The sequence below is a fragment of the Pseudomonas sp. RW409 genome, from assembly GCF_003184125.1.
GTDB lineage: Bacteria > Pseudomonadota > Gammaproteobacteria > Pseudomonadales > Pseudomonadaceae > Aquipseudomonas > Aquipseudomonas chlororaphis_I.
Genome location: NZ_QHHP01000021.1, coordinates 643,476 through 691,171, shown reverse-complemented (window position 1 = coordinate 691,171; position 47,696 = coordinate 643,476). Strand labels below are relative to the sequence as shown.

The following is a 47,696-nucleotide window of genomic DNA, read 5'->3' as shown; positions in this document are numbered from 1 at the left end:
TAGCCATAAACGCCGCCACTCTCCAGCCATGAATGCTTGATCAAACCCAGCAGTCGCTGGTCGTCTTTGGCGCGTACAGATTGCGGCTCGGACAGCCAGGCGTAATAACCGCTGGGATGGACTTTAAGCGTCAGACAAAGCCGCCGAATCGAATAGTCGCCCGCGCGCTGCTTGATAAAGGCGTACTTCAGCCGCACTCCTTGGCAAAGTACGCGGCGGCCTTCCTAAGAAACACCTTCCGCCGGTTGCAGCGTGAAGCCAAGCTCAGCCGCGCGTCGGTACAAGCCTTTCACCACTCGCTCCCGATATTTTTGCTCGTAGTGATCGGCCCCTGGATCTTGATAGTTCATCCCGAAGCGCATGGCGTTGTAGAACAGGATGGCGATCTTCCGAGCAGTAGCCGTGACAGCCTTGGCTTTTCCGATTCGAGCCGCAAGGCGTCGATAGAATGCACCCAATGCCGTGTTCGTTCTTCCGACCGTTACCGCAGCTAACCGCAGGTGGGCGGTCACCCGATTTTTGGTCTTACGGGTATGGGCCGAAAGGACCTTGCCGCCGCTGATACGGCAGCCGGGCGCGAGAGTGAGCCAAGAAGTGAAATGATGACAGGTACGCCATCGACTCAGATCCGTGCCGCACTCGGCAACCAAACGCAAGGCCAGGTAGGGGCCAATGCCGTGGATCTGGGTCAGATCGACGCCGACCAATTGATAGAGCAAGGTACGGACATCAAAGTTGAGCGCGTTGGGTTGCCGGGTACGATGCCGTGGTTTTGGTAGCGGCTCAGTTGGCGATGTCTTTTCTTGCGAGAGCGTGATCAGCGTCTGTGCAATCTGCTGGTCGCAAACCTCCAGCTGCGCCTGATACGCGTCATACATGGACAGCGCCTGCGTCAGAGCAAAAACGTGCTCTGGCTGATAGTTGCCGACCAAAGAGGCTTGAATGACTTCGATACCGGCTTTGCAACGGGTGTCGCTCATGGCTGCCAATACCGAGGGGCTCCGCTCACCCGCCACGATGGCACGGATTATTCGCATACCGGTTACCCCGGTAATATCCGTCACGACATGGTGCAGTTGCAGATTCATATGCGTCAGCGCTTTTTGCATGTGCTGAATATGCGCCGCGGCATAGTCGAGATGACGCTCCCGTAGCCGCAGATAGCTGCGCAAAGCCGAGATTTCGCGATCAGGGTGAAAGCTGGCCCGTAGCAACCCACAGGCATGCAATCGTTGTATCCACTGCGCGTCATTCACGTCGGTTTTGCGCCCTGGTACGGCGCGGGCCTCTCGGGCATTGGCCAGCACGACCTGAAGGCCATGTGCTTCCAATATTTCGTAAACCGGAATCCAGTAAACGCCTGTCGATTCCATCGCGACCGTCGTTATATCGAGATTGACCAGCCAGTTGGCCAGGCGCTCCAAGTCGGAAGTGAAAGCCTGGAAAGTTTGAACAGAGTCTTTGGCAAGGTCTGCAGGAACGGCCACCACATGAAAGCGTGAGCCAATATCAATGCCGGCTGCGTGATCATGAATAACCGGTAACCCACGCTGCTTTAGATCGTGCTTTTTCATGAGCACCTCCAGTCAAGTTGAACTGGACGGGGACTCGATCAAATCACCTTCCTAAACGGGGTGAACGTGCCACCACTAACGGGTCCGCAGCTTCCCCTGGGTCAAGTTTTTTGACGGGGACTTAGCCTCCAAAAAGCCAGCGACCACTGTCCAGTGGGATCAGTGTAGAACGTAGTGTTTCTAGTCCAATGGGTCGCGGAGCGCCGGGGAGGCAGTTTTTTAAAATGGATTTCTCCCGCTCAAGACGAGCGATCCGGGCTTCCAACTCCTGGATCTTCTGCTGCTCGGGGGGCAGCGCTTTAGTCTGCGGAGTACGCCGCTGCGCTCCTGATGGAGTTGGTTCACCCAGCGACGCAACGCGGACTCAACCACACCGAGCGACCGGCAGGCCTCGATATGGCTATAGCCTTGATCAAGCACGAGGGCTGCGGCCTCGCGTTTGAATTCAGCGGAAAAGGAACGACGTTGTTTGGTCATCAGACACCTCTATCTGGCGAACATTTTCGCCTAAATGGGTGTCCGGTTTCATTAGACCACTACAGGAGGAGCTCTGTGAAAGAATTCCGAGCCCCTCTAGGCATGACTCTGAGGGCAAATAGTCGATGCCCCCAACACCTTACTTAGCCGAGTTGACCGGCGTTTCCGGGTGCCAAGCGTCCATCAGCGGGCTGACTTCAACCTTGGTCAGTTCGCTGCGACCCTTGAGCCAGGTTTCAACGATTGCGCGCTGTTCTTCGCTGACAGATCCGCGTTTGGCGAGGCAAACCAGGCCGAAATCATCACCGCCTACATAATCCAGGCCGTTGGCATCCATAGCGTCCACCAAGAAGGCATCCAGGAAAGCGTCAATCGTCGCATCGTCCAAGTTCTCTTTGAATTCCAGATTTAATTCAAAGCCTAATTCTTGGAATTCGTCGACACAGAGCTTTTTGCGAAGGCGACGGGAGCGGTTTGTGGTCATGGGGGATTTCCTCTTAGTAATAGCCGGCGGATTCTAACAGGTCAGCCGCCGCCGTGCTTGAGAGAACCTGCTCGTGGCACTCCCGAACATGCGACGCGTGCCCAAACGACTTTTTGAGCCTGCAACGCTGACTATTCAGCGAGCACCTTCTACTTGGGGGGCTCGGCGGACACCAAATCAGCGCTGCGTGCATGTATGAGCTGCCGGATGCTGGAAATGAAGTCTGCCTTGGTCACGGCATCATGCTCAAATTCAGTAAGCTTTGATTCCAGGTGGGCATCAAATTCTCTTTGAACCAAAGCGAGGTGACCTGCGCTGATGATGGCTCCAATATTCGCTATGCGATGGTAAGCTTTCTGAATGTAAGGCATAAGCCCTTCGATAGTGGCGTGCCCTGTCCATTGCCGTATCTGGCTGAATAAGGCTTCATCCGTCATCAATCTAGTTTCAAACGATTCCGGGTTATTAATTCTATGCCGTTCAAATAGCGTAACGAACAGATTGGTGCAGAATGCGTGTCGAAACATGTGGGCGCAAGCGCCACTTTCTATTCCTGCCGCTCGTCTCAAATCATGCAGGGTATTAGTTAATGTGGTGTCGGCCAGCGGAGCGCCTGTGGCTTGCTTAACAAAAAGAAGACCATGGTCAGGGCGACTACCTTTCGTAAATTTCGTTATGATGCCGGCACGGTGTATCTCGAGATATGCTATAGCCTGATTTAATAGCATGTTGGTTATGGGGACTAGGCGCACAACCTTTTTGCCCTGCTTATATACATTCATTTCTAACATCGGATATTTCATTTTTGATGCTTTAATTATGGACTTTACCGTTATCTCCCCAAGCTCGCCCCGGCGCGGCCCTAGATACTCCAGAAATGATAATTGTAGATGTCGGCGCTGATTGACAAATCTAGAAGTAGTATCGGTATCAATCGCTCTACGTAAAGCTTCAATCGACTCATCTGTAATCGGAGATCTTAGGTCACCACCTTCACCTGCTGAAAAGCTGTGATGGTGCATTTTTTGACGTGTTATCAAACGTCCCGAACGGATCTTGATAATATAGTCAATAAAGGTAACTCTGATTACTCCTGTTTCACTAACAAAACCTTTTTTTCCTGCTATAGCGCCGGTGTGACTAAGAAAGTCCAGGCACACGCGGCCAGCTTCCCTCAACGTGTTTTCATTTTTTTGATTTAGCATGAAATTAGTAGTGGATTTTTCTTTTCTTAAGCAGTTTATAAAGTTTGTAAAGTCACTATCTGTTAATTCTAGTAGATCTTTTTTGTTGTAATAGCAAAACCGAAGTAGCTGACTGATTTTTCTAGCGTGAGCACCGATGGTCCCGCCCTTATTGCCTCTACGTGACAGAGGTAAACTTCCTCGTCCTGGTCTGTCACGAAGTGTCAACATGTACAAGTTGGCAGGAGTGCATGGTGTTTGGTCGGGCCAGGTTAGAAAAGGTAGGTTGTTTGCTTCTTTAGTTAATACGCGATCGGTTAGGTCAGTAGACCAAAGGTGCAAATTTGGCAATGTAATTGCTAGCTGGGTAGCATCCGAAAGCCTGATCACTACTTAACTACCTTTAGCTGTGTTTGCATGTGGTATGTAAGTCGTTCGAGCTGGTTAAATGGGTAGCTATTAAGTGATAAAATATTTGCAATGGTTTTCGTAGACTCTCGTATGAGCCTATCTCGAGCCTTTTCATTTTGAACATTATTAAGGCTTTCTAGTGCAGATTTGGCAAATAAGAGAGCTTGTAGAAGGTGGAAGTTGTTTTCCTTCTGGATTTCTAAAGCCTTCTCAAGAAACTCGTTGCTTTCCTTTAGTCTTAGTTTAGTTTGGGGCGGGGATGCAGTCGAGCGTTTCTCAGCGGCGGTTAAGGCTTCTAGTGCGCCTGTACGCATCCGATCCAAATTCTCAAACGAAATGCTGTCAGTTGCGGAGAAGATCTTAGATTTTAGCGTCGTTAAACTGATTGGAGTAGTCGACAAGGTAGTATCTTCTGCATCAAAAGTGTATGACAAGCCAGCTAGTGCACCCTGATTTTTCAGCGCGGACTTTATGGTCGCGTCATTGATAAAAAGCTTAGGTTTATCAAGTATCAATTGCAATAGCTTCACTTTAGCTATAATCGCATCTCTGACTTGGCTGGATTTGTGCTTAAGTGGTCGCATTCCTCTTCTCCAGTCGGCTTACTTTTCAAATAAACGAACGACTATTTTCATGTTTTTCCTATTTTCGTCCATAAAAAACACGGGCTCAATGGATATCGATCCATCATCAAGCTTAGACTGGATGTATGCATCTGCTTCATCTTCATCATAAAGTTGAAAGCAATTAGTACCAAATTTTGCTTTGAGCAGATCTGCTAGCTCCTGATAGTCTTCAATTCGGCCATTGGCCATATCTTCAAGAACAAATTGGGTCATTGCACCTTGCAACGATGCGCCGTCAACATTTGCTTGGATGTACCTATAAACCTGTTCAACATCTTGATGGCCTAGCATCCACCTGATCGCATTTACCCCACCGTGACCGTAGGTGTGAAAGTACATCAAAGCGAAGAATCTTCGCAGTTGATGCTGTCTGATGTAGTATCGTCTTCCATGCTTATCCAGCGGGGTCTGGAAATAATCTGCCATAATGTCAAGGTTTCGGCTCCAAGTAACAACAGAAGCATTGATCATTCCCCTGTAGGCAGTGGTACTGGGGGAGGAAAATAGTCGCTTGTATTGGCTTATGTAGCCGAATCTTTTAAGAAGTCGCTGCAACCTAACCAGCAAACGGATCATGGACACTGGTAATGGATCAATCGGCCGGGCTTGCGTATCTTTTATGCCAAATAAACCCTTGGAAGTCTTTTCAAGATTTATTATCAGCCATTCCGTTGTTTTATCAAGGCATTCTATAAGTGGAAGTTCGGTAAGTTCATTGTAGCGTCGAGCCATTAAAGTGCCTAAGACGAATTGAATGCATCCAATGTAAATCTGAAGAAGTTCTATTAGTCCCTCGTTGTTGCGAAGTTTTATGTAATATTCATCTTTCACAGGTTTTGGGCTTCTGGTTGTGGGGCTTTTGCATGCTAAACCGAGTTGCTTAACGCCGAGTGCGACTAATTCGGAGCCGATGATGTCCTTTAGCTTTTGCTCTGTCAGCTTATAGATTTTTGTTTTATTGGTTTTGCAGTGACCCACAACTCGTGAAAAGCCATCTATGATATAACGGCCATATTTGAGATGGAACTCGACACAGTTCTTGAACTGACCCAATATAATTGGAGATGGAACTGACCGAAAGCGCGCATCTGCTTTCAGTGGAATTGTGAATGCCAACATTGATGTTAAATCGTTTGTAGCAGGCGCGGGCAAGTCTAGAAGATGTAATGCACCCAAACGGTATAGCACTGAGCGAAAAACATTGTAGTGCGATTCAGAGATGTTTTCTGTCCGGGTGTACCGTACAGGTACTCCTTGGTATTCCCGGCTGTGAGGCTTCTCATGTGGAAAAAAGGAAAGCCATTGCAGTCGTGGTTTGATTCTTGTTGCTGCGAGCGTATTGGGATAAATCTCCTCACTGAGTCGCCTTCCGTTGATATGGAATCCTTTTCTGGCATCACCATGATAATAGCCATGATGGAAGAGCGCCGCTCGAACTGCCGGAATAAGACTAGGGTCGATATACGGCGTAGCTTTATCATAGTCGCTCTGTTGAATTTTCTGAATTGAGGGATTCTGCGTCATAATGCCGCTTACTATTTCAGTAGACGTGTTGGCAGTGATTTTCAGAATATATGATGTAGCTGAAACACTGTAAGCATAAATTGACTCAGATACATGGGTGCTGGATCCAAATTGATGTAGTATAGCTGTTAGATCAACATAGGAAAGCCCAGCAAGTCCTGCGGTGCAAAGCTCCAGTCGTTTCGCGTTCAAAAGTAAGTAATCGATAATGCCCAATGCATTGAAAAATCTTCTCCGCTCTTGAGTGGGTGCTGAATCTATCCCGATACCACTGTCTGAAACTGCCGTTATCAAATAGTATCTTAGGCATGCCAGCAACTCGCAATTTACGCTATCAGTTAAAAGCCCGTTTTCAAGGCTGATGGCCCAGTTGATTTCAATTTCTTCTTTCCCTTCTAATGTAACCTTCCAGATATGTTCGTCAAAATCTGAGCGCAGCCAATCCACACGTTCTAAAAGCTCTCGAGGGTCAGCATCCAGTTGTTCTAGAAAACTTAGCTCAGATTTCAATTTCATAAATTAGATTCCCAATTTTTGAAGGGTTTGCCGCCGCACGAGCTTTCACCAAATGTGACTTCAAAAGCGGGTCATGGAGCAGTTCAATTTCTTTAACCAGCAGATCAGCGAGCCTCGCCCAGTACAGAGCAGTTGGAGCAATAAGATTCGGTGTGGGTGACTTTTTTACCGCTTCAGCGACCGATATGAGAGTCGATAGCGTTCCCACGCCAATTCTTATAATGAGGCGCTGTTCCAAGTCTGAGATGTCTTTTTCATCTAATCCATCAGGGTCTGTCAAAGTCGCTGGTATCTCAGGGGCTAGGTGATTTTTCAGAAAAGCGTCTAAAATCTCCAGATTGTCAAACTTCGTAGCAGTAAGTAAATAACTACTATCGGATAGAGCATGACAAATAATGATCTTTTGAAGTGTACGGACGCCGCGCGTTTCGATGTACGCAACTATTGGTGCAGGAAGATAGCTATCCAATAGTTTGGTTCTTTGCTTTTTGTGCCCCAGCATTTGAGAAGCTTCTTCCGAATTTTCTCCTAAGATATAACTTTCAACAACGCGTGATGCCCTAATTGTTCTTAATCTGATCCGGCTGATAAAATTAGCTAACTTGTCGCGTTGAAGAGGAGTGTGTTTAGAGAACTGTTCCACTGCTTCCTGAGTAGATACCTTGTATTCATTATTGCCCCATCTTGGCGCTGAGCAGCGGGACGGGTAACATGCACCTGAGGAGCTTCCAAGGAATAGAAGCTTCCAACTTTCATCACCCTTGTTACGTAAATAATTTCGTGCCATTGTGGTTAATGTGATAATTTGATTTATCACTTCTGCTGCTTTTGCAGAGATCAGTAAGGTTTGTCTGGAATTTCTTGCTCCACGCCTGGGTTTTCGTCCAGAAATATATGTTGCCTTTTCTTCGAGATACAGGTGATATGCGCCATTTTCATAAAAAAAGCCTGTGAGACGGCCATGCTTATTGTATAGTTTAAATTTGTTAAGGAAGCTTTGGGTTATTGCTGTATTTTCTAACACCAAAAGGCACTGAAAAGAAAATAGCGATAAGGTGCTAGGTATTCCTAGGTTATATACAAAATCACGCAGCTGAATATCGCTTTCATTTTTTTTGTTAAGCTTTAGCAGTAGCGTGGATATATCGGTGTCGTAGGAGTGATTTTGAAATGTTGCGCAAATGTTCTCGAATGTCACCAGCGATGTCAGTATGTTATCACCCGCTGGTATCGGTGTGCCTTGTGCAGCCTTGGTAATTCGCAATGAATAATTTGCCATTATGGTTCGACACTGTTCTTCTGCCCATGCCCTTAGTATATTTAAGTCTGATGTGATTTTAAAAAATAGAAGATTTATGGCTTCGCCATTTGTAATGTGCAAGGGGATGTCAGTTATTAATGTTTCATTTACGAAAGTGCCGTCTGATTTTTCTTTGATGTGAGACTGATGTGTTTTTGAATAGGCGTGGGGTGCTCGAGGCAAATTTTTGAATGGTTTTGCCCAGGTTCCGGATTTGATAAAGTATTGTTCAATTTTACCTAGAAAGGCGTTCCATTTACGTTTTCGTTCAGCAAGATTTTTTGCATCTGATTCAACCTCTTGGAACTGATTTTTGGCAAAGGCACAGAAAAACTTATATATGTCTACGGGGTTTTTGAACGTCTCCGGCGGCCACGTCAACGGATTAACAACTAAAAAACCTATCATCTTATTAAATGGGGCTAAGCATGGGGCGGCCTCTCCGGAAACATGGTTTTTAATGCCGTCATACAGCTCAGTCGCAAACATCTTTCCATGACTGATCCAAAGATCAGCAATTGGAAGATACCTCGGCTGCCCCTCTCTATCTTCGACCGCCCACCCGCACCAGAACCTTTCTTTTTCTTCGCAAACAGAGTTTTTTTCATCGTTCCATATAGTGCAATAACGCATCACCTCTTTTGGTTTCCATTCCACGGGGCTATTAACATGGTTGTTGATACGCGCTTCGGTTAGTATTCTGGAAATTGCAAGGCAGATCGCTTGCCGACCTTTGTGTCCTTTTTTTACGAGATATCCGCTAAGAACGGCGCCACAAAAACCGTCAAAAAAACCTTGGAGCTTGGATGACACAAGAAACTCAATGGTTAAGACTGTTTCTTTCAAATCGCAATAGCAATAAAAAAGTTTGATTTTGAGTTCGTATGATCGGCCGCCAACCCCAATTGTACTATTGAGTTTGTCAATGGCCTTTTGAAGAAGCACATGAGCGTCCTCGGTCATAGCAATCACTGGATAGGGTGCTAAGCCCTTAAGCTCCTCGATAATTGCCATGATCGCCTCCTTGTTCGGGGTACTTGATAGTGATCTGCTCCATGGAGCGTGGTGCTAAGTTGGCAGATGTCAAATCTGGCAACCAAATAAAACATGGTTATTTTTTTCTTTCACTCGATGCTGAACTCAAGCGTTGCCGTGCAGGCGCCTCATGAGGTGAGTCCAGAACGGTAATAAGCCAATCTGGTGGCTAGACCTGAAGTTTTTTACTTTGGGTTATTTGCATTGGCTGCTTCTAAGCGGTGCAGTGAGGGGTACGCTGGTTGGAAGGGTTTTTCTGTTACTTGCCAATTTTTTCTTTGATATTTACGTCATCTAAATACTTGAAATATAAAAATAAATTCGATTTTGGTAAGGACGACAACCTAGCAAAATCACCGAGCTGGGTTTTGAGCTGAACCTGGATTTCAAAGAAGATCTGGCCGAAGAGGCTATTGACGCTTTCCTCGACGCGTTCCTCAAAGAAGCGATGGAAGCCAACGGCCTCGGCTATGTTGGTGGCGATGACTTCGGCCTGGTTTGCCTGAGCAAACGCGGTTCGGTCAGCGAAGAGCAACGTGCCAAGGTCGAAGCCTGGCTCAAGGCCCGCACCGAGCTGACCAGCGTTGAAGTCAGCCCGCTGCTGGACGTCTGGTACCCGGAAAACTCGATCAATCCGGTAGCCTGATGTGCTGAGTCGGTGGCCCGTCCGGGCTACCGACTCACGGCTGTCGCTGTACAGCCTTTATCTATTTATTCCTCCCGCAGAACCTTTATATGCCTCGGGCCTGTTTCCCGGGATTTCGCGTGGGCGGGTTGTAGCCGCTGCCGTAGGCTGCGATAAGCCCGAAGGGCTTCAGCGATCCTGAGGCCTTGCGCACCCTTCGGTCGCGATCGCAGCCTGCGGCAGCGGCCACAGGCTTATTCGTTGTTCCAGTTCAGGATCACCAGGGTCAGCACGCCGGCCACGATTCCCCAGAACGCCGAGCCGACGGAAAACAGGGTCAGGCCCGAGGCCGTCACCATAAAGGTGATCAACGCTGCCTCGCGCTCCTTCACCTGGCTCATGGCGATGCTCAGGCCGTTGATGATCGAGCCGAACAGCGCCAGGGCGGCGATCGACAGCACCAGCTCCTTGGGCAGTGCCGCGAATAAGGCCGCCAGGGTGGCGCCGAAGATCCCGGCGATGCCATAGAAAATCCCGCACCAGACCGCCGCGGTGTAGCGCTTGTTGCGGTCCTCGTGGGCATGGGGGCCGGTGCAGATCGCCGCGCTGATGGCCGCCAGGTTGATGCCGTGGGAGCCGAATGGCGCCAGCAGCAGGGAGGCGATACCGGTGGTGGTGACCAGCGGCGAGGCCGGCACGTTGTAGCCGTCGGCGCGCAGTACTGCGACCCCGGGCATGTTCTGCGAGGTCATGGCCACCACGAACAGCGGGATGCCGATGCTGATGGTCGCCGCCAGGGAGAAGTGCGGAGTGGTCCACACCGGTGTGGCGACTTCCAGGTGGAACTGGCTGAAGTCCAGCAGGCCCATCACGCCGGCCAGCGCGGTGCCGATCAACAGCGCGGCGAGCACCGCGTAGCGTGGTGACAGGCGCTTGACCAGCAAGTAGCTGAAGAACATGCCCAGCACCAGGCCGGTGCGGTGCTGTGCGGCGACGAAGATCTCGCTGCCGATCTTGAACAGGATGCCCGCCAGCAGCGCCGCGGCGAGCGAGGCCGGGATACGCTTGACCAGGCGTTCGAAGCTGCCGGTCAGGCCGCAGATGGTCACCAGCACCGCGCAGGTGATATAGGCGCCGATGGCTTCACCGTAGCTCACCCCGGACAGGCTGGTGATCAGCAGCGCCGCGCCAGGGGTCGACCAGGCGACGGTGATCGGGGTGCGGTAGCGCAAGGACAGGCCGATGCTGCACACGGCCATGCCGATGGAGATGGCCCAGATCCAGGAGGAAATCTGCCCGCTGGTCAGCCCGGCGGCCTGTCCGGCCTGGAACATCAGCACCAGGGAGCTGGTGTAGCCGGTCATCATGGCGATGAAGCCGGCGACTACGGCCGAGGGCGAAGTGTCGGCCAGGGGGCGTAACGGCGCGAGGGAGGCGTCGGACATGGAGCACTGTTCCTTGTTCTGATGAAGATATCTGCCACCCGAAAGCCCGGCGCAGGGGCGTTGGATGACGAAAGCAGGGGCCAAGCCTAAACGTAAAAGTAACTATTCATTGCAATACAGCCAGGGCGGCAAATGGCCGTACAGTCGTTGCGACAGCCGCTGGACCATACAGTTATTGCGAATAAACCCTATGGGTTGTGTACAATGTGCCATTGTTTTTACGCGATACTTGTCAGCGACCCACTGTGCCGTATTACAGTCACGGTCAATTCGCCGCAGTTCTCCCGACTCGAGTGCCCATGAACGAACAGTTGCAACCCCTCAAGAAACAACCGCGAGCAGGCAAGGCCGGTCGCAGCGGGACCCAGGACGATATTGTCTACGCGCATATCTTCGAGGCCATCCTCGAACAGCGCCTGGCGCCCGGCACCAAGTTGAGCGAAGAGGCGCTGGGGGAAATTTTCGGGGTCAGCCGTACCATCATTCGTCGTGCGCTGTCGCGCCTGGCCCATGAAGGCGTGGTGCTGCTGCGGCCCAATCGCGGCGCGGTCGTGGCCAGCCCGAGTGTCGAGGAAGCCCGCCAGGTGTTCATGGCGCGCCGGCTGGTGGAGCGGGCGATCACCGAGCTGGCGGTGCAGCACGCCACGGCCGAGCAGCTTGCCGAGCTGCGGCAGATGGTCAACGACGAGCGCGACAGCTTCTCCCGCGGCGATCGCGGCGCCGGTATCCGCTTGTCGGGCGAGTTCCACCTGAAGCTTGCCGAAGCGGCGAAGAATGCCCCGCTGATCAGCTTCCAGCGCAGCCTGGTCTCGCAGACGTCGCTGATCATCGCCCAGTACGAAAGCGGCAACCGCTCGCACTGTTCCTACGATGAACACACCCAGTTGATCGACGCCATCGAGGCCCGCGACGCGGAGCTGGCGGTGACCCTGATGATGCATCACATGGATCACATCGACAGCAAGCTCAACCTCGACGAAGAAAGCGCCTCGGACGACCTGCACGCGGTGTTCTCACACCTGCTGCAAACCAAGAAGCCGGGCCGTTCTCCCGCCAAGCTGTAACGCCATCTCTCTGTAGGAGCGAGCTTGCTCGCGATAGCCGCGAAGCGGCGACCTGTCTGCCAAGACGCGTCATCGTTGGCGATCTTTTCGCGAGCAAGCTCGCTCCTACAGGGTTTACAGCAGGTAAAAAAATCCCCCGCCCCAGAATCTGAGGCGGGGGATTTTTCGTTTTCGGGATTAGCGCTGGTGCACCAGATTGCCCGCGGCATAGGTCTGCGCCACGGTGCGGTCGTCGCCCAGGGTCATCAGCACGAACAGGGTCTCGGCGATGCTCTTGGACTGCTTCAGGCGATAGCTCAGCAGCGGCGTGGCGTTGTAGTTGAGCACCAGGAAGTCGGCGTCGGTGCCCGGCTGCAAGGTGCCGATCCGCTCTTCCAGGCGCAGTGCGCGGGCGCCGCCGAGGGTGGCCAGGTACAGCGACTTGAACGGGCTCAGCCGTGCGCCCTGCAGCTGCATGACCTTGTAGGCTTCGTTCAGGGTCTGCAGCAGCGAGAAGCTGGTGCCGCCGCCGACGTCGGTACCGAGGCCGACATTCAGTTTGTGTTTCTCGGCCATCGGCAGGTTGAACAGGCCGCTGCCGAGGAACAGGTTCGAGGTCGGGCAGAAGGCCACGGCCGAACCGGTCTGCGCCAGGCGCGCGCATTCGTCGTCGCACAGGTGCACGCCGTGGGCGAACACCGAGCGTTCGCCCAGCAATTGGTAGTGGTCGTACACATCCAGGTAGCCCTTGCGCTCCGGGAACAGCTCCTTGACCCATTCGACTTCCTGCAGGTTTTCGCTGATGTGGGTCTGCATGTACAGGTCGGGGTATTCACCGAGCAACTGCCCGGCGAGGGTCAGTTGTTCCGGGGTGCTGGTCGGGGCGAAACGCGGCGTCACCGCGTAGTGCAGGCGACCCTTGCCGTGCCAGCGCTCGATCAGCGCCTTGCTTTCCAGGTAGCTGGATTCGGCGGTGTCGGTCAGGTAGTCCGGGGCGTTGCGGTCCATCATCACCTTGCCGGCGATCATCCGCAGATCGAGCTTTTCGGCCGCTGCGAAAAAGGCATTCACCGATTGCGGATGCACGCTGCCGAAGACCAGGGCGGTGGTGGTGCCGTTGCGCAGCAGCTCCTTGATGAAAATCTCCGCCACTTCCTCGGCATGGGCCCGGTCAGCGAACTGGCTTTCGCAAGGGAAGGTGTAGGTGTTGAGCCAGTCCAGCAACTGCTCGCCATAGGCACCGACCATACCGGTCTGCGGCAGGTGGATATGGGTGTCGATAAAGCCTGGGGTGATCAGCGCATCCTTGTAGTGAGTGATCTCGGTATCGGCGGGCAAACTGGCGAGCAATTCGCTGGCGTGGCCGAGGGCACTGATCTGGCCATTGTCGACCACCAGCAGGCCATCCTCGAAGTACTCGTAGGAGGCTTCGATGCCGACCTCGGCGGGGTCGGCGATGCTGTGCAGGATGGCGGCACGGTAGGCTTTGCGAGTCAGAGGCATGAGGCAGTCTCGGTTCGTGGCTTTTTAATGGGAGGCATGGCTGCGGCGCGAGGCCGGCAGCAGCTTGGCAATGGGTTCGGCGCGGGCGCTGTGCTGGCCGAAATTGGCGTTATAGGTGGCGATGATTTCGCCGGCGATGGAGATGGCGATTTCCACAGGCAACTTGCCTTTGACCTCGCCCAGCCCCATCGGGCAGCGCATGCGTTGCAGCACGCTGTTGTCGAAGCCGCGCTCGCGCAGGCGGTGTTCGAACTTCACTCGCTTGGTCTTCGAACCGATCAGGCCGAAGTAGGCGAAGTCGTTGCGCTTGAGAATCGCGGCGGTGAGCTCCAGGTCGAGCTGGTGGTTGTGGGTCATGACGATGCAGTAGCTGCCGGCGGGCAGGTCGTCGATTTCATCGACGGGCTCTTCGCTGACGATCTTGCGCACGCTCTGGGGGATCTGCTCGGGGAATTCCTGTTCCCGTGAGTCGATCCAGCGCACCTTGCACGGCAGGCTGGCGAGCAGCGGCACCAGGGCGCGGCCGACATGGCCGGCGCCGAAGACCGCGATCTGCGCCTGGACCTGGCCCATGGGTTCGAACAGCAACACGGTCACGCCGCCGCAGCACTGGCCGAGGCTGGCGCCCAGGCTGAAGCGCTCCAGGTGGGTGTCCTGCTTGCCGCTGGCGAGCATCTCGCGGGCGATCTGCATGGCCTTGTATTCCAGGTGGCCACCGCCGATGGTGTCGAAACTCTGGGTGGCGCTGATGACCATCTTCGAGCCGGCATTGCGTGGCGTCGAACCCAGCTCTTCGATGATGGTCACCAGCACGCAGGGTTCACCGCGGGTTTGCAGGTCGGCGAGGGCGCTGATCCAGTTGTACATGTTTCACCTCAACATCGCTGTTGTCTGTTCGGCCATCATCGCGGGCAAGCCTCGCTCCTACAGGTTATGCGTCGTTCGCGTGTCACCTGTTCGTAGGAGCGAGGCCTGCCCGCGATGGGCGCACCTCGGTCTAGAGCGGTGCCAGTTCAGACTCGGCCTCGACGGCCTTGGTCACCTTCAACTGGCGCATCTGCTCGCAGCCCCACAACACCCGCTCCGGCGTGGCCGGCGCGTCGATCCTTGGCTGGTGCCGGTAATCGCCAAGGCTGGCCACGGCGTCCTTGATCGCGCACCAGACAGCGATGCCGAGCATGAACGGCGGCTCGCCCACGGCCTTGGAGTGGAACACCGTGTCTTCCGGGTTCTTGCGGTTTTCCACCAGCTTGACCCGCAGGTCCAGCGGCATGTCGGCCACTGCCGGAATCTTGTAGCTGGCCGGGCCGTTGGTCATCAATTTGCCCTTGGCGTTCCACACCAGCTCTTCCATGGTCAGCCAGCCCATGCCCTGGATAAAGCCGCCTTCCACCTGGCCGATGTCGATGGCCGGGTTCAGCGAGGCGCCGACGTCATGCAGGATGTCGGTGCGCAGCATCTTGTACTCGCCGGTCAGGGTGTCGACTATCACCTCGGCGCAGGCGGCGCCGTAGGCGAAGTAGTAGAACGGCCGGCCACGGGCCTGGGCACGGTCGTAGTAGATTTTCGGAGTCTTGTAGAAACCGGTGCTGGACAGCGAGACCTGGGCGAAATAGGCCTGCTGGATCAGCTCCTCGAAGCTCAGGATCTGGTCGCGGACCCGCACATGGCCGTTGTGGAATTCCACATCTTCCTCGCTGACCTTGTACTGCCGGGCAGCGAACTCCACCAGGCGTTTCTTGATGGTTTCGGCGGCATTCTGCGCGGCCTTGCCGTTCAGGTCGGCGCCGCTGGAGGCGGCAGTCGGCGAGGTGTTGGGCACCTTGTCGGTGTTGGTTGCGGTGATCTGCACCCGGTCGATTTCCACCTGGAACACTTCGGCCACCACCTGCGCCACCTTGGTGTTCAGGCCCTGGCCCATTTCCGTGCCGCCGTGGTTGAGGTGGATGCTGCCGTCGGTGTAGACATGCACCAGCGCGCCGGCCTGGTTGAGGAAGCTGGCGGTGAAGGAAATGCCGAATTTCACCGGGGTCAGCGCCAGGCCCTTTTTCAGGATCGGGCTGTTGGCGTTGTAGCGGCGGATCGCTTCGCGGCGCTCGGCGTACTGACTGCTGGCTTCCAGCTCGGCGGTCATTTCTTCGAGCATGTTGTGCTCGACGGTCTGGTAGTAGTGGGTAATGTTGCGTTCGGTCTTGCCGTAGTAGTTGGTCTTGCGCACCGCCAGCGGGTCGAGGGCGAGATGGCGGGCGATGGCGTCCATCACTTCCTCGATGGCGACCATGCCTTGCGGGCCGCCGAAACCACGGTAGGCGGTGTTCGACGCGGTGTTGGTCTTGCAGCGATGGCCGTTGATGGTGGCGTCGCCCAGGTAGTACGAGTTGTCGGCGTGGAACATCGCCCGGTCGACGATCGAGGCCGACAGGTCCGGCGAGCAACCGCAGTTGCCGGCCAGCTCCAGCTGGATGCCGTGCAGGCGCCCGGTGCTGTCGAAGCCGACGTCGTACTCGATATAGAAGGGGTGGCGCTTGCCGGTCATCAGCATGTCTTCGACCCGCGGCAGGCGCATCTTGGTCGGCTGGCCGGTGAGGTGCGCGATCACCGCGCACAGGCATGCCGGGCTGGCGGCCTGGGTTTCCTTGCCGCCGAAACCACCGCCCATGCGGCGCATGTCGACCACGATCTTGTTCATCGACACGTCCAGCACCTCGGCCACCAGCTTCTGCACTTCGGTGGGGTTCTGGGTCGAGCAGTAGACGATCATGCCGCCGTCTTCGGTGGGCATCACCGAGGAGATCTGGGTCTCCAGGTAGAAGTGTTCCTGGCCGCCGATGTGCAGGGTGCCCTGCAGGCGATGCTCGGCGCTGGCCAGGGCCTTGGCCGAGTCGCCGCGCTGGTGGGTGTGGCTGTCGAGGACGAAGTGGCGTTTGCGCAGGGCTTCGACCACGTCCAGCACCGGCTCCAGGTCCTCGTATTCGATGACCGCGGCCATGGCCGCCTTGCGCGCGGTTTCCAGGTCGCGGGCGGCCACCGCCAGCACCGGCTGGCCGACGAACTGCACATCGTCGATGGCCAGCAGCGGGTCGCCGGGCAGCAGCGGGCCGATGTCTTTCAGCCCCGGAATGTCCTTGTGGGTGATGACGATGCGCACGCCGTCGAAGGCGTAACAGGGCGCGGTGTCGATACTGAGGATCTTCGCGTGGGCCCGGTCCGAGAGGCGCGCATACACATGCAGCTGGTTGGGGAATTCCAGCCGGTCATCGATGTACACCGCTTCGCCGGACACATGCTTGACGGCGCTGTCGTGCTTGACGCTGCGCCCGACGCCGGTGGTCAGGTCCTGCTGAAACAGGGCGCTCAGTTCGGCTTGAGTCTTCTCGACGTTGTGATGATTAGACATAAGCGGTCACCCGGGTCTCGATGTGCGGTGTTTGCAGTTCGATGAAGTATTTGCGCAGCAGGTTCTGGGCGCTGAGCAGGCGGTATTCCTTGCTGGCGCGGAAGTCCGAAAGTGGGGTGAAGTCCTCGCCCAGGGCAGCGCAGGCACGTTCGACTGTGGCCTCGCTCCAGGGCGCGCCGAGCAGCGCGGCTTCACAGTGCTTGGCGCGTTTCGGGGTGGCGGCCATGCCGCCGAAGGCTACGCGGGCGTCGGCGATCACGCCGTTTTCGATGCGCAGGTTGAAGGCCGCGCAGACCGCGGAAATATCGTCGTCCAGGCGCTTGGACACCTTGTAGGCGCGGAACAGCTGCTGGGCGCTGGCCCGCGGCACGATGATCTTCTCGATGAACTCGCTTTCCTGGCGCGCAGTGACGCGGTAGTCGATGAAATAGTCTTCCAGGGCCAGGGTGCGGCGGGTGTTGCCTTTGCACAGGACGATCTGCGCGCCCAGGGCGATCAGCAAGGGTGGCGAGTCGCCAATGGGCGAGGCGTTGCCGATGTTGCCGCCCAGGGTGCCCTGATTGCGGATCTGCAGCGAGGCGAAGCGTTGCAGCAGCTCGCCGAAGTCCGGGTACTCGGCCTTGAGGGCGTCGTAGCAATCGGAGAGGGCGGTGGCGGCGCCGATTTCCAGGCGGTCGTCGAAGCGTTCGACGCGTTTCATTTCGGCGACGTTGCCGACGTAGATCATCACCGGCAGCGGGCGGTGGAACTGGGTGACTTCCAGCGCCAGGTCGGTGCCGCCGGCCAGCAGCCGGGCTTGCGGGTAGGCGTCATACAGGTCGGCCAGGTCGGATACGGTCAGCGGTACCAGGCAACGTTTGTCGCCACTGTTCAGCTCTCCGGTCTCGCTGGGGGCGATGGCTTTCAGGCGCGCGATGGTCTCGGCTTCGCGGGCGTCGAACTGGTCAGGCTGTTTGCCGCAACAGGCCTGCTCGGCGGCGGCGAGGATCGGGCGGTAGCCGGTGCAGCGGCACAGGTTGCCGGCCAGGGCTTCATGGGCCTTGTGCGAGTCGGGTTGCTCGGAGTTCTTCTGCAGGGCGAACAGCGACATGACGAAGCCCGGCGTACAGAAGCCGCACTGCGAGCCGTGGCACTCGACCATGGCCTTCTGCACGCTGTGCAACTGGCCCTGGTGCTTGAGGTCTTCGACGCTGATCAACTGCTTGCCGTGCAACGACGAGACAAAGGTCAGGCACGAGTTGAGGCTGCGATAACGGATGTGCTCCGCGCCCGTGTCATCGGTGTGCAATTCGCCGACCACCACGGTGCAGGCGCCACAGTCGCCACTGGCGCAGCCTTCTTTGGTGCCGGGCTTGCCCAGGTGCTCGCGCAGATAGTTGAGCACCGTCAGATTCGGGTCCAGGCTGTGCTCGCTACGGAGTTCCTGGTTGAGTAAAAACTGGATCACGGAAGGCCTCGCAGACTCATTATTATTGGTAACCGACGTGGGCCGAATTTAGTCATGTCTGACTTTTCGGTCAATTAATTTCTGACCTAAGGGTCAAGAAATTGCTTTTTGCCGATCAACAAGCGCTTTCAAACAGTATTGACCCTCCCGGGCCGCAGTGCTTTTTGCTTATTCCGTGCCAAATTCAGGCCCTTGGGCACTCCGCCATGAGGTAGCAATTGCGCTACACTGCGCCGCTTGTACCGATCTAAGAGTTTGAAGGAAAACCATGACGTTCAAGGCGCCGGACAGCCTCGCCGAGCAAATCGCTCACCACCTCGCCGAACGCATCATTCGCGGCGAGCTCAAGCCTGGGGAGCGCATTCAGGAACAGAAGGTCACGCTGGCCCTCAACGTCAGCCGCGGCTCGGTCCGCGAGGCCCTGCTGATCCTCGAACGCCGTCACCTGATCGCCATCCTGCCGCGTCGTGGCGCCCATGTGACCGAACTCACCCCGCACAAGGTGCAGAGCCTGTGCACCCTGATGAGCGAACTGTACATCCTGCTGGGCAACTCGGTGGCCAACGGCTGGGAACTGCAAGCCGACATGGCGCCGTTCCTGCAGATCCAGCAACGGCTGATCGCCGCCTACGAGCGCCAGGATATCCGCAGCTTCGTCGAAGACAGCTTCAACGTGATGCGCGCCGCTTATCCGTTCGCCAACAACCCGTACCTGCAGGAAACCGTCGAGAACCTGCAGCCGGCGATGAGCCGTGCCTATTTCCTGGCCCTGGAGCAGCGCAAGGCGGAAATGAGCGAATTCCTCGACCTGTTCGAGCAACTGCTGGCCGCCGTGCTGGCCCGTGACCTGTCGACCATCCGCCTGGTGTTGACGGCCTATGCCCGGCGCAGTTGCGACCTGGTAGTCGCCGCCTTGACGGTTGCCTGAGCGTGCGGCTCAAGTGCATCAAGCTGGCGGGGTTCAAATCCTTCGTCGACCCGACCACGGTGAACTTCCCCAGTAACATGGCGGCGGTGGTTGGGCCCAATGGATGCGGCAAGTCGAACATCATCGACGCCGTGCGCTGGGTAATGGGCGAGAGCTCGGCCAAGAACCTGCGCGGCGAGTCGATGACCGACGTCATCTTCAACGGTTCCACCAGCCGCAAGCCGGTGAGCCAGGCCAGCATCGAGCTGGTCTTCGACAACTCCGACGGCACCCTGGTCGGCGAGTACGCGGCCTACGCGGAAATCTCCATCCGCCGCAAGGTCACCCGCGACAGCCAGAACAGCTATTTCCTCAACGGCGCCAAGTGCCGCCGTCGCGACATTACCGATATCTTCCTCGGCACCGGCCTGGGGCCACGCAGCTACTCGATCATCGAGCAGGGCATGATCTCCAAGCTGATCGAAGCCAAGCCGGAAGACCTGCGCAACTTCATCGAAGAAGCGGCGGGGATTTCCAAGTACAAGGAGCGTCGCCGGGAAACCGAAAACCGCATCCGCCGTACCCACGAAAACCTGGCGCGCCTGACCGACCTGCGCGAAGAGCTGGAGCGCCAGCTCGAACGCCTGCACCGCCAGGCCCAGGCGGCCGAGAAGTACCAGGAATACAAAGCCGAGGAGCGTCAGCTCAAGGCCCAGCTGTCGGCGTTGCGCTGGCAGGAGCTTAACGAGCAGGTCGGCCAGCGCGAATCGATCATCGGCAACCAGGAAGTCGGCTTTGAAGCCCTGGTGGCGGAACAACGCAATGCCGACGCCGCCATCGAGCGCCTGCGCGACGGTCACCATGAGCTGTCCGAGCGCTTCAATCTGGTGCAGGGGCGCTTCTATTCGGTCGGCGGCGATATCGCTCGGGTCGAGCAGAGCATCCAGCACGGTCAGCAGCGTCTGCGCCAGTTGCAGGACGACTTGCGCGAGGCCGAGCGTGCACGCCAGGAGACCGAATCCCACCTGGGGCACGACCGCACCTTGCTCGCCACCCTCGGTGAAGAGCTGGAAATGCTCGAGCCCGAGCAGGAAGTCACCAGCGCCGCCGCCGAAGAGGCTGCCGCGGCCCTGGAAGAAGCCGAAGCCACCATGCACGGCTGGCAGGAGCAGTGGGACGCATTCAACCTCAAGTCCGCCGAGCCGCGGCGCCAGGCCGAGGTGCAGCAGTCGCGTATCCAGCAGCTCGAAGGCAGTATGGAGCGTCTGGGCGAGCGCCAGCGGCGTCTGGTGGAGGAGCGCGCGTTGCTCGCCGCCGATCCGGAAGACGCGGCGATCCTTGAGCTCAACGAACAACTCGCGGCGAGCGAGGCGACCCTGGAAGATTTGCAGGCCAGCGAAGACGGTCAGGTCGAGCGCCTGGAGCAACTGCGCCAGGAGCTGCATCAGGCGACCCAGGCCCAGCAGCAGGCCCAGGGCGAATTGCAGCGTCTCAATGGGCGCCTGGCCTCGCTGGAGGCTTTGCAGCAGGCAGCGCTCAATCCGGGGACTGGCGCGGCGGAGTGGCTGCGCGAGCAACAGTTGGCCGAGCGTCCCCGTCTGGCCGAAGGCTTGAAGGTCGAGGCCGGTTGGGAGCTGGCGGTGGAAACCGTGCTCGGCGCCGACCTGCAAGCGGTGTTGGTCGACGACTTTGCCGGCTTTGACCTGGCCGGATTCGAGCAGGGCGATCTGCGCCTGCTCCAGCTGGCGGGCGAGGGCGCGCGGATACCCGGCAGCCTGCTGGACAAGGTCGTCGATGCCCAGGTCGACCTGGCGCCCTGGCTGGGTCAGGTCAAACCGGTGGAAAGCCTTGAACAGGCTCTTGCCCTGCGTGGCCAATTGGCGTCCGGCGAGAGCCTGATCAGCCGCGACGGTTTCTGGGTCGGCCGGCATTTCCTGCGAGTGCGCCGCGCCAGCGAAGCGGAAAGCGGCATGCTCGCGCGCAACCAGGAAATCGAGCAGTTGAGCCAAGAGCGCGACGAGCGCGAAGCCAGCGTGGAAGACCTGGAAACCCACTTGCAGAACCTGCGTGCGCAACAGCGCCAGCAGGAGAACGGTCGCGAACACCTGCGCCGCCTGCTGCAGGACGAAGCCCGTCAGCAGGGTGAATTGAAAGCCAAGCTTTCCGCCGGCAAGGCCAAGGCCGAACAGCTGGCCTTGCGCCGTACCCGCCTGGATGAAGAGGTGGCGGAGCTGGGCGAGCAGCGCGCCGTGGAACACGAGCAGGTGGGCGAAGCCCGTCTGCAGCTGCAGGAAGCCCTCGACAGCATGGCCCTGGACACCGAGCAGCGCGAATTGCTGCTGGCCCAGCGCGACAGTTTGCGTGAGCGCCTGGACCGGGTGCGCCAGGAGGCGCGCCAGCACAAGGATCACGCTCACCAGTTGGCGGTACGCCTGGGTTCGCTCAAGGCCCAGCACGATTCCACCCGCCAGGCCCTGGAACGCCTGGAGCTGCAATCGGAGCGCCTGACGGAGAAGCGTGAACAGCTCAGCCTGAACCTGGAGGAGGGCGCCGCACCGCTGGAAGAGCTGCGCCTAAAGCTCGAGGAGTTGCTGGAAAAGCGCATGACCGTCGACGTCGAGCTCAAGAGCGCGCAGATCGCCATGGAGGATGCCGACCGCGAATTGCGCGATGCGGAAAAACGCCGGACCCAGGCCGAGCAGCAATCGCAATTGATCCGTGGCCAGCTCGAACAGCAGCGCATGGAATGGCAAGCCCTGAGCGTGCGCCGCAAGACCTTGCAGGACCAGTTGCTGGAAGACGGCTACGACTTGCAGGGCGTGCTCGCCACGCTGACCGAACAGGCCAGCGAGAAAGAGGCCGAGGAAGAGCTCGAGCGGATTGCCGCGCGTATCCAGCGCCTGGGGGCGATCAACCTCGCGGCCATCGATGAGTACCAGCAGCAGTCCGAGCGCAAGCGTTATCTGGACGCCCAGGACGCCGATCTGGTGGAAGCCCTGGAAACCCTGGAAAACGTGATTCGCAAGATCGACAAGGAAACCCGTAATCGTTTCAAGGATACCTTTGATCAGATTAACGGCGGTTTACAGGCACTCTTTCCAAAAGTTTTCGGTGGCGGCAGCGCTTATTTGGAACTGACGGGCGAAGATCTACTCGATACAGGGGTAACGATCATGGCGCGTCCGCCAGGGAAGAAGAACAGCACCATTCATTTGTTGTCCGGTGGTGAGAAAGCATTGACGGCCCTGGCGCTGGTATTTGCCATCTTCAAGTTGAACCCGGCGCCGTTCTGCATGCTCGACGAAGTTGACGCTCCGCTGGATGACGCTAACGTTGGACGCTACGCAAGGCTGGTTAAAGAGATGTCGCAGACGGTGCAGTTCATCTATATCACCCACAACAAGATCGCCATGGAAATGGCCGATCAATTGATGGGCGTGACGATGCACGAGCCCGGCTGTTCACGCCTGGTAGCCGTGGATGTCGAGGAGGCGATGGCGATGGTGGACGCCTGATATCCGGGCGACCAAAGCCGGTATGTAAGTGACAAGTAAGAGGTTTTTACCTGCGCCGAGTACTGGCTGATCGACATATTGAATGAAGCCGTTGCGACAGACGGTGTAAAGTTGTCTTTGGTCGTGCTAGTTTAATGTCAATTTTTCCTATACGTGGGCAAAAGGCCAGTCAGAACATAGAGTTGGCGCCACGTTTTAAAGCGGTTTGCAGTTTGCTAAACCTCTTATTTTTCAGCATTTTTCATAGAGGCACGGGATTACATGGAAATCGGTCTGCGCGAGTGGCTGATCGTCATCGGCATCATTGTCATTGCCGGTATTCTTTTTGATGGCTGGCGCCGTATGCGCGGCGGCAAGGGGAAGTTGAAATTCCGTCTGGATCGTAGCCTGTCCAACCTGCCGGACGACGACAGCAGTGCCGAACTGCTGGGCCCGCCCCGCGTGCTGGATACCCATAAGGAACCGCAACTCGATGAGCACGACCTGCCGTCGATGAGCGCACCGGCGCGCGAACCGCGCGAGTCTGGTTCCAAGCGTGGCAAGCGTGGCAGCGAGCCACAGCAGGGCGACCTGAACCTCAACCTGGACCTGGACGGCGGCCCGAGCTTCAGCAGCCGTGACGACGACTTCCCGGATGAAACCAAGGCTTCCGGCTACGCCGACAAGGACCAGCCGCAAGCCGAAGAAGTGCTGGTGATCAGCGTGATCTGTCGTGATGCCGGCGGCTTCAAGGGCCCGGCGCTGTTGCAGAACATCCTGGAAAGCGGCCTGCGTTTTGGCGAGATGGATATTTTCCACCGTCACGAAAGCATGGCTGGCAATGGCGAAGTACTGTTCTCCATGGCCAATGCGGTCAAGCCAGGCGTGTTCGACCTGGACGACATCGACCACTTCAGCACTCCGGCTGTGAGCTTCTTCCTCGGCCTGCCAGGCCCGCGTCATCCGAAGCAGGCTTTCGACGTGATGGTGGCTGCGGCGCGCAAGCTGTCCCAGGAACTGAACGGCGAACTGAAGGACGACCAGCGCAGCGTACTGACCGCCCAGACCATCGAACACTACCGTCAGCGCATCGTCGAATTCGAGCGTCGCGCCCTGACCCAGAAGCGCTGAGCGCTTCGCGAGCCAGCCGCTCCGGCATAACCCTTGGCCTGCCGGAGCAGGCTCGCGACAGGGTCGCAAGACCCTCCAGACAAATATTGAGCAGCCTAGGCTGCTCTTTTGCTTTTTGAGAGAACACCATGACCGCCGTCGAAACCCGCATTCTTGAGCTGCGCGCTGAGCTGGATCAGCACAACTACCGCTACCACGTACTCGACGAGCCGAGCATTCCCGACGCCGAATACGATCGCCTGTTCCACGAACTCAAGGCGCTGGAAGCCGAGCACCCGGAGCTGGTCAGCAGTGATTCACCGACCCAGCGCGTGGGTAGCGCGGCGCTCTCGGCCTTCACTCAGGTGCGCCACGAAATCCCCATGCTCAGCCTGGGCAACGCCTTCGAAGAAACCGACATGCGTGAGTTCGATCGTCGGGTGACCGAGGGGCTCGACCTGCCGGTGGGCGATCTGTTCGGTGGCGGGGCGGCGGTGGAATACAGCTGCGAGCCGAAGCTCGATGGCCTGGCGGTCAGCCTGCTGTATCTGGACGGTGTTCTGGTGCGCGGCGCGACCCGCGGCGACGGCACCACCGGCGAAGACATCAGCGTCAACGTGCGCACCGTGCGCAACATTCCGCTGAAGCTGCACGGCAGCGGCTGGCCGGCGACCCTCGAGGTGCGCGGCGAGGTCTACATGTCCAAGGCCGGTTTCGAGCGGCTCAATGCCGCGCAGCTGGAGGTTGGCGGCAAGACCTTCGCCAACCCACGGAACGCCGCGGCGGGCAGCTTGCGCCAGCTGGACTCGAAGATCACCGCCAGCCGTCCGCTGGAGTTCTGCTGCTACGGGATCGGCCAGGTCACTGCGGATATCGCCGACACCCATATCGGCAATCTGGAGCAGCTCAAGCACTGGGGCATGCCCGTCAGTCGCGAGCTGAAGCTGGCCAAGGGCATCGACGAATGCCTGGATTACTACCGCGATATCGGCGAGCGCCGCAATGGCTTGCCCTATGAAATCGACGGCGTGGTGTTCAAGGTCAACAGCATTGCCTCGCAGCGCGAACTGGGCTTCCGGGCGCGGGAGCCGCGCTGGGCAATCGCCCACAAGTTCCCGGCGATGGAAGAGCTGACCGAGCTGCTGGACGTGGAATTCCAGGTCGGCCGTACCGGCGCGGTAACCCCGGTGGCGCGCCTGAAACCGGTCAAGGTGGCGGGTGTCACCGTCTCCAACGCGACCCTGCACAACATGGACGAAGTGGCGCGCCTGGGCCTGATGATCGGCGACACAGTGATCATCCGCCGCGCCGGCGACGTGATTCCGCAAGTGGTGCAGGTGGTCGCCGAGCGCCGTCCACAGGATGCGCGCCCGGTGCATATCCCGCAGACCTGCCCGGTATGCGGTTCCCATGTCGAGCGCACGCAACTGATCAAGCGCAGCAAGGGCAAGGAAACCATCAGCGAGGGCGCGGTGTACCGCTGCGTCGGTCGCCTGGCCTGTGGTGCGCAGCTCAAGCAGGCGATCATCCACTTCGTTTCCCGTCGGGCGATGGATATCGAAGGGCTGGGCGACAAGACCATCGAACAGCTGGTGGACGAAAAACTCATCGGCTCACCGGCCGACCTCTACAAGCTCAAGTACGAGCAGATCATCGACCTGGAAGGTTTCGCCGAGGTCTCCAGCAACAAGCTGCTCAAGGCCATCGAAGACAGCAAGAAGCCGGGCCTGGCGCGCTTCATCTATGCCCTGGGCATTCCCGATGTGGGCGAGGAGACGGCCAAGGTTCTGGCGCGCTCCCTGGCCTCCCTGGAGCGCGTGCAGCAGGCCTTGCCGGAAGTGCTGACCTACCTGCCGGATATCGGCCTGGAAGTGGCTCACGAGATTCACAGCTTCTTCGAGGACAGCCATAACCGGCAGGTCATCGGTGCCTTGCTCGATCCGCAGCAGTGCGGGCTGCAGTTGCAGGATCAGGGCGACCTGGGCGCCGAGTTCGCTGCCAGCACCACCCTGGGCGGCATGCTCGACAAGCTGAACATTCCATCGGTGGGGCCGGGTGCGGCGCAGAAGCTGGCGGACAAGTTCGGGACCCTCGAGGGTGTGGTCAAGGCGGACTGGCTGGACATGCGCCAGACCCTGCCGGAGAAGCAGGCCAAGGCCGTGCGCGAGTTCTTCGATATCGCCGAGAACGCCACACGGGCGCTGGCCATCGAGGCGCAGTTGCAAGCCTTCGGCATGCACTGGCAGAGCGAGAAGAAGGTGGTGGAAGGGCTGCCGCTGGCTGGCCAGACCTGGGTGCTCACCGGCTCGCTGGAGCTGATGAGCCGCGACGTGGCCAAGGACAAGCTGGAAAGCCTGGGCGCCAAGGTTGCCGGTTCCGTTTCGGCCAAGACCCATTGTGTGGTGGCCGGTCCTGGCGCCGGCTCGAAGCTGGCCAAGGCCAGCGAGTTGGGCCTCAAGGTGCTGGATGAAGAAGCCTTCGTGGCCTTCCTCGGCCAGCACGGTATCTCGGCATAACCCTGTAGCCGCTGCCGCAGGCTGCGATCGACCGCGCAGCGGGCGTTGCTTTGTCGGGCGCCGGAAGGTCCTGCGGACCTTATCGCAGCCTGCGGCAGCGGCTACATGGAATCGCGTTTCCTTGTAGGAGCGAGCTTGCTCGCGAAAAAATCTCCAGGCTTGCACGCGATGCGATATGGAAATCGCTTCGCGAGCAAGCTCGCTCCTACAGAAAAGCGGATCGCCAGCAAGGCGATGGAACAATAGTCCCGTTCCCATGATCTAGTCTTGGCAAGCCCAGGGAGAGATCGCCATGTACCGCTTCTTCGAACAGCTCAGTTCCCGTATCGCCGCGCCCTTTGTCCGTGAGAACAGCCGCAACAGCAAGGTCTGGTTGTGCCGCTGCGGGCAGTCGCTGTTCTTTCGCAACAGTCAGTGCCTGGCCTGTTCGGCGGCCCTGGGTTATCAACCGGAACAGAGTCGCCTGTCGTCGCTGCAGCCAGGGCCGGAGGTCGATACTTGGCTGCTGGACGTCGACCCGCAAGCGGGGCTGTTCCGGCGCTGCGCCAACCTCGATACCCCGGCGGCCTGTAACTGGCTGCTGCCGGCTTATGGCGCCGGCACCTTGTGCATGGCGTGCCGGTTGAACCGGACCATTCCCGATCTTGGCGTGGCGGAAAACCCCGAGCGCTGGCGCAAGGTGGCAATCGCCAAGCGCCGCCTGGTGGCGCAACTGGTGAGTCTGGGGTTGCCGCTGATCGCCAAGACCGAGGATGAAGAGGCTGGCCTGGCTTTCGATTTCCTCGGTGTCGATCGGCAGGGCAAGGCGCCCATGACCGGCCACGCCAACGGCCTGATCACCCTCGACATCAAGGAAGCCGATGACGCCTATCGCGAGCAGGTGCGGGTACAGATGCACGAACCCTATCGCACCTTGCTCGGCCACTTCCGGCATGAGGTGGGGCATTACTACTGGGACCGCCTGATCGCCGACAGCCATTGGCTGGAACCCTGTCGCGCGCTGTTCGGCGACGAACGCGCGAGCTACGCCGAAGCCCTGGACCGACATTATCAACAGGGTGCGCCCAACGATTGGTCGCAGGCCTACGTCAGCGCCTACGCCACCATGCACCCCTGGGAAGACTGGGCGGAAACCTGGGCCCACTACCTGCACATGATGGACGCGGTCGATACCGCGCTGGGCTTCGGCATGAGCGCCCGGGAAATGGACTTCGACTACCAGCCGTTTCCGCTGGACACCCTGTATGACCCACAGCATCCCGGCGGCCCGGCGTTCCTCTCTTTCGTCAACGCCTGGATCGAACTGGCGGGCATGCTCAACGAATTGTCACGCAGCATGGGTCAGCCCGACTTCTATCCCTTCATCCTGCCGCCCGCGGTGATCGCCAAGCTGCACTTCATCCACCTGGTGATCCAGCAAGCTGGCGGCAAGGCCGACGAAGTGCTCGAACAGGCCTGAACCCACCACCTGCCTCTGCAGGAGCGAAGCTTGCTCGCGATGCAGGCGACTCGGTCCGGCAGAAGGCCGCGGCGATGCTATCGCGAGCAAGCTTCGCTCCTACCAAGGGCGGTTAGCGAGCTGTGCGCACGCCATCGAGCAGGGCATCGACCACTGCGCGAGCCATCTCCACGGAATGCACCATGGACCAGATCAGGCCGCGTTCGATGCCGCTGCCCTGTTCGGTGATTTCATCCGAGACTTCTTCGGCGCATTTGAGCAGCAGTGAAACATGCATCAAGGCTTCTTCGGCATTCACCCCGGCCTGTACCGCGAACAGCGGGCGCTGCTGGGCGTCGCGCAGGCCGAACGGCTGGCTGCGGGTTTCTTTGAGTTGTGTGAGCAGCGATTGCTGCTGGTCGTTGAGCGACAGGAGCAGGGAGATATTCGCCGCGTCCAGTTCAGGATCGCGTAGTCGACGCGGGGTAGTGAGTGGCGGATCGGGGACGAGCTTTTTCATGTGGGTACCTACGACTCTCTGAAAGATGAAAGCCGCCAGTCTCGCTTCCACACGAGAGGGTGGCAGCCATGCGTGGGTGTGGAAGACCGGGGAGTCCTTGGTACCCAAAGCCCGGCGCACCCGAAGGTGCCCCACGCATGGTCGCCATAACACGGATCTGCGGACGCAAAACGTCAGCAGTCGCTGTTGAGCGCTGTACCAATGACTTTTCCAGACTTCCACATCCGGGTCGTTGAAACTGCAACGACCCACGCAGACTGCCCGATCAAATTCAGGGGTACAACCCGCCCAAAGGCGTTCCAGAGTTTCTAGGAAACCCCTTACAAAACAAAGCGAAAAATCGACTGCCGCCTTACCGCAAAACTCCCATTCCGCTCATGCGCGGTCCCCTGTAGCCGCTGCCGCAGGCTGCGATCGACTGCGAAGCAGTCGCCAGCAATTTGATTGCGCGCCACCGAAACACCGTGTCACCCGCGATTGCGGCCGCTACGCGACCGAACGCAGCCTGCGGCAGCGGCTACAGGAATCGGCAAGTGGGCGGGGGAGAGGGGTAATGATCCAAGTACTTGAAGCCGTTCAGATTTTTTAATCTTTACAGAGCGGTTGTAACTTCGCCGCAGATAGGTACAATGGCGCGGCTCGCCGTCAAGTGAGCGTCGTTATGGTGACCCCATTGGTCCCCTCGCAACGATCAGCCGTGAACCCGGTCAGGCCTGGAAGGGAGCAGCCGCAGCGGTGACATTGTGTGCCGGGGTGTGGCTGGTGGGGTTGCCTCCATAACGCCCTCTGTCGGTCCTCGACGAATGTTTTGAATTCTCCCCCTGCTTTCATCTGATCTGGCCTCTCGCCAGTCGCTCGTTTCATTTCCCCAATCGTTCCTGCAACAACTGCGCAAACGCGTCCCGTGCGGTGTGGCGTTCTATTTCCTTGTTCCAGACAAAACGAATGTCGATCGGCTGCAGGTCGGCGAAGCGGTGGCGCGTCAGGCCCGCGGACAGGGTGTAGCGCTCAAGCACGCCTTCCGGGGCCAGGGTCATGCCGGCACCGGCGCTGACACAGTCGATGATGGTGCCCCAGCTGGCATAGCCGATGATGGTCGCGGTCACGTCGTGGGCGTTCAGCCAATGCTCCAGGGCGCGGCGGTAAGGGCAGCCGCCGGGCCACATGAACAGGGTCTGGTCTTGCAGGTCGCGCGGGCTTAGTACAGGTGCCGCATCGGCGCTGGCGACCAGCACCAGGGGCTCGCTGTAGAGGGCGGTGCGCTCCAGCTTTGGCTGGGGCGTGTCGACCGCAACCAATGCGCCGTCGATCCGGTGGTGTTGCAGCTCTTCGAACAACTGCGACCAGGTACCGGTTACCAGCTCCAGAGTGACCTGGGGAAAGCGCTGATGGAACTCCGCCAGCAGCGGCGGCAGGCGCCCGCCGGCACAGGACTCGATGGCGCCGATGCGCAGGATGCCGCTGGGTTCGGCCTGGCGATCGACGGCGCGTTTGGCTTCATCCACCAAGGCCAGGATGCGCTCGCTGTAACCCAGAAAGATTTCCCCATCCGGACTGATTTTCAGCCCGCGGCCCGCGCGGATAAACAGACTAGTGCCCAGCTCGCCTTCCAGTTGCTTGAGGCGGTTGGTGATGTTGGAGGGCACGCAATGCAGTTGTTCGGCCGCCCGGGCAATGCTGCCGGTACGGGCGACTGCTTTCACCATCTTCAGCTGGCTCAGTTCCATTGCTCATTTCCAGTGAGGTCTGGTCTCAGTATCCGTTAATTGTGGTGAGTTGTGGCGGGCGGGAGACTGAAGGCCTTCCTTGTGCTACCGAGTGCCTGTGTCTTGAATATCTCCCCTGCGTTGAAACTGGTCCTGGCGACCGCCGCGGTCATTTTGTGTTGGGCTTATTCCCCGGTGGGTATCCACATCGGCCTGGAGGGTTACGAGCCTGGCCATCTGGCGTTGCTGCGCTTTCTGATCGCTTCGCTGTTCATGGGCGCCATCGCCCTGGTGAAAAGAATCGCCCTGCCACGCTGGCGCGATCTGCCCTGGTTGCTGGTACTGGGCTTTTTTGCCATCGCCCTGCATCACGTCAGCCTCAACTATGGCCAGCAGGGGTTGAGCGCGGGGGCGTCCAGTGTGCTGGCGCAGTCGGCGCCGATCTTCAGCACCCTGATTGCGTTTTTCTGGTTGAGGGAGCCGGTCAGCGGTTGGCGCTGGGGCTGTGTCGGGCTGGGGTTGCTCGGCGCGGTCGTGGTGGTCTGGGGCGACCAGGGCGTGGCGTCGATCAAGCCCCAGGGATTGCTCGTGCTGCTGGCGGCCTTCTCCTGGGGTTTGTACTTCGTGTTGCAGCGGCGTTATTCGGGGCGTTACGACCTGTTGACCACCGTCTGCTACATGGTCTGGGCCGGCACCTTGCTGTTGAGCCTGTATTGGCCGGGGCTGGCGGTCGCGGTGGTCCAGGCGCCGTGGCGGGTGAACCTGGCGGTGTTGCTGCTGGGGTTGTTTCCCAGTGCGCTGGCTTACCTGGCGTGGGCCTATGTGCTGGCGCGGGTCGAGGTCAGCCGCGCGTCCATCGCCATGTACCTGATACCGCCAATCGCCATGCTGCTGGCAGCGCTGGTCCTGCATGAGCGAGTGCATGGCGCGGTGGTCGTGGGGGCGGCGATCGTCCTCGGCAGCGTGATGGCGATGCAGTTGGAGGGGCGTTGGTCGCGGCGTCGCTCGGTACTGCCGGAGGCTATCGCCGCGACTGCCGTTCACTCCAGAGTCGGGCAGAACACCCTGAGTCGATGTGCGTCCGGGTCCAGGGCGACGAAGGTGTAGCCGAAGTCCAGGGCGGTCGGATCCTGGGCGATGCTCACGCCGGATTCGGCCCATTGGCTGTGCAGTCGGTCGACGGTCTGGTTGTCGGCCACCCCTAAGGCCAATTCGCCGCCGCCACCGGCGACCTGGGTGGCTGGCTCGACATCCTGCCTGGACCAGAGGCCGAGCTTGAGCCCCGAATCGAGGATGAACAGGGCGAAGGTCGGCGACAGCTCGACCGGCGGCCTGTCCAGCAGGCGGCTGTAGAAATTGGCGCTGGTGGCGGGGCTGTCGACGTATAGCAGAAGGTAAGTGCTGGTAGCGATCATCCGGACTCCTGGAAAGGTTGGGCTGCGCACGCCAGCTTAAGGGGCGCCGTTGTCAGTTCCTGTCAGGAGTCATCTGGGGGAAATAAAAAGGAGGCAGGCTATCGGCTTCGATAGGGCTGCCTCCTCTGCGTGTTGCTCGGCTCTAAGGCTTGGACAAGGCCAGGTCTACCGCTGCTATCAGCTTTCCCAGGTCCTTCGGGGTGGCTTTGTGAATGACACCGAACAGATACGCCCGCTGTTCGTCTTCGTCGCCCAGATCTGCGAAAAAGGCTTTCAGCTTCACTCCCAGTACATCGGCCAGCAGGAACAGCGCTTCCACACTGGGGGTGTAGGTGCCGGTTTCGAAGCGGCTGATGGTTTTAGGGTCAAAACCGGTTTTTTCGCCTAGTTCAGCCTGAGTAAGCCCCGCTACCTTGCGGTAACGCCTGATGGCTGGACCCAAACTTGAAATTTGCATCGCTCAATTCCCATTTAGAATCAAGAACTTAACGATAAATCTTTGCATTAGGCAACGCCATGATTCATCACCTTGCCTTGCAAAATGTGATGCAATTCGTAGAATCGACGCTTCGGACAGGCATTTGGTGATCTAGTTTCAGAAGATGAACTGATGAAACAAGAACTCATTGCATTTTCCTTGTTCACCAGAATCGAGGGTATGGCGCAGGCGCGAACGTCTCGCTGATGATTGCCAGTGTCCCACCCGCCAAATTCGGCTGATCCTTAAGTGATTTTAGTTGGTCTTCGTCGATTCGAAGGTCAATGACGGTGTCGGTCGCTGTACGGTTGCAATTGTGTCAGGTGGGGCAAGACGGTGCGCCATTTTCCGTGAGTCGGCCTCTTGCCGGCTTGTCTGGGCTGGCATTGTCGAATGCTGTCTATGGAGTTTTAACGTGCGTCTGAATGTGCCGGTCACCTCTGTTGAACAGATATTTTCGGATCAGCAGCCCAGGCCTGCCTGGGATTGCGAAAATATTGAGAGTGAACGCCCAAACATCTCTTCCGGGCTCCGTGCCCTGGTCGAGCGGTTCAACCGCTAGCGACAGTGAGTCAGACTCATGGATGAGAAATACCGCAGGGCCGTGGATGCAGCCGCCATTTTTTCCGAGACCGACCTGACCGGCCGGATCACTTACGTCAACGACCAGTTCTGTTCGATTTCCGGCTACAGCCGAGAAGAGCTGCTGGGCGCCAATCACCGGATTCTCGGCTCCGGCCTGCACCCTCCCGAATTCTTCAGCAGCATGTGGCGCACCATTGCCCTGGGCCAGGTCTGGAAGGGCGAGATCTGCAACCGGGCCAAGGACGGGACTTTGTATTGGGTCGACAGCACCGTCGTGCCCTTGCTCGATGAGGCCACTGGTCGGGTCCAGCGTTATGTGGCGATCCGCTTCGATATCAGCGAAAAACGGCGCTTGCTGCACTCGCTGCAATGGCGGGTCGGCCACGATGTGCTGACCGGTTTGCCCAACCGTTCCTTCCTTTCCGACCTGCTCAACCAGGCGCTGGATTACTCGCGCAAGGAGAACATCGCGCTGGCGGTGTGCATGCTCGATCTCGACGGCTTCAAGGCGGTCAACGATGGCTACGGGCACGCCAGCGGCGATCTGTTGCTGGTGGAGGTAGCGGCGCGCCTGCGCTCGATCATTCGCGGCGAAGACGTGGTGGCGCGCCTGGCCGGGGACGAGTTCGTGCTGATCCTGCGCCATGTGCGCGACATTCGCGAGTTGCGGGCGGCGCTGCATCGGGTGCTGGGGGTGATCTCCACGCCCTATCTGATCCAGGACAAGGAGATCAACGTCTGCGCCAGCATCGGCGTGACGCTGTTTCCCGCCGACAACGACGATGCCGACACTTTGTTGCGGCATGCCGACCAGGCGATGTACGTGGCCAAGCAGAGCGGGCGCAATCGCTTTCACTTGTTCGATGTGTCGCGGGACCGCGAGGTCAAGGCTACCCACCAGACCGTGGAGCGGGTCCGGCAGGCGTTGGCGTCCGGCGAGCTGTGCCTGCACTTTCAACCCAAGGTCAATATGCGCAGCGGCGAGGTGGTGGGTTTCGAGGCGTTGCTGCGCTGGCAGCATCCGCAGCGGGGCATGGTCGCGCCTCGGGAGTTCCTGCCGCTGGTGGAGGAGACCGACCTGATCGTCGATATCGGCGAGTGGGTGATGGAGCAAGTCATGGCCCAGTTGCGGCAATGGCAGCTGGCCGGACAGCGCTGGCCGATCAGCGTCAACATTGCTGCCCGGCATTTCCAGCGGGCGGATTTCGTCGACCGACTCAAAGCGGTGCTCGAGCGCCATCCACAGATTGCCCCGCAGTTGCTGGACCTGGAAATCGTCGAGGCGGTGGCGGTGGAGAATATCCAGCATGTCAGCGCTTGCCTCGAGGCCTGCCAGGCGCTGGGGGTGCAGTTTTCCCTGGGGGATTTCGGAACCGGGCATTCGTCCCTGAGTTACCTCAAGCGCTTGCGCACCCAGACCATCAAGATCGACCGCATGTTCGTGCGCGACATGCTGCACGACCAGGGTGACCTGGCGCTGACCCAGGCCTTGATCGGCCTGGCCCGGGCGTTTGACCGGCAGGTGGTGGCCGAGGGCCTGGAAAGCATGGAGCACGGCGAGTTGCTGATGTCGCTGGGCTGCGACGTGGCGCAAGGCTATTTCATCGCCCCGCCCATGCCGGCCAGCGAGGTGCCGGGTTGGGTGGCGACCTTCCTGCCGCCGCTGGAATGGTGTCCGCAGGACGAAGTCGGCTGACGCCTAAGGTGCCTCGTAGCTCTGCGGGGCGCTCTCGGTCGGCCTGCGGCCGGTGTACAGGCCGATGAGGTCGTCGATCTCTCCTGACATCTTCATGCGCAACAAGGTGCGCAGCACGCGTTGCACCGGCAGCGCCGGATCGTTGCGGACGACGCAGCCGACCGCCTGTTCCTGCAGGATGGCCACGCTGTGCAGTTGCTGCTCGGGCGGCAAGGTCTGATTGAACCAGTCCAGCGTCCATTGGTTGCTCACCGCGTAGCGGTAGCGGCCGGCCCAGAGTTTTTGCAGCACCTGTTCCTGGTTGCGCGCGTCGTCGCGGAGCAACTGGCGGCTGTCGAACAAGGGTTGCAGGGAAGGGTAGGTGTAGCTGAGGACGGTGCCGATGGGCTGCGTCGGCAGGTCCCGGGGCGTGACCGGGAATAGGTGTCGCTCGCGGCTGACCAACAGGTCGCGCTGAATGAACAGCGGGATGCTCCAGATGTAATCGCCGGCCTGGTTGGGCAGCCAGGACTGGGCGGCATAACAGCGGACATCGATTTCCCCGTGATCCATGGCCGCCTGCACGCGGGCCCGCGCCAGGACGTGGAATTCGGCCGGGGTGCCGACCTGGGTGGCGAGGCTGGCCATCAGGTCGTGGAGAATGCCCTGGGTGGGTCGGCCACGTTCGATCTGTACCACGGGCATGGCCCAGCTGTCGGGGATCGAGAAGCGCAGGGCCGGTTCTGCGGCAAAACCATTCATGGCAACCAGCAGACAGGCGCCCAAGGCTAAACGCATAGAGTCTCCACGCAGGAAAAGGCCGCTGACGAGCCTGACAAAAAGCAGCTTAGCCAGATTAGACGAGCGCACCGGATGCAATTTCGCCCTTGCTCCGCTAGCATTACGGGCTTCCGCTTCCCAGTTGCGACGGTTTTCGATGAGTTATCAGGTTCTTGCACGTAAATGGCGTCCGCGCTCGTTTCGCGAAATGGTCGGCCAGACCCATGTGCTCAAGGCTCTGATCAATGCCTTGGACAGTCAGCGGCTGCACCATGCCTATCTGTTTACCGGCACCCGCGGGGTGGGCAAGACCACCATCGCGCGGATCATTGCCAAATGCCTGAACTGTGAAACAGGCATTACTTCCACGCCCTGTGGCACCTGCTCGGTATGCCGCGAGATCGACGAAGGGCGTTTCGTCGACCTGATCGAGATCGACGCCGCGAGCCGGACCAAGGTCGAGGACACCCGCGAGCTGCTGGATAACGTGCAGTACGCACCGAGCCGCGGACGCTTCAAGGTCTACCTGATTGACGAAGTGCACATGCTGTCCAGCCACTCGTTCAACGCCTTGTTGAAGACCCTGGAAGAGCCGCCGCCCTACGTCAAATTCATTCTGGCGACCACCGATCCGCAGAAACTTCCGGCAACGATTCTTTCGCGCTGCCTGCAGTTCTCCCTGAAGAACATGACCCCGGAACGGGTGGTCGAGCACCTGACCCACGTGCTGGGCGTCGAGAACGTGCCGTTCGAAGACGACGCGCTGTGGCTGTTGGGCCGCGCCGCCGACGGTTCGATGCGCGATGCCATGAGCCTCACCGACCAGGCCATTGCCTTCGGTGAAGGCAAGGTCATGGCCGCCGATGTGCGGGCGATGCTCGGCACTCTCGATCACGGCCAGGTCTACGACGTCCTGCATGCGCTGATCAACGGCGATGCCAAGGCCTTGCTCGAGGCTGTGCGCCACCTGGCCGAACAGGGCCCGGACTGGAACGGCGTGCTGTCGGAGATTCTCAACGTCCTGCACCGTGTGGCCATTGCCCAGGCCTTGCCGGACGGTGTCGACAACGGCCATGGCGACCGCGACCGGGTGCTGGCCCTGGCCCAGGCGTTGCCGGCCGAAGATGTGCAGTTCTATTACCAGATGGGCCTGATCGGCCGGCGCGACCTGCCGCTGGCGCCGGACCCGCGCGGTGGTTTCGAGATGGTCCTGCTGCGGATGCTGGCCTTCCGGCCAGCGGACTCGGCAGATGCGCCGAGACAGCCGCTAAAGCCAGTGGGGATCAGCCAGGCCACAGTTGATTCCGCCCAATCCGTGGCTGGCGCAGCCGTTGCTGCTCCGGTAAGTGTTGCCGCCGCTCCGGTTGCGGCGCCGGTGGTCGAGGCCGCTCCGGCGGTTGCCCCTGTCGTTGCACCCGCGCCTGTTCCAGCAGCGCCCGTGGCGCCTGCGCCACAGCCGGTGGTCGAGACGCCAGCGCAAGCCGCGCCTGTCGCCGCCGAAGAGGTGGTCGACCTGCCGTGGAACGACCCGGTCGAACCGGTCGTCGCACAGCAGCCGGCTGTCGAGCCCGTGCTGGAGACCGCCGCGGAGCAGCCTGAGCTGACCCCGATGCCGACCCCGACCCCGGACAGCGTGGTGCCGGATGCGCCGGAATGGGTCAGTGCCCCGGTGCCGGAGCCCAGCGTTGCCGAGGTCGATGCCGCGACGCCGGGCATCGACCTGGATGACGAGCCGCCGCTGGACGAAGACTACATCGAGCCGGACATGGATTCGGCCTACAGCTACCTGGACGAACTGGCCAGCGAACACGCCGCCGATCCCGAGCCGGAACCCGAGCCGCTGCCGGCTGCCCAGCCGGCCACCGGCCTGGCGCTGGAGTGGCTGGAACTGTTCCCGAAACTGCCGATTTCCGGGATGACGGCGAGCATCGCCGCCAACTGCACCTTGATCGCCGCCGAGGGCGACAACTGGTTGCTGCACCTGGATCCGGCCCACAGCGCCCTGTTCAACGCCACTCAGCAGCGGCGCCTGAACGATGCCCTGAACCAGTATCACCAGCGCACGCTGACGGTGAGCATCGAGCTGATCAAGCCCGAGCAGGAAACCCCGGCCCAGGCCGCGTCGCGTCGCCGTGCCAATCGCCAGCGCGAAGCCGAGGAGTCGATCCACGGCGATCCGTTCATCCAGCAGATGGTGCGGGAGTTCGGCGCGGTGGTCCGTCACGATACTATTGAACCTGTCGAGGCCCTGGTCAGCCAGGGTTAATAACTGAAGGGCGCCGGGCCTTGAGGCCGGGCGCTGTTTTTATCCAAGTACTTTGAGGTGATTCCCATGATGAAAGGTGGCATGGCCGGCCTGATGAAGCAGGCGCAGCAGATGCAGGAAAAGATGGCCAAGATGCAGGAAGAGCTGGCCAACGCCGAAGTCACCGGCAAGGCGGGTGGCGATATGGTCACCGTGGTCATGACCGGTCGTCACGACATCAAGCGCGTGAGCATCGACCCAAGCCTGCTGGAAGGCGTCAGCGAAGATGACCGCGAAGTGCTGGAAGATCTGTTCGCCGCCGCCGTCAACGACGCCGTGCGCAAGATCGAAGCCAACAGCCAGGACAAGATGTCCGGCATGACCGCTGGCATGCAACTGCCACCGGGTATGAAACTGCCGTTCTGATTCGCGCCAGCGCATCGGTCGGACTTAAAAATGCCAGGCATCGCGCCTGGCATTTTTGTTTGTGCCGCCTGTAGCCGCTGCCGCAGGTGCGATCGAGCGCGCAGCGGTCGTCATTCAGGCGATGGGGTCTGGCTGGATGATTGCGGTTGCCGTGCAATCGATCGCAGCTTGCGGCAGCGGCGTGGGAGAGAAACATCGAACGCCGAGCGCTATACGATGGTCTGCACTCTGTATGGCCCGATTCAATTCTCGATAAGGAGTTGCTCTGATGTCGCAAGCATTGACCCTCAACCAGCGCATCGTTCTGGTCTCCCGGCCCCAGGGCGCGCCCGTGCCGGAAAACTTTCGCCTGGAGCGGGTGGCACTACCGGATCTGGCGGATGGCCAGGTGCTGCTCAAGACCCTTTATCTGTCGCTGGACCCTTATATGCGCGGGCGCATGAGTGATGCGCCGTCCTACGCCGCTCCGGTGGAAATCAACGAAGTGATGACCGGCGGCGCGGTCAGCCGGGTCGAGCGCTCGCTGAACCCGAAATTCCAGGAGGGCGACCTGGTGGTGGGTGCCACCGGGTGGCAAAGCCACAGCATTTCCGATGGCCGTAACCTGATACCGGTGCCGGCGGGTTTGCCCAGCCCCTCGATGGCCCTGGGCGTGCTGGGTATGCCGGGCATGACCGCGTACATGGGCCTGATGGACATCGGCCAGCCCAAGGCCGGAGAGACCCTGGTGGTGGCCGCGGCCTCGGGTGCCGTGGGCTCGGTGGTGGGGCAGGTGGCGAAGATCAAGGGGCTGCGGGTGATCGGTGTGGCGGGTGGTCCCGACAAGTGCCGCTATGTGGTCGAGGAGCTGGGGTTCGATGCCTGTATCGACCATCACAGCCCGAATTTTGCCGACGAGCTGGCGCAGGCCTGCTCCGAGGGCGTGGACATCTACTTTGAAAACGTCGGCGGCAAGGTGTTTGATGCGGTGCTGCCGTTGCTCAACCCCAAGGCGCGGATTCCGCTGTGCGGGCTGATCGCCCAGTACAACGCCCAGGAACTGCCGCCGGGGCCTGACCGCCTGCCATTGTTGCAGCGCCAGCTGTTGACCAAGCGCGTGCGCATCCAGGGGTTTATCGTGTTCGACGACTACGGCGATCGGCAACCGGAGTTTGTCAGCGCCATGGCGCCCTGGGTGCTGCAAGGCAAGGTCAAGTTCAAGGAGGATGTGGTCGACGGCCTGGAGCGCGCGCCGCAAGCCTTCATCGGGCTGCTGGAAGGACGCAACTTCGGCAAGCTGGTGGTGCGGGTCGCCCCGGACTGAGCATTTGACGCTAATCGGAGGCGCGGGTATAAACCGCGTCTCGTCGTTTTGTCGGACCTTTCCCCATGAGCTTCAGCCCCCTGATTCGCCAACTGATCGATGCCCTGCGCACTTTGCCGGGCGTGGGTCAGAAAACCGCCCAGCGCATGGCCTTGCAGCTGCTGGAGCGCGACCGCAGCGGCGGTACGCGGTTGGCCCAGGCGCTGAGCCAGGCCATGGAGGGCGTGGGCCACTGCCGCCTGTGCCGCACCCTCACCGAGGACGATCTGTGCCCGCAATGCGCCGATCCGCGCCGTGACGACACGCTGTTGTGCGTGGTCGAGGGGCCGATGGATGTCTATGCGGTGGAGCAGACCGGTTATCGCGGTCGCTATTTCGTGCTCAAGGGCCACCTGTCGCCTCTCGACGGCCTCGGCCCGGAAGCCATCGGTATTCCCCAACTGTTGGCCAGGATCGAAGAGCAGGGCAGTTTCACCGAGGTGATCCTGGCCACCAACCCGACGGTGGAAGGCGAGGCGACCGCCCATTACATCGCCCAGCTGTTGACCAACAAAGGCCTGATCACCTCGCGCATCGCCCATGGCGTGCCCCTGGGCGGCGAGCTGGAGCTGGTGGACGGCGGCACCCTGGCGCACTCGTTTGCCGGGCGCAAGCCAATCAGCCTGTAAGCGTTTCGGCCAGCAAGCTCGCCGCTGCCAGAGGGGCTTGCTTGCTGGCCGCGCTCTGTCGCTTAAACGCGACTTTTCTTGAAAACCAAGCAAGCGCTAGGTAAGTTTCCTCAACCTTCAGAGGAGCTTGCCGATGTCTGCCTGCCAGGAATACTTCGACCCTAGCCATCAGTTGGTCCGCGACAGCGTTCGACGTTTCGTCGAGCGGGAAATCCTCCCGGACATCGATCAATGGGAGGAGGCGCAAGGCTTCCCCCGCGAGCTGTACCTCAAGGCTGGCGCAGCCGGCATCCTGGGCATCGGCTATCCAGAAGCCCTGGGTGGCAGCCACGAGGGCGACCTGTTCGCCAAGATCGCCGCCAGCGAGGAACTGATGCGTTGTGGCTCCGGCGGCCTGGTGGCGGGCCTGGGCTCGCTGGACATCGGTTTGCCGCCGGTCGTCAAATGGGCGCGCCCCGAGGTCCGCGACCGGGTGGTGCCGCAGGTATTGGCGGGCGAGAAGATCAGCGCCCTGGCGGTCACCGAGCCCGGTGGCGGTTCGGACGTGGCCAATCTGCAGACCCGGGCGCTGCGCGATGGCGACTGCTACCGCGTCAGCGGCAGCAAGACCTTTATCACCAGTGGCGTGCGCGCCGACTTCTACACGGTGGCCGTGCGCACCGGCGAACCCGGTTTCGGTGGCATCAGCCTGCTGCTGATCGACAAGGGCACGCCGGGATTCACCGTCGGCCGGCCACTGAAGAAGATGGGCTGGTGGGCGTCGGATACCGCCGAGCTGTTTTTCGACGATTGCCGGGTGCCGGCCAGTCATTTGATCGGGGTCGAGAACATGGGCTTCGCCTGCATCATGGGCAACTTCCAGAGCGAGCGCCTGGCGCTGGCGCTAATGGCCAACATGACCGCGCAGCTGGCGTTGGAGGAGAGCCTGAAGTGGGCCCGGGAGCGCGAGGCGTTCGGCAAGCCCATCGGCAAGTTCCAGGTGATCAAGCATCGTCTGGCGGAGATGGCGACCGCGCTGGAGGTGTCCCGCGAATTCACTTATCGCCAGGCAGCGAAGATGGCGGCGGGCCAGAGTGTGATCAAGGAGATTTCCATGGCCAAGAACTTTGCCACCGATACGGCCGATCGCATCACCCACGATGCCGTGCAGATTCTCGGTGGGCTGGGCTACATGCGCGAAAGCCTGGTGGAGCGGCTGTACCGCGACAACCGCATCCTTTCCATCGGCGGCGGCACCCGGGAAGTGATGAACGAAATCATCAGCAAGCAGATGGGGCTGTAGACCTGCCGGAGGCCCCTGTAGGAGCGAAGCTTGCTCGCGATAGCGCCGGCCCTGGCAACCCAAATGGCAGCGATTTACCGTTCGCTCAACGAGAACTGCGTCAGGCAGAAGGTTGGAATGTCCATGTCTCGCAGGCGCTGCGAGCCGCCCAGTTCCGGCAGGTCGATGATGGCGGCGGCTTCGTAGACGCTGGCCCCCATGCGGCGCACCAGGTTGGCCGCGGCGATCAGGGTACCGCCGGTGGCGATCAGGTCATCGAACATCACCACCGAATCGCCTTCGCACAGGCTGTCGGCATGGACCTCGAGAAAGGCTTCGCCGTATTCGGTCTGGTAACCCTCGGCAAGCACATCGGCCGGCAGCTTGCCTTGCTTGCGGAACAGGATCAGCGGTTTGTTCAGCTGGTAGGCGAGGATCGAGCCGATCAGGAAGCCGCGGGCGTCCATGGCGCCGATATGGCTGAAGTCTTCTTCGACATAGCGCTGGGCAAAGCTGTCGGCGACCAGGCGCAAGGCCTTGGGCGACTGGAACAGCGGGGTGATGTCACGGAAGATCACGCCCGGTTTGGGGAAGTCGATGACTGGGCGGATCAGGGATTTGATGTCGAAGGAATCGAAGGCCATCGTGGCAGTGTCCTGGCGGGCATGAAGTGGAGCGCGCCAGTATAGCCTCGCCCGAGCCGCTTGGCTCGGGCGGGGGCTCTGCCTCAGCCTTCCAGGGAGCCGCCGGCGAGGGCGCACAGCTGGATCGGGTCGAGAATGTGCACCTCTTTGCCTTCAGCGGCGATCAACGCGTTCTGCTGGAAGCGGGTGAACACCCGGGATACGGTTTCCACCGCCAGGCCCAGATAGTTGCCGATCTCGTTGCGCGACATGCTCAAGCGGAACTGATTGGCCGAGAAGCCACGGGCGCGGAAGCGTGCCGACAGGTTGACCAGGAACGTGGCGATGCGCTCGTCGGCGGTCTTTTTCGACAGCAACAGCATCATCTGCTGGTCGTCGCGGATCTCGCGGCTCATCACTCGCATCAGCTGGCGGCGCAGCTGGGGCAACTGCAGGGCCAGTTCGTCGAGGCGTTCGAAGGGGATTTCACAGACCGACGTGGTTTCCAGGGCCTGGGCGGAAACCGGGTGGATCTCGGTGTCCATGCCGGACAGGCCGACCAGTTCGCTGGGCAGGTGGAAGCCGGTGATCTGTTCTTCGCCGCTGTCGCTGAGACTGAAAGTCTTCAGGGCACCGGAGCGCACAGCATAGACGGAGTCGAATGCGTCGCCCTGGCGAAACAGGAACTCGCCTTTTTTCAGCGGGCGACCGCGTTTAACGATCTCGTCCAGCGCATCCATGTCTTCCAGATTCAGAGAAAGTGGCAGGCAGAGGGGGGCCAGGCTGCAATCCTTGCAATGGGCCTGGTTGTGAGCGCGCAGTTTTACTGGCTCGGACATTCAATAGAATCCTTGTGGGAAAACACACATAAGCCGTAAGGGTAACTCACGGGAGGAGGTTCCGGCCAGTCCGTGCCGTATTGGCGCTTAGTCGTAAAGCTGTCCGTTTGTAGCCTCCAGGCCACTCCGGGAAAATGCGCTCGTGCAGTCCGTTCAAGGTATTTCCAGCGCTGGCCGTCACTTGCACTCGCCGATTGTCTCGGCGTCAAGTATCAGGCTTGCTTGCGCCCTGTCTCTCCCGACAGTTTTTGCCCGTAATCTGCGACAAGTTGTCGCGCCTGGCGCTCAGGCTGCCGCGCCTGATGCCCCTAGATGACCCGGGAAAAACGCTGTCGATTCTGTTGCTCCAGATACGCGTCGAACACCATGCACACCGAACGCACCAGCAGACGCCCGGCAGGCAGGACTTCGATGTTTTCGTTGCTCAGCTTGATCAGGCCGTCTTCGGCCATGGCTTGCAGTTGTGGCCACAGCTCGCCGAAATACCCGCGAAAGTCGATGTTGAACTGCTGCTCGATGGTCTCGAAGTCGAGGCTGAAGTTGCAGATCAGCTGCTGGATCACCGCGCGTCTGACGCGGTCGTCCTGATTGCACACCAGGCCACGGCTGGTGGCCAGTTGCGCGCCACCCAGCAGGTTCTGGTACTGGTTCAGGTCGCTGCTGTTCTGGCAGTACAGGTCGCCGATCTGGCTGATGGCCGAGACGCCCAGGCCGATCAGGTCGCAGTGGCCATGGGTAGTGTAGCCCTGGAAGTTGCGTTGCAGGGTCGACTCTTCCTGGGCGATCGCCAGTTCGTCGTCGGGCAGGGCGAAATGATCCATGCCGATGTAGCGGTAACCGGCGGCCGTCAGTTGTTCGATGGTGCGCTGCAGCATCTGCAGTTTTTCCGCTGGGGCCGGCAGCTCGTGGCTGTTGATCCGCCGTTGCGGCATGAAGCGCTCTGGCAGGTGCGCGTAGTTGAACACCGACAGCCGGTCCGGCTGCAGGTTGATGACTTCCTCGACGGTGCGGGCGAAGTTGTCCGGCGTCTGTTTCGGCAGGCCGTAGATCAGGTCGATGTTGATCGAACGAAACTGCAGGGTGCGCGCCGCTTCGATCACCGCCCGGGTTTCTTCCAGGCTCTGCAGGCGATTGACCGCGCGCTGTACCGCCGGGTCGAGGTCCTGCAGGCCGATGCTGACCCGGTTGAACCCCAGCTCGCGCAGCAGGCCCATGGTCGACCAGTCGGCTTCGCGCGGGTCGATCTCGATGCCGTAATCGCCCGAGTCGTCGTCCAGCAGGTTGAAGTGCTGGCGCAGATGGCCCATCAGTTGCCGCAGTTCGTCATGGCTGAGAAAGGTCGGGGTACCGCCGCCAAAGTGCAGTTGCTCGACCTTCTGCCCGGGGTCGAGATGGCAGGCGATCAGCTGGATTTCCTGTTCCAGGCGCTGCAGGTAGGGCAGGGCGCGCCCGCGGTCCTTGGTGATGACCTTGTTGCAGGCGCAGTAGTAGCAGATGTTCGCGCAGAACGGCACATGCACGTACAGCGACAGCGGGCGCAGCGCCTTGCGGCTTTCGCGCAGGGCGTGGAGCAGGTCGAAGGTACCCACTTGGCTGTGGAATTGCACAGCGGTGGGGTAAGAGGTGTAGCGCGGTCCCGCCAGGTCGTAACGGCGGATCAGATCGGTGTCCCAACGAATGGCGTCGAGCATGCGGGAATTCCCCCGGTAGGCAGGCAGTGTTCGCGAGTCTAGGGGGTTGGCGCCCGGGCCATCTTGATTTGCATCAAGGCTGGCGGGTGCGCGCTGCCTGCCGGGCGGGCCTTGTGGGGTTGCTGGCGATGGCTGGCAGCTTCAGTGCCCCATCAACCAATGCTGATGCGGACCGGGCAAGGTCCAGATGCCGAACAGGATCACCAGCAGGCCACCGGCCATGCGCACGCTGCGTCGGCGCAGCAGTGCGGTGACCCGCTCCGCCGCAAGCCCGGTCGCCAACAGCACCGGCCAGGTACCCAGGCCGAAGGCCAGCATCAGCAGGGCGCTGTCGAGGGCGTTGCCCTGGCTGGCGGACCACAGCAGGGTGCTGTACACCAGGCCGCACGGCAGCCAGCCCCAGAGCGCGCCCAGCAGCAGGGCGCGCGGCAGGCTCGACACCGGCAGCAGGCGGTTGGCCACGGGCTGTATATGCCGCCACAGGCCGCGTCCAAGGCTTTCGATACGGGTCAGGCCGCTCCACCAGCCGGCCAGGTACAAGCCCATGGCGATCAGCAGCAGACCGGCCAGTACGCGCAGGGCCATGGCCGCCGGACTGCTGGCCACGGCCCAGCCGGCCAGGCCGATCAGCAGGCCCGCGGTGGCGTAACTGAGGATGCGCCCCAGGTTGTAGGCCAGCAGCAGGCGAAAGCGCCGGCTGCGCTGCTCCTGGGGAATGGCCAGGGTCAAGGCGCCCATCAGGCCGCCGCACATGCCCAGGCAGTGACCGCCGCCGAGCAGGCCGAGGATCACCGCGGAAACCAGCAGCGGCGCCAGCTCAAGCATGGGGCGGCGCCTGGTCTTTGTGCGGCGGCTGTTCGGCCGCCGGCTGGCCCTTGGCCTCGTCGATCGCGGCGGTGTGCTTGGGGTCCTGGTCGTCGAACAGAATGCTGTGGGCGGGGCCATCGAGGTCATCGTACTGACCGCTGTCGACCGCCCAGAAGAAGATGTAGATGGCGATGGCCACGATCAGCAGCGCCGCCGGAATCATCACGTAGAGAGCTGGCATGGGTAGGCTCCATGCCCGCGCGGCTCAGGCCGGCAGCGGGCGGGTTTGGGTCGTGGCCTCGGCCTGGGGCTGACGCGGCAGGCGAGTCAGGCGCAGGGCATTGAGCACCACGGTCAACGAACTGATGGACATGCCGATGGCGGCCCATACCGGAGTGATCCAGCCGAGGGCGGCGAACGGCAGCATGAGGCCATTGTACAGCCCGGCCCACAGCAGGTTCTCGATGATTATCCGGCGCGTGCGACGGGCCAGGCTGAAGGCCTGCACCAACGCGTCCAGGCGGTTGGACAGCAGCACCGCGTCGGCGCTGGTCTTGGCCAGGTCGGTGGCCGAGCCCATGGCCACGCTGATATCGGCGGCGGCCAGCACCGGGACATCGTTGACCCCATCGCCGAGCATCAGCACTTTGCGGCCCTGGCGATGCAGTTGTTGCAGCACCTGCAGCTTGTCGTCCGGGCGCAGGCCGCCGCGGGCTTCGTCGATGCCCAGTTCGGCGGCGACGCTGGCGACCATCGGCGAACTGTCGCCCGAGAGCAGCAAGGTGTTCCAGCCCCGCGCCTTGCAGGCGGCCAGCAAGGCCGGCGCATCGCTGCGCAGGCGATCGTCAAGGACAAACCAGGCCAGTGGCCCCTGGGTATCGCCCAGCAGCAGCCATTGGCCGGCTTCGTCCGGCATCGCCGGGACCGTGCAGGCGCTGAGCTCGCAGACGAAGGCGGGCTGGCCGATGCGCAGGCGTTGCTCGCCCACCAGGCCTTCCAGGCCCAGCCCGGGCATGCTCAGGACTTCCTCGGCGGCCAGCGGCGCGCGGCCGAAGGCCCGGGCAATCGGGTGTTCGGAGCGGTTTTCCAGGGCGGCGGCCAGGCCCAGGCACTGCTGGCTGTCGAGGTCGCCCAGGGGCCGAATCGAGCGCAGGGCCAGGCGCCCTTCGGTGAGGGTGCCGGTCTTGTCGAAAATCACCGTGTCGATCTGGTTCAGGCCTTCGAGCACGTGGCCGCGGGTCAGCAGCAGGCCGAGTTTGTGCAGGGTGCCGGTGGCGGCCGTCAGCGCGGTCGGGGTGGCCAGGGACAGCGCGCAGGGGCAGGTGGCGACCAGCATCGCCAGGACGATCCAGAAGGCCCGGGAAGCGTCCAGCTGCCACCAGAGCAGACCGATGGCGGCCGCGGCGATCAGGGAGAACAGCAGGAACCACTGGGCGGCGCGGTCGGCGATTTCCGCCAGGCGCGGTTTCTCCGCCTGGGCCCGATCCAGCAGGCGGACGATGGCCGACAGGCGCGTGTCCTGCCCCAGGGCCAGGACTTCCACGGTCAGCGCGCCCTCGACATTGAGGGTGCCGGCGGTGACCGCATCGCCGATGCTGCGCGGTTGCGGCAGGTATTCGCCGGTGAGCAGAGATTCATCGATGCTCGACTGGCCATCGAGGATCTTGCCGTCCGCCGGGAGGATGGCGCCGGGGTGCACCAGCACCTTGTCGCCCAGGCGCAGTTCGCTGAGCAGGATGCGTTCGCTCTGGCCGTCAGTACCCAGGCGCAGGCACGAGGCCGGCAGCAGGTTCACCAGTTGCGCGGTGGCGGCGGCGGTGCGTTCGCGGGCGCGGCGTTCCAGGTAGCGCCCGGCCAGCAGGAACAGGGCGAACATGCCCACGGCATCGAAGTACAGCTCGCCGACCCCGGTGATCGAGGTCCAGATCCCGGCGATGTAGGCGGCGCCAATCGCCAGGGACACGGAAACGTCCATGGTCAGGTGGCGGGTACGCAGGTCACGCAGGGCACCCTTGAAAAACGGCGCGCAGCTGTAGAACACGATCGGCGTGGTGAGAAACAGCGCGACCCAGCGCAGGATGGTGTGCAGCTCGGGGCTCAGGTCGATATTGAATTCCGGCCAGGTGGCCATGGTCGCCATCATCGCCTGGAACCACAGCAGCCCGGCCACGCCCAGCTGGCGCAGGGCCAGGCGGTTTTCGCTGGCCAGTTGCTCGGAGGCGCGGTCGGCCTGGTAGGGATGCGCTGCATAGCCGATCAGGCGCAGTTCGCTGAGCACCTGGCTCAGTGGCAACTGGCTGTCGGCCCAGCGCACATGCAGGCGATGGTTGGACAGGTTCAGTCGCGCTTCGGCCACCGCCGGCAGGCTGCGCAGGTGTTTCTCGATCAGCCAGCCGCAGGCGGCGCAGCTGATGCCTTCCATCAGCAGGGTGGTTTCGGCCAGTTCGCCTTCATGCCGGACAAAGGGTTGCTGCACATCCGCGCGGTCGTAGAGCGCCAGTTCGTCCACCAGTTGCACCGGCAGGGCCTCGGGGTTGGCTGAGGCTTCGCTGCGATGCTGGTAATAGCTTTCCAGTCCGCCGGCCACAATCGCTTCGGCCACTGCCTGGCAGCCCGGG

36 protein-coding genes, 1 other RNA gene and 2 pseudogenes are annotated in these 47,696 nt (G+C 60.3%); 15 read left to right on the top strand and 24 right to left on the bottom strand.

What is annotated here, in order from left to right:
- From DK261_RS11900 to DK261_RS32860, 8 genes and pseudogenes are all read right to left on the bottom strand, one after another.
- Positions 1-224: pseudogene (locus DK261_RS11900) on the bottom strand (IS3 family transposase); the annotation flags it as partial.
- Positions 225-1,574, bottom strand: coding sequence for an IS110 family transposase (locus tag DK261_RS11895; RefSeq protein WP_110175744.1), 1,350 nt, complete (start codon positions 1,572-1,574; stop codon positions 225-227).
- A 217-nt stretch (positions 1,575-1,791) separates the two neighbouring features.
- Positions 1,792-2,051: pseudogene (locus DK261_RS11890) on the bottom strand (transposase); the annotation flags it as partial.
- Positions 2,052-2,190: 139 nt separating this feature from the next.
- Positions 2,191-2,535, bottom strand: coding sequence for a YggL family protein (locus DK261_RS11885; protein ID WP_041989256.1), 345 nt, complete (start codon positions 2,533-2,535; stop codon positions 2,191-2,193).
- Positions 2,536-2,684: 149 nt separating this feature from the next.
- The gene (locus tag DK261_RS11880) at positions 2,685-4,109 is read right to left on the bottom strand and encodes a site-specific integrase (protein WP_124298874.1); all 1,425 of its coding nucleotides are present in this window, start codon (positions 4,107-4,109) and stop codon (positions 2,685-2,687) included.
- The gene (locus DK261_RS11875) at positions 4,109-4,714 is read right to left on the bottom strand and encodes a hypothetical protein (protein ID WP_041989254.1); all 606 of its coding nucleotides are present in this window, start codon (positions 4,712-4,714) and stop codon (positions 4,109-4,111) included. The genes DK261_RS11880 and DK261_RS11875 overlap by 1 nt, the downstream gene beginning before the upstream one ends.
- A gap of 18 nt (positions 4,715-4,732) precedes the next feature.
- Entirely contained in the window at positions 4,733-6,796 is a 2,064-nt protein-coding gene (locus tag DK261_RS32865; protein ID WP_124298875.1) for a hypothetical protein, read from the bottom strand.
- The gene (locus tag DK261_RS32860; protein ID WP_124298876.1) at positions 6,780-9,110 is read right to left on the bottom strand and encodes a hypothetical protein; all 2,331 of its coding nucleotides are present in this window, start codon (positions 9,108-9,110) and stop codon (positions 6,780-6,782) included. The genes DK261_RS32865 and DK261_RS32860 overlap by 17 nt, the downstream gene beginning before the upstream one ends.
- Before the next feature lie 373 nt (positions 9,111-9,483).
- Between DK261_RS32860 and DK261_RS11860 the strand changes: the two genes are divergently transcribed.
- Positions 9,484-9,777, top strand: a complete 294-nt coding sequence (locus DK261_RS11860) for a 50S ribosome-binding protein YggL (protein ID WP_041989248.1) — start codon at positions 9,484-9,486, stop codon at positions 9,775-9,777.
- A gap of 233 nt (positions 9,778-10,010) precedes the next feature.
- On the opposite strand, the gene DK261_RS11855 is transcribed toward DK261_RS11860, so the two are convergent.
- Positions 10,011-11,201: a benzoate/H(+) symporter BenE family transporter gene (locus DK261_RS11855; RefSeq protein WP_009047915.1), complete on the bottom strand. Its 1,191-nt coding sequence runs from the start codon at positions 11,199-11,201 to the stop codon at positions 10,011-10,013.
- Between the two features lie 299 nt (positions 11,202-11,500).
- On the opposite strand from DK261_RS11855, the gene DK261_RS11850 reads away from it, so the two are divergent.
- On the top strand, positions 11,501-12,265 hold the full coding sequence (locus DK261_RS11850) for a GntR family transcriptional regulator (protein WP_007932193.1): 765 nt from the start codon (positions 11,501-11,503) through the stop codon (positions 12,263-12,265).
- A gap of 177 nt (positions 12,266-12,442) precedes the next feature.
- Here the strand turns inward: DK261_RS11850 and guaD are convergent, their stop codons facing one another.
- The 4 genes from guaD to xdhA all read right to left on the bottom strand — a co-directional run bounded on the left by guaD (position 12,443) and on the right by xdhA (position 18,591).
- A complete protein-coding gene (guaD, locus tag DK261_RS11845) occupies positions 12,443-13,747 on the bottom strand; it encodes a guanine deaminase (protein ID WP_110175743.1) in 1,305 nt (434 codons plus the stop codon).
- Between the two features lie 24 nt (positions 13,748-13,771).
- Positions 13,772-14,614, bottom strand: coding sequence for a xanthine dehydrogenase accessory protein XdhC (xdhC, locus tag DK261_RS11840; protein WP_009047917.1), 843 nt, complete (start codon positions 14,612-14,614; stop codon positions 13,772-13,774).
- 130 nt (positions 14,615-14,744) lie between these two features.
- The gene (xdhB, locus tag DK261_RS11835) at positions 14,745-17,144 is read right to left on the bottom strand and encodes a xanthine dehydrogenase molybdopterin binding subunit (protein ID WP_110175742.1); all 2,400 of its coding nucleotides are present in this window, start codon (positions 17,142-17,144) and stop codon (positions 14,745-14,747) included.
- The gene (gene xdhA / locus DK261_RS11830) at positions 17,137-18,591 is read right to left on the bottom strand and encodes a xanthine dehydrogenase small subunit (RefSeq protein ID WP_103331031.1); all 1,455 of its coding nucleotides are present in this window, start codon (positions 18,589-18,591) and stop codon (positions 17,137-17,139) included. Before xdhA ends, xdhB begins: the two co-directional genes overlap by 8 nt.
- 268 nt (positions 18,592-18,859) lie before the next feature.
- Between xdhA and DK261_RS11825 the strand changes: the two genes are divergently transcribed.
- From DK261_RS11825 to DK261_RS11800, 5 genes are all read left to right on the top strand, one after another.
- Complete coding sequence (locus DK261_RS11825; RefSeq protein WP_009047920.1) at positions 18,860-19,519, top strand: GntR family transcriptional regulator; 660 nt, start codon at positions 18,860-18,862, stop codon at positions 19,517-19,519.
- 2 nt (positions 19,520-19,521) lie between these two features.
- Entirely contained in the window at positions 19,522-23,013 is a 3,492-nt protein-coding gene (smc, locus tag DK261_RS11820) for a chromosome segregation protein SMC (RefSeq protein WP_110175741.1), read from the top strand.
- A 261-nt stretch (positions 23,014-23,274) separates the two neighbouring features.
- Positions 23,275-24,123, top strand: a complete 849-nt coding sequence (gene zipA / locus DK261_RS11815) for a cell division protein ZipA (RefSeq protein ID WP_009047922.1) — start codon at positions 23,275-23,277, stop codon at positions 24,121-24,123.
- 128 nt (positions 24,124-24,251) lie between these two features.
- Complete coding sequence (ligA, locus tag DK261_RS11810) at positions 24,252-26,618, top strand: NAD-dependent DNA ligase LigA (RefSeq protein ID WP_110175740.1); 2,367 nt, start codon at positions 24,252-24,254, stop codon at positions 26,616-26,618.
- A 292-nt stretch (positions 26,619-26,910) separates the two neighbouring features.
- On the top strand, positions 26,911-28,077 hold the full coding sequence (locus DK261_RS11800; protein WP_101282053.1) for a putative zinc-binding metallopeptidase: 1,167 nt from the start codon (positions 26,911-26,913) through the stop codon (positions 28,075-28,077).
- A gap of 112 nt (positions 28,078-28,189) precedes the next feature.
- Here DK261_RS11800 and DK261_RS11795 read toward each other — a convergent pair whose 3' ends face one another.
- Positions 28,190-28,576, bottom strand: coding sequence for a DUF6124 family protein (locus DK261_RS11795; RefSeq protein ID WP_110175739.1), 387 nt, complete (start codon positions 28,574-28,576; stop codon positions 28,190-28,192).
- A gap of 671 nt (positions 28,577-29,247) precedes the next feature.
- Between DK261_RS11795 and ffs the strand changes: the two genes are divergently transcribed.
- Positions 29,248-29,344: signal recognition particle sRNA small type (gene ffs, locus DK261_RS11790), an RNA gene on the top strand.
- A 92-nt stretch (positions 29,345-29,436) separates the two neighbouring features.
- On the opposite strand, the gene DK261_RS11785 is transcribed toward ffs, so the two are convergent.
- Positions 29,437-30,303 (bottom strand): LysR family transcriptional regulator, encoded by an 867-nt coding sequence (locus DK261_RS11785; protein ID WP_038631201.1) that lies wholly within the window; start codon positions 30,301-30,303, stop codon positions 29,437-29,439.
- Positions 30,304-30,405: 102 nt separating this feature from the next.
- On the opposite strand from DK261_RS11785, the gene DK261_RS11780 reads away from it, so the two are divergent.
- Positions 30,406-31,389 (top strand): DMT family transporter, encoded by a 984-nt coding sequence (locus tag DK261_RS11780; RefSeq protein WP_110175738.1) that lies wholly within the window; start codon positions 30,406-30,408, stop codon positions 31,387-31,389.
- Here DK261_RS11780 and DK261_RS11775 read toward each other — a convergent pair.
- Both DK261_RS11775 and DK261_RS11770 read right to left on the bottom strand, forming a co-directional pair.
- Positions 31,323-31,697: a VOC family protein gene (locus DK261_RS11775; protein WP_110175737.1), complete on the bottom strand. Its 375-nt coding sequence runs from the start codon at positions 31,695-31,697 to the stop codon at positions 31,323-31,325. The genes DK261_RS11780 and DK261_RS11775 overlap by 67 nt on opposite strands.
- A 142-nt stretch (positions 31,698-31,839) precedes the next feature.
- On the bottom strand, positions 31,840-32,154 hold the full coding sequence (locus tag DK261_RS11770) for a helix-turn-helix domain-containing protein (RefSeq protein WP_007922376.1): 315 nt from the start codon (positions 32,152-32,154) through the stop codon (positions 31,840-31,842).
- Positions 32,155-32,755: 601 nt separating this feature from the next.
- On the opposite strand from DK261_RS11770, the gene DK261_RS11765 reads away from it, so the two are divergent.
- Positions 32,756-34,456 carry a bifunctional diguanylate cyclase/phosphodiesterase gene (locus tag DK261_RS11765; protein ID WP_103331033.1) on the top strand — a complete coding sequence of 567 codons (1,701 nt, stop codon included), beginning with the start codon at positions 32,756-32,758 and terminating at the stop codon, positions 34,454-34,456.
- A 3-nt stretch (positions 34,457-34,459) separates the two neighbouring features.
- On the opposite strand, the gene DK261_RS11760 is transcribed toward DK261_RS11765, so the two are convergent.
- Entirely contained in the window at positions 34,460-35,233 is a 774-nt protein-coding gene (locus DK261_RS11760; protein WP_103331034.1) for an ABC transporter substrate-binding protein, read from the bottom strand.
- 139 nt (positions 35,234-35,372) lie between these two features.
- Between DK261_RS11760 and dnaX the strand changes: the two genes are divergently transcribed.
- From dnaX to DK261_RS11735, 5 genes are all read left to right on the top strand, one after another.
- Positions 35,373-37,481 (top strand): DNA polymerase III subunit gamma/tau, encoded by a 2,109-nt coding sequence (gene dnaX / locus DK261_RS11755; RefSeq protein WP_009047930.1) that lies wholly within the window; start codon positions 35,373-35,375, stop codon positions 37,479-37,481.
- Between the two features lie 66 nt (positions 37,482-37,547).
- Entirely contained in the window at positions 37,548-37,886 is a 339-nt protein-coding gene (locus tag DK261_RS11750) for a YbaB/EbfC family nucleoid-associated protein (protein WP_009047931.1), read from the top strand.
- A gap of 268 nt (positions 37,887-38,154) precedes the next feature.
- Positions 38,155-39,189: an NADP-dependent oxidoreductase gene (locus DK261_RS11745; RefSeq protein ID WP_009047932.1), complete on the top strand. Its 1,035-nt coding sequence runs from the start codon at positions 38,155-38,157 to the stop codon at positions 39,187-39,189.
- Between the two features lie 65 nt (positions 39,190-39,254).
- The gene (gene recR / locus DK261_RS11740; RefSeq protein ID WP_009047933.1) at positions 39,255-39,857 is read left to right on the top strand and encodes a recombination mediator RecR; all 603 of its coding nucleotides are present in this window, start codon (positions 39,255-39,257) and stop codon (positions 39,855-39,857) included.
- Between the two features lie 133 nt (positions 39,858-39,990).
- Positions 39,991-41,139 carry an acyl-CoA dehydrogenase family protein gene (locus DK261_RS11735; protein ID WP_009047934.1) on the top strand — a complete coding sequence of 383 codons (1,149 nt, stop codon included), beginning with the start codon at positions 39,991-39,993 and terminating at the stop codon, positions 41,137-41,139.
- Positions 41,140-41,213: 74 nt separating this feature from the next.
- Here the strand turns inward: DK261_RS11735 and DK261_RS11730 are convergent, their stop codons facing one another.
- The 6 genes from DK261_RS11730 to DK261_RS11705 all read right to left on the bottom strand — a co-directional run.
- Complete coding sequence (locus DK261_RS11730; protein WP_009047935.1) at positions 41,214-41,762, bottom strand: adenine phosphoribosyltransferase; 549 nt, start codon at positions 41,760-41,762, stop codon at positions 41,214-41,216.
- A gap of 83 nt (positions 41,763-41,845) precedes the next feature.
- The gene (gene fnrA, locus DK261_RS11725) at positions 41,846-42,580 is read right to left on the bottom strand and encodes a Crp/Fnr family transcriptional regulator FnrA (RefSeq protein ID WP_009047936.1); all 735 of its coding nucleotides are present in this window, start codon (positions 42,578-42,580) and stop codon (positions 41,846-41,848) included.
- Positions 42,581-42,888: 308 nt separating this feature from the next.
- Positions 42,889-44,271 (bottom strand): oxygen-independent coproporphyrinogen III oxidase, encoded by a 1,383-nt coding sequence (gene hemN, locus DK261_RS11720; protein ID WP_009047937.1) that lies wholly within the window; start codon positions 44,269-44,271, stop codon positions 42,889-42,891.
- Between the two features lie 141 nt (positions 44,272-44,412).
- Positions 44,413-45,096, bottom strand: a complete 684-nt coding sequence (locus tag DK261_RS11715) for a sulfite exporter TauE/SafE family protein (protein ID WP_009042956.1) — start codon at positions 45,094-45,096, stop codon at positions 44,413-44,415.
- Positions 45,089-45,319, bottom strand: a complete 231-nt coding sequence (gene ccoS / locus DK261_RS11710; RefSeq protein ID WP_009047938.1) for a cbb3-type cytochrome oxidase assembly protein CcoS — start codon at positions 45,317-45,319, stop codon at positions 45,089-45,091. Before ccoS ends, DK261_RS11715 begins: the two co-directional genes overlap by 8 nt.
- Before the next feature lie 24 nt (positions 45,320-45,343).
- Positions 45,344-47,696, bottom strand: a 2,353-nt coding sequence (locus DK261_RS11705; RefSeq protein ID WP_110175826.1) for a heavy metal translocating P-type ATPase, incomplete at its 5' end; no start/stop codon positions are given.

Coding starts and splice junctions, on each gene's coding strand:
- DK261_RS11895 (WP_110175744.1), bottom strand. CDS start 1,574: ATGAAAAAGCACGATCTAAAGCAGCGTGGGTTACCGGTTATTCATGAT.
- DK261_RS11885 (WP_041989256.1), bottom strand. CDS start 2,535: ATGACCACAAACCGCTCCCGTCGCCTTCGCAAAAAGCTCTGTGTCGAC.
- DK261_RS11875 (WP_041989254.1), bottom strand. CDS start 4,714: ATGCGACCACTTAAGCACAAATCCAGCCAAGTCAGAGATGCGATTATA.
- DK261_RS32865 (WP_124298875.1), bottom strand. CDS start 6,796: ATGAAATTGAAATCTGAGCTAAGTTTTCTAGAACAACTGGATGCTGAC.
- DK261_RS32860 (WP_124298876.1), bottom strand. CDS start 9,110: ATGGCAATTATCGAGGAGCTTAAGGGCTTAGCACCCTATCCAGTGATT.
- DK261_RS11855 (WP_009047915.1), bottom strand. CDS start 11,201: ATGTCCGACGCCTCCCTCGCGCCGTTACGCCCCCTGGCCGACACTTCG.
- DK261_RS11850 (WP_007932193.1), top strand. CDS start 11,501: ATGAACGAACAGTTGCAACCCCTCAAGAAACAACCGCGAGCAGGCAAG.
- guaD (WP_110175743.1), bottom strand. CDS start 13,747: ATGCCTCTGACTCGCAAAGCCTACCGTGCCGCCATCCTGCACAGCATC.
- xdhC (WP_009047917.1), bottom strand. CDS start 14,614: ATGTACAACTGGATCAGCGCCCTCGCCGACCTGCAAACCCGCGGTGAA.
- xdhB (WP_110175742.1), bottom strand. CDS start 17,144: ATGTCTAATCATCACAACGTCGAGAAGACTCAAGCCGAACTGAGCGCC.
- DK261_RS11825 (WP_009047920.1), top strand. CDS start 18,860: ATGACGTTCAAGGCGCCGGACAGCCTCGCCGAGCAAATCGCTCACCAC.
- zipA (WP_009047922.1), top strand. CDS start 23,275: ATGGAAATCGGTCTGCGCGAGTGGCTGATCGTCATCGGCATCATTGTC.
- ligA (WP_110175740.1), top strand. CDS start 24,252: ATGACCGCCGTCGAAACCCGCATTCTTGAGCTGCGCGCTGAGCTGGAT.
- DK261_RS11800 (WP_101282053.1), top strand. CDS start 26,911: ATGTACCGCTTCTTCGAACAGCTCAGTTCCCGTATCGCCGCGCCCTTT.
- DK261_RS11795 (WP_110175739.1), bottom strand. CDS start 28,576: ATGAAAAAGCTCGTCCCCGATCCGCCACTCACTACCCCGCGTCGACTA.
- DK261_RS11785 (WP_038631201.1), bottom strand. CDS start 30,303: ATGGAACTGAGCCAGCTGAAGATGGTGAAAGCAGTCGCCCGTACCGGC.
- DK261_RS11775 (WP_110175737.1), bottom strand. CDS start 31,697: ATGATCGCTACCAGCACTTACCTTCTGCTATACGTCGACAGCCCCGCC.
- DK261_RS11770 (WP_007922376.1), bottom strand. CDS start 32,154: ATGCAAATTTCAAGTTTGGGTCCAGCCATCAGGCGTTACCGCAAGGTA.
- DK261_RS11765 (WP_103331033.1), top strand. CDS start 32,756: ATGGATGAGAAATACCGCAGGGCCGTGGATGCAGCCGCCATTTTTTCC.
- DK261_RS11760 (WP_103331034.1), bottom strand. CDS start 35,233: ATGCGTTTAGCCTTGGGCGCCTGTCTGCTGGTTGCCATGAATGGTTTT.
- dnaX (WP_009047930.1), top strand. CDS start 35,373: ATGAGTTATCAGGTTCTTGCACGTAAATGGCGTCCGCGCTCGTTTCGC.
- DK261_RS11750 (WP_009047931.1), top strand. CDS start 37,548: ATGATGAAAGGTGGCATGGCCGGCCTGATGAAGCAGGCGCAGCAGATG.
- DK261_RS11745 (WP_009047932.1), top strand. CDS start 38,155: ATGTCGCAAGCATTGACCCTCAACCAGCGCATCGTTCTGGTCTCCCGG.
- recR (WP_009047933.1), top strand. CDS start 39,255: ATGAGCTTCAGCCCCCTGATTCGCCAACTGATCGATGCCCTGCGCACT.
- DK261_RS11735 (WP_009047934.1), top strand. CDS start 39,991: ATGTCTGCCTGCCAGGAATACTTCGACCCTAGCCATCAGTTGGTCCGC.
- DK261_RS11730 (WP_009047935.1), bottom strand. CDS start 41,762: ATGGCCTTCGATTCCTTCGACATCAAATCCCTGATCCGCCCAGTCATC.
- fnrA (WP_009047936.1), bottom strand. CDS start 42,580: ATGTCCGAGCCAGTAAAACTGCGCGCTCACAACCAGGCCCATTGCAAG.
- hemN (WP_009047937.1), bottom strand. CDS start 44,271: ATGCTCGACGCCATTCGTTGGGACACCGATCTGATCCGCCGTTACGAC.
- DK261_RS11715 (WP_009042956.1), bottom strand. CDS start 45,096: ATGCTTGAGCTGGCGCCGCTGCTGGTTTCCGCGGTGATCCTCGGCCTG.
- ccoS (WP_009047938.1), bottom strand. CDS start 45,319: ATGCCAGCTCTCTACGTGATGATTCCGGCGGCGCTGCTGATCGTGGCC.